The sequence below is a fragment of the Leptolyngbya sp. CALU 1928 genome (genome assembly GCF_056784215.1).
The window spans coordinates 452349-496460 of record NZ_JBXBCE010000002.1 but is presented as its reverse complement, the minus strand read 5'-3'; the positions used below and the strand labels follow the sequence as shown (position 1 = coordinate 496460).

The following is a 44112-nucleotide window of genomic DNA, read 5'->3' as shown; positions in this document are numbered from 1 at the left end:
GGAACGAACTTGGGCGTGGTTAGAAAATTGTCGAGGATTAACCCGCGACTACGAACGATTGCCAGAGAACCATGAGGGGTTGGTGTATGTTGCCATGATTCGGTTGATGCTGCGACGACTAGACAATGACTAGACAATAATCGCAGAAGGTGGAAGAAAGAAACTCCTTAACACTCTTTTACAAACATCCTCTAAGGCGTTTACCCATCTCGGTCGTATCCTCAAGACTCAATATATCTTGCGTTATCTCACCGATGCCAGTCTGCGGCAGACGGTGCAACGCCAACTCAACAAAGGGGAATACCGACACAAGCTGCCACGTCGGGTTTTCTTTGCTGATCAGGGTGAGTTCACGACGGGGGATTACGAGGAAATTATGAATAAAGCCAGCTGCTTGAGTCTGGTTTCCAATGCGATCCTCTACTGGAACACCATCAAGGTCAATGAAATCGTCGAAAGCATGAGAGCACAAGGGGAACTGATTGAGGATGAAACTCTATCTCACATCTCTCTGCTCCCCTTCAGGCATGTCGTGCCTAATGGAACGTATTTCATTGATGATCTATAGCTGTACATCCTACAGTCCAAGGCTTTCGGTAATACTCGAATTCAAAACCGTAACTTTCTGTTCAAATGCGCACGCGGGTTCTAGACCTTACATTAATCTCTATCCAGCCTATTTCTCTCGCAGCCGTTTATCCAGCAGCGTGTAGCGTTGGCGATCCTTAACCTGCCTGACTGCAAGAGCGATCGCTTTCTGCGGACCCACCACAATTGCCAGCTTTTTGGCACGGGTTAACCCGGTATAAATCAGATTCCGCGACAGCATCAGATAGTGCTGCATGTAGATGGGCAGAATGACCACCGGATACTCGCTCCCCTGGCTCTTGTGGATTGTCACTGCCCACGCCAGCGTGATTTCGTTCAGATCCGCATAGTCGTAGCTCACGGATCGCTCTCCAAATTGCACCACGACCTCTTGTTCTTCCACATCCACCGCTGCAATTATGCCCAGGTCGCCATTGAACACTTCCCGGTTGTAGTCATTGACCTTTTGAATGACGCAATCGCCCACCCTCAGCATCATCCCTGCCCGCACAATCTCAGATTTGTTAGAGCTAGGTGGATTGACGAGCTGTTGCAAAACCATATTGAGATTGCGAGTGCCCACCTCTCCCCGTGTCATGGGACAAAGCACCTGCACATCGCTGGCTGGGTCAAAGCCCTGTTGGGGAATCAAGTCGCCCATTAGCTCTCGAATAGCCTGGACTCCGTGTTCTGGCTCTGATGCACCCAGCCACAGACAATCTGACTGAGGCGCATTCGACACTGGCTCCAACTGCGGGAACTGTCCTCCATTGATGCGATGAGCATTGCGAATAATGTGGCTAGCCTGCGCCTGTCGGAACACCTGAGTTAACCGCACCACCGGAACCTGTTCAGAGGTAATCAAATCCTGCAATACCGACCCCGGTCCCACACTAGGCAATTGATCCGTGTCCCCCACCAGTAACAGTTGGGCATTGGGGGAGACGGCTTTCATCAGCGAGTTTGCCAGAAATAGATCCAACATGGAGGCTTCATCCACCACGATCGCCTCAGCCGGGATGGGATTGTCTACATCGCGCTTAAACTTCATCGTTTTGGGGTCAAACTCCAGCAGGCGATGCACCGTTTTTGCCTCCTGCCCGGTCATCTCGCTCAGCCGCTGGGCTGCCCGTCCCGTGGGCGATGCGAGGGCAATCGACTTCCCCATTGCTTTCCACAGCGCCACGATCGTCCGGGTGGTAAATGTCTTGCCACACCCTGGACCTCCTGTGAGGATCAACACTCGCTGACTCGCTGCCATCTCGACCGCATGGCGCTGCTGCTCCGAAAGTGGCGTTCCCGTTTTTTCGATAAACCGCGCAATCCACTGTTGGACACGAGTTGCATCAACCTGAAGCGGCTGTCTCAAAATCTGTTGTAACCGTTCGGCTAGCTTATATTCGGCTGCAAAAAAAGGTGGCGCATAGTAACCAAATTGCTCCAGTCCAGTGATCGGCGTTTCGGTTTTGACCAACTCCCGCTCTTGCACCATCAAGTGAATCAAAAACTCTACAGAGTCAGGATTGGGATGGTGATCCTCAATGTCCAATCGCTTCACTACCTGCCCAATTAACTCATCGTGGGGCAAGAAGCAGTGCCCATCTTCAGAGGCTTCCCCCAGCACATGCAGAATGCCAGCGCGGTAGCGAAACTGGGAACTGGGAGCAATGCCAAGATTCCGAGCGATCGCGTCAGCGGTGACAAACCCAATGCCATAGACATCCGTTGCCAGTTGATAGGGATTGTGGGTGACAGTGGCGATCGACTCATCCCCATACTGCTTGTAGATCTTGACCGCATAGGTGGTGGAAACGCCGTGACTTTGCAAAAACAGCATCACGTCCTTGATTGCCTTTTGCGTCACCCAGGCGGTTTGAATCAGCTTCACCCGCTTGTGGGCGATACCGGGAACTTCTACCAGACGCTCAATCTGGTTCTCAATGATGTCCAGCGTTTCCAGCCCAAAGTGAGCAACGATGCGTTTCGCCGTGACGTATCCCACGCCTTTAATCAAGCCGCTGCCCAGGTACTTCTCAATTCCGGTGATGGTGGCGGGTTTAGTTTCCCGGTACTGCGTCACCTGAAACTGGGCACCGAACTTGGGATGATCTTTCCAGATACCTTGCAGTTGCAGGGTTTGTCCTGCCTGAATGTTGGCAAAGCTGCCTGTAATGGTAATGAGTTCGCTGGTGCGGGGAGCTTTCAGACGAGCGACGGTGTAGCCAGATTCTTCGGAGTGGTAGGTGAGCCGTTCGACCACGCCTTGCAGGGACTCCACGGGAGGAGCCTGATGGGTTCCTGGTTGTTGGCGTTGCTCATTCAACTCGCGTTCTCTGATTACTCAGGACAAACGTATTATAAGATAGCCGCTTGGGGCGATCGCGATTATTGGGCATACATCACTTGCGTGGTAGTGAGGATTTCCTAGCGACGAATCTAGTTGTAGCTCCTTTAAATCGCGCGTTTGCTGAGAGAGATTACGGTCTCTGACAACGCAAGTGCTATCTCATTACAGGAGTTACTTCAACTGAAGACAGCAGATTCCTCGGCAACTACACCTCAGAAGTATCTCTATTTTCAATATCTATGCCGTATAAGTGCTTCGCCATCGTAGCATTCAACTTACTTTTCTGAGCTAATTCAATGATAGCTTGCTTCAAGGCTTGAGAACATTTCTCATCTACTTTTTTTAGTCCTTGTTTGATTAAGTAGGATTTATCAGGATGCCTCTCTAAAAGCCATTCTTTATAGTCTTTTACAGTACGCTCATTCAAATAATTAGCTTCTACTTCAGACCAAGATTTATTTTGAAGAGCCTTGCTTAGCACCTGAGTAATACTCATTGTCTCCCCAATGCTCTTGATTTTCTCTTCAAGCTCAGACATCAAGTCAGGAAACTCTTGAAATAGAGATTGTAAATAGTTTAATGACTGAGGAGTATCTGAACTATCAACTTGATGTTTGAGCCAAGCTCTCTTATAACTAGACATGTCTAAATCAACAGCTTGTGTAATATTCTCAAGTTCTCTCAGCTCATGGTAATCTAGAAAAAGGCAGTAATTGTCAAGAAACTCTGTCACTTTTTTGCACAGTTCCGTTTCGGAAGAGTCAAAGGATTCAGAGTAGGAAACATATACTTCACGTAGTCTTTCTCTAATTTTATTTTGTTGCTCTCTGTCATTAAGTTGTTTACCTGCTTCATAAATTTTTTTGTAATCACATATTGATGTCTCGACCAGATGAACGATCTCATCACTTACTGTAGATCCAGAATAGCCAAGATTCATTGCTGCAAAATAGAGATTTCTATCCTTATCCTTTTCGCTACCGAGTAACTGCTGGTAGTCATCTAGAGATAGTAGTCTATCCAAATCGATAGAAAATTTCTTATCAAACTTTGCCAGTGAAATAAAAATGGCTTCTTCGATTATTTGCTGTCGAATAATTGGTAAAAAATCTTTAATATAAGGTCTAAGTTTTTCTAAAACCCATCGTATTTTTTTAAGAACACGAATATTGTTTGTCTGAATATACTCCTTTCTTAAATAACTAAAGATAATCTCTTCATCGGGATCATCTTTGTCAAACTCTAGATGAAAATTTTCCTCTACACTGGGGTCTAGCTTAACTTCAATATCAATAACCTTCTCTCGATATTCATTTAAAGTCTTTTTTGCTTCTTCATCAAATTTATCTTCACAGTATATAAGTATAATCTTACACTTATATTCTTCGGCAAGACTTTCAACGAAACCTAATAGTTCATCTAGCCGCAGTTTTTTTGAGCTTCTTTCAAGGTCATCTATACAAATTAATTTCTCTTTAAGCGCATTGTTGATGATTACATTGCTGATCAATGAAATTGAAGAAGAAGTGACTATTCCTCCTAATGGAATGCCTTTTGTTGCTTTTTCTATACTCTCTGATATTTCTTTTATATGCTTTAAACCTTTTCTAGGCTTCTGATTACCCCAAAATCTGTTTTTTTCTTCCTTATTGACTGGTTGAAAGTTACTCCATAGTTGAATTTTCAATTCATCAATAGATGAAATGCCAAAGACAGAGGCATAGTAATATTCCTTATTTTTATTAGATAAGAGTGTTTTTGCAAAATGCGTCTTCCCGACTCCCCAATCTCCCTTCAGGGCAAAAACTTTAGCCTTATTGTTTAGGTCTAAGAACGCTTGAAGCGCTTCTTCTACTCCTCTACGCTCTAAACCAGCCTTGGATGTACTTTTATGATTAGTCATAGTGTTTATGGGAAGTATTGTAAAGACATACACTAAAGTTAGCGTAGAGAGAAATTGAGTCGAGGTTGCCGAGTTTGGTCTACGACTAGAAGAGAGCAATGGCGCAAGACAAACGTTAGAGCGCTCGTAGAGGAAATAGAAGGTGAGATCGCCCTTCTTACTTCACCAAACTTTCGATCTTCAACGTGCCAAATTTGGGCGACCAAAAGCCCTCCCGTCCCTCAAAAAACGCCACCTCCTTACACTTCCCGCGCCGATTCTCTAGCAGCGAACAGCGCAACATCACCTTCTCCTTCCCCTCCTTCGTGTAGCGATACCGTTCCAGCAATGCGCCACAAACCGGACAGGGAACATCCGTAAACGCTTCTGGGTCAGGAGTGCGCTGAGCATAGGGCACCTCATACCGTTTTCCCTGGGGATTCCAGAACATGACGGCTCCACAGCCCGCCGCTCCACACTTGAGAAAATGATCCGCCTTCAGCTTCTTGGATTTAGAGGGAACTTTGCTCATCGCCTCCCCGCACTTGGAACAGGCAGTTTTTGTCACTGTTGCCTGTGGCTTTGACTGGGTTGAGCTTGACGTTCGCGCAGCGGCAGGTTTATCGCATCGCGCAACCGTAGAGTTCCCGCTTTGAATCGTATTTGATTTCAGGAGTTGACCCGCCTTCTCCAACGCAGGTGCAAAATAGGTGCGGTGCCAATCGGTTAGATACCCCTGCCAATCCTGCTTTCCCTGAGCGATCGCGTCCAACGCCAACTCCATTTTTGCCGTAAACTCTGGCTGAATTAATTCTGGTAGTAGTTTTTCCAAGGCTCCATCCAATTCCATTCCCAACGATGTGGGTTGCAGCTTACCTTTCTCTACCTGCACATACTCCCGCTCCTTCAGCGTCTTGATGGTGGGCGCATAGGTACTGGGTCGCCCAATCCCCTTACGTTCCATCAACTGCACCAGCTTTGGTTCCGTATAGCGCGGTGGGGGTTGGGTTTGCTTCTTTTCTGAGTCTGCCTGCTTCAGCGTCAACGGCTGTCCCTGCTGTAAGGCGGGCAATTGGCTATCGGCACTCAAGTTATTCCAGTAGCGGGTATAGCCCGGAAACTCCACCACCTGTCCGGTTGCTTCCCACTGCACCGTACCCGATTTTGTTATCACTCGTGTCTTTCGCAACCGCACCGGGCAACACTGAGAAGCCACAGCTCGATTCCAGATCAACTCATACAGCTTTGTCTCATCTGCACTCGCTTGCAGTTGGGTAGGCAATTGATTGACATCCGTAGGACGAATTGCTTCGTGCGCTTCCTGTGCTCCTTTGACTGCCCGATGTCGCGTCGTTTTGTTGGGCACATTCGTTGAATCATGCTGCTCCAGGTATTGCCGCACGGCTACACAAAATGGCTCGGCTAACATCACTGAATCCGTTCGCATGTAGGTAATGTGACCCGCTTCATACAGTGCTTGCGCCACCTTCATCGTTTTGTCAGGACTAAAGCGCAGTTTCGCACCCGCTGCCTGTTGCAAGGATGACGTGATGAAGGGTGGCGGTGGCGATTGATGGGCAACTTTACCTTCGACAGTTACGACTTGATGCGGCGTAGAACGAGCGATCGCCACCAATCGATCTGCCTCTGCCTGACTGGTTACTTTATCGGATTCCTGGCTTTCCTTGCCCTCCGCTGCATCATCCGGTTGTTCGGTTACGGCTGCCGAGTTTGCTCCAGGATTGGCATTCCGTTTGGCACGATAAAGCGCCTTGAACCCTTCCCCATACTCCACCCAAACGCTCCAGTAGTCCTGGGGTTGGAACGCTTGAATTTCCTTTTCTCGCGTACAGAGCAGATGTAGCGTGGCACTTTGCACCCGCCCCATGGACTTCGCGCCAATGTTAAGCTGCCAGACCACATGCTTGCTGCCCTTATAGCCCACCAGCTTATCGAGGCAATCTCGTGCCCGTCCAGCGGCAATCAGGGATTGGTCCAACGATCGCGGGTGGGCGATCGCCGCTCTAACCGCTTGGGGCGTAATCTCGCTATAGACTACCCGACGCGGATTTTTGAGTCGCAATTCCTGTTGTAAATGCCAGCCAATCGTTTCCCCTTCGCGATCGGGGTCAGTGGCAATGTAGACCGTCTCCGCCTGCTTCACCGCCTGCCGTAGGTCTGATAGCACCTTCTTGCTTCTAGCATCTCTCGGCTCATAGCGACACTCAATGCGCTGATCAAGCAGATCAAAGCCCAGCGCATCCTCGCCATCATTAGCCAGTTCGCGCACATGCCCCATGCTGGCTTTGACAATCCAATCAGGACCGAGAATCTGACTCAACTTCTTGGATTTGCCCGGACTTTCAATCAACAGCAGGTTCGCCATGCAGCTAGTTTCCAATCAATTTCTTAATAGTACAGGCGATCTGAAAAAGAGGAAACTGTACTGAGTGTGTTGCTATCAAATTCGATCTGTAAGACCCATTATTCTGATTCTCCTTTAGACTACAAACGGGTGGCGTTTGAAGACAGGAATGATCGGATGCCTAAATCAGTGCCAAGGATTGTATCTCTACTGCCCAGTGCCACTGAAATTCTAGCGGCACTGGGACTGACTGAGTTTGTAGTCGGGCGGAGCCATGAGTGCGACTATCCACCAGAGATTCAAGCCCGTCCAATTTGTACCGCTGCTCGACTCAACATCGAAAAGCCGAGCGCCCAAATTGATGCCGACGTGCAAACACTACTCCAAGCGACCTTGAGCATTTATGAAATCAAGCTGGATGTGCTGGAACAACTTAAACCAACCCACATCGTCACGCAAGATCAGTGCGATGTTTGCGCCGTCAACTTCGCTCTGGTTGAGCAAGCCGTTGCCACCCTCAGCCATCCCCAGCCGCAGGTCATTTCTCTGCAACCGCACACGCTGATCGATGTATGGGCAGACATCCAGCGGGTTGCCAATCAGCTAGAAGTCGATGCCAATCTCGCGCTGACAGAATTAAAAGCCCGTGTTGAGGCATGTCAGCAGACAACACAAGCCATCTCAGCCGGAGATCGCCCCAAAGTCGCCGCGATCGAGTGGATTGACCCGCTGATGGGCAGTGGCAATTGGATACCTGAATTAGTGGAACTGGCAGGTGGACAGGATCTGTTCGGGAAAGTCGGGCAGCATTCCCCCTACCTCTCCTGGGAAACATTGCTTGAAGCTGACCCAGACCTGATCATCATCATGTCCTGCGGATTTGACCTCCCTCGTACCCATCAGGAGATGCAGCAGGCATTAGCAACCCATCCACAATGGCAGCAGCTACGGGCAGTCAACCAGCAGCAGCTTTATCTGACCGACGGCAATGCCTACTTCAACCGTCCCGGTCCTCGGCTGGTGGACTCACTAGAAATCCTGACGGAAATCCTGCACCCGACGGTGTTCGATGCCAAATACAAAGGCAGTGGCTGGAGTCAGTACCGCGAGTAAGAGGCAAACTCAAGACACAACTGCACATGGCTTAAAGACTGAGATGGCTCCAGTAGGTTAGAAACCGTAATTCCCAATAATCGCACCTTTCGCTGGGGATCAAGATGGAGCAGCAGTAACTCCTTTGCCAGGTGATAGATACCATCCGCATCCTTCAATAGATCCGAGATCGTTCGACTGCGAGTAATTTGCTCATAATCAGCGTACTTCACCTTCAATGTGAGCGTATAGCCATAGCGCTGATACCGATCCATCCGCTCCTTGACCTGCCTGGAAAGCGATTCTAACTTGCTGAACATCGATTCCAAATCGCTCAAATCTGCTGCAAACGATTGCTCACTGCCAATCAATTTACGAATGCGATTAGGATTCACCGGGCGATCATCCTCTGCTCTTGCAACCCTGTAATAAAAGCGTCCTGCTTTACCAAACCGTTCGATGAGAGCAGCTTCTGACCACTGCTTCAAGTCTGCCCCTGAATGGATGTCTAAAGCATTCATCTTGGCAGCCGTTGCCGCCCCCAGACCGTGAAACTTTTCAATCGGCAACGACTCCACAAACGCCTCTGCCTGATCGGGTGAAATCAAGGTAAGACCATCCGGTTTATTCAGTCCAGACGCAATCTTTGCCAGAAACTTGTTCATAGAAACTCCAGCAGAGGCAGTCAGGTGCGTATCTTGGTGAATATCTTGCTTAATTGCCCGAGCGATCTCAGTGGCTGAAGGACTGTCAAGCTTGTTGCTCGTCACATCCAAATAGGCTTCATCCAGCGAAAGCGGCTCAACCAAATCAGTGTATCGATGAAAAATCTCTCGAATCTGCTGCGAGACCTCCTTGTAAACCTCGAATCGCGGCTGGATAAAAATGAGGTGAGGGCAGCGCTGCTTGGCAATTCGAGACGGCATCGCAGAGTGAATCCCATACTGACGCGCTTCATAGCTGGCAGCAGCCACCACTCCGCGTTGTTCGGGTCTACCGCCTACCACAATGGGCTTGCCCCGATACAGGGGATTATCCCGCTGTTCCACAGATGCGAAAAACGCATCCATGTCGATGTGAATAATTTTGCGAAGAGGAGACATACATAGCCCCGCCGGGAGTCTAAAATCTACATCAGTTTTCTTTAGGATAGCCGCCGATTTGACTCTCTGGTTCATGCCTTCTGGAATTAGATAGCCCCTCCAGCCACAGATTCCACAGCGCCAACTCCATATCATCCAATTGTGCCTGACTACGCTTACCCAACAATTGCTCCAAGTGATCGCCCACCTGCTCTCGCGTCCATCCCAATCGCTGAATCTGCACCGATATAGCCGCCAGCACCCCAGATAGATCCCGCGCCGAGTCATCCAACTCCAAAGCCTCGAATAACGGGAGATTCAGGCGCTCCACCTGCAATATCTCTGGATTAATTTCAGCCCACGCGATCGCCTCCGCCATCAAAATTGGATCACCCGATTCCAAATATCGCTGCATCCGAGCAATCGGAGCTGCCTGCATTGCTTCAAGGCGGATTTGATCCGCCGCTTGACCCACATCCAACCCAGTTTGCAGGTTAAATAAGGGGAGTTGAATCGTGGGATCACGTCCATTTGACTCCCTTCCCCCTTGTTGAGAACGTCTAGAAGTTCGATCTACCTGAGCATTACCGCCTACTGAGAATAACGCTTGCCCCAAGCGATCGCTCAAATCCTTTTCTGATAAGTCATTACCGCCATTCTCTAATAATAAGCTTGTAGGATTGTGCCAGTTAGATGCGTCCCTAACGCAATCTAACTGGGCATCCGTATTTGAAGTTGGGGGGTGTGGGGGGGGTTCCACAGGTTCAGTTGCTAGAAGCAACTGATAGTTGGGATGCCATAAGTCTCGGTGACTATAAAGGGAGGCACCGCCAATGCCATATTGAATGAGTGCTTGCCATCGGGCAGTGGCACCACTGGGTAAGGTGTTGTGGTTGAGGAGATCTGCGATCGCCTGTCGAATCCGGTCTCGTGCCGCTTGGGATTGCTGTTGATTCCAACTGAGTTGTTCTGGCTGACTGGCTTCTGCTTTCGATTTATATTTGCCATTCCCATCTCCATAGTGAAAGTAGCGGCTGCCTTCAATGCATCTTGCCCATTCTTCGGCTCGTTGTTCAATTTCATGCTGATGCTGACACCACTCTTCGTAGCCGGGTAAGGATTGAGCCGTGGTGACTATTGCATCAATCAATGTTTGTCCTGTTAAGGGTTTACCCCCACAGAGGATGTGGTGAAAAATGTAAGCACGCATGGCGATGCGACCGAGCAACCGATTGGTTTGTCCAGCGCCCGTCCAGCCCAGTTCAATTTCAGCGTTCAGGTCGTTGACAAACTTTTCGGCTTTGCCTGAGATGCGATAGTGCTGGCGCTGAAATTGTTTGAGCAGTCGTTGTAGAGTTTTGCGCTCCACGGTGTTGCGGTTCTGGGCAAACTGCCAGTGTTCGACGAAGGTGTGCGGGTCACTCCAGATGGCTTGGAAGTCATGGTTCAATAGATAGGAGCCTGCTTGTAGCGGCAACCGATGAGCATTGAACAGGCTGAGACTCCCTTCAAGGGCATAGGGTCTGGGATTGGGAAACAGTTCTAGGTGTCCGGCGCTCAGGCGAAATCCAGCGTTTTCTAATAGGGTTGTGACGGCGATCGCGAGTTTCCAGGTGTTTTGGGCGACTGGAAAGGGGAAGTAGAGATGTAGACCGCCGCTGTAGGAACTGGTGCAGAGAACGGCATTAACCAGTCCCAAGGGTTCCAGTACCGCCAGGATGCGGGAGACGGCAAAGCGATCTCGCTGGGGATGATAGAGGCTGCTGGTATCGATGTCGAGGACGCAGTAGTTAGTTTCTTTGCCAAAGCGCACCCCGAAGAGGGAGGAGCCTTGACGCAGGATGCGATCTGAGAGGGGATGACGGCTTTCGGTTTTCCAATCGGGTGTGTGTTCAGGTTCTGGATGGTTGGCGTAGATATAGTCGTGCCGATGCGGAAAGAGCGCGAGAAATTTATCGTCCCACTCCTGGATATATTGAAACTGTTCTGTGACAGATGTAGCGACGATACAAACACTCCAGAAAGCAACTTAAGGTCGCTGCTATCTTGCCAGGATTCCTCTGTCTCTATTTTTTTCTGATCAGTCTTATCAGACTGATTAAGAGTGTCTCATGTACTTATAACCTTTATGCATCAGGGATCTCAAATTTGCAAAGTGACATGATACGGAACTTCAAGTGACACGAAACGGATAAATAAGTGAGTTGATCTGGAGTAGTTTGTCTCATCTATGATTGCTTGTGTAGTAGCACTTTCGACCGTTTTAAGACAAGTATTTTAGGTGAGACAACATAAGCAGTTTGAAAAAGACAAGCAGCCATCAGAAAAAATTCTACTACTTGAAATACCTGAAACCCTTACATAGAGCGTAATTCAGGATTTTGTCAATCCATTAAGTTAGCTAAGCCTATCATTTTTTGCGGTGATAGCATCCGGAGAAACCTGTCTTGCCTCTATTTTTAACTGAAGATGCGTATTCGTTGTTGATAAAAGGCAAAAGCCTTATAAGTCAACGATTTCAATCTGTGGGTTTATCATATATATGTGAGCGAGTGATAAAACTCGGAGAAAATAGTCTCAATTTGCTGATGATAAATTAAGTTGCTTAACTAATTAGAGAGACTCGATTCGGAGTAAATTGTCTGAGGGCTTTTGCTGGCAAGGAAAGGGCGATCGCGAATTTCAAAATAGGAGCAAGTGTTATGACACGGAGTTGCTTATCTCACAGTTTAAGCATTATGGGATAGGCTTTTGGGAGTTTAAGCATAGAAATAACAGAAGTGGGATAAGGATAATTTGGCATTGCAAAGTGAATGGGTGGGCAATTACTAAGTGATTGAATACGGAAGGTATTGTCTTATTTGATTTAGTATTTTGAATTGGGCTTTGAACATACGCTTTATGATGACAACGCTGGTGAGGATAAACGGAGTTCTTTGTCTTGATTAGGTGCCGTTGGAAATGGTTGCTCTCAAATTCACAGAGCTTATGTCACAAATTCGCCATCATCGATACACTGTTCGAGTTAATTGATTGTTATGTTGATGCAAGTCCTGACAATTTAGCTTGTGACTACACTCGGAGACTTTTGTCTTATTTCACGAACACGCAGCCAATTGTAAATGAGTCTTGTTACTCCAACTAAGGACGTTAGTATAAGTCTCCAAAGGCTACCCTAGTCAGGGATTTCTTCTCTTTTTCTTCCTGGCTTTTGTGGGTTAAAGTGACGAGATACGGAGTGATTTGTCTGATTGAGTGGTATGTTGTCTTTTTAAATGATGGAGAGCAATACCTCTCGTTTAAGCAAGGGTGACTTGATACAGAGTGTTTTTTCGTAGAAACGATTGGGCAAATTATCTACCGCGAAGGAGTATTAGCTAAGACAAAACTGCATTGAGACAAAATTGCTATAGATGTAAAAGTTTTTTCAAAGTAGTTTCTAGTTCGGCAGTCACCATGCGATCGCCCCGTTCTAACTTACCAATGTAGTCCGCACTCAAATTCAGAAATCCGCCTAATTCCTTACGACTCCAACCCTGCGTTTCACGCGCTTTCCGAATTTCTTCTCCAGTTAATTCTTGGAGTGGCTCAGCCTCTAAGGTTTTAGATTTCTTCGGCTCCTTAATTTTTGCTAACAACGTCGGAATCGGATGGGGTGGTTTAATCATTACTTTTGCCCGAAGCAGCCGATCTAGCACACGAACTTTACGCCAGTCTTCAGGTTTGGCGGCGGTGCTGTTAGGCTGCAACCAGTTAGGATAGGTCTCTGGATCAAACTCGATCTGCCAACCTAGGCTCATCAGGAGCTTCAAAGCATTATTCCAGCGATTTCTGAGATCTCGCGCCTTGTACTTATCCTGAACGGCTTTGTCAATGTCTGATTTTGCCAGCACTTCTTCTAGCAAACTGCCAACGCGATAGTCGTAGGGATGCTGATTACGAACTCGAATACGAGAATCAAGGGTGAGTTGAATTGCGAGTCGTAGCGCTAACTCATTGTGGTACGGATCAATTTGTAGGATGTCGCGAGCAAGATAACCAAACTGGTGCAATGCCTCTTTTGCGCGGCTACCAGCACGGTTGAGAAAATGTTTTGTCCATAGTCCCGGACTCACGGTGATATAAACCTCTTCTGGGCGTTCAATTTTGCCCGTCACCCAGTCAAACTGTCCATGCACGTCAATCAGCACATCCCACATTCTGCCAATGGGCGTACTGGCATCAACTTTACGTTTTCCACGCCCTTCAACCCAAACAGACTTTACCAATAGGCATGAGAGGGCATAAGCAGTGCTGGCAACCGAACTCCGTTTCTCAGATAGACTTGTACTGTGATTCTTATCCCAACCCAACAGATGCACAATGTCGCTGGCACGTAACGTAAATCCACTACTCCAGGGTTCATCCTCTTCCATGGTGCGGGATGCAAAAATCAGTTGTAGCTTAACAGTATCAAACCCAAACTTGTTAATAATTTGCTCTGCGGCTTCCCAGGGTAGCATTTCAATATCGCCGGGATTAGTGATGAAGTGTTCAATAAAGTTGTTTGGATTACTGCGGCTACGATAATGAAATACAGCAGTTTCGTCCGCGCTTTGCTGCCAGAGATCAGGGCGTAACTGAGCACGAATACTGCTGGCGATGGGAATCGATGTGGGCAATACGGCGATTGGGTCGATATCCAAGTTTGTCTCTTTGTTAGGAAGCGGACGTTGTTTTAGCCCTAAGAGTTTCTCCATGTCTTCTAAGGAGCAATCGGGTAGCTGAAATCCGGTGATGATCTTTTGGGCAATCTCCTGACAATGGATTTGTCCGATGATTTCGCTTCGTTCCAATAAGACAGTTGGGGCGAGGCTATGCAACTCCTGTCCAATTGCCTGCCCAATATCAGGATCGGATAATTTTTGAAATGCTTCTGTTCCAATGGTCTTTTCTAGGTTCTCGATCGCCCAAATAACCAGATTTGTGCCAACTACTCTGGCAAATCCCATCCAGATTCCAGCATGAGTAAAGAACTCGGTCAAAGAATGCTTTAGATAATTCTTAATTTTGTCATTATCAAGTACTATTTCGAGACGTTTGGTATTTTGTTTGCGATTGTTAATGACCTTGAAGTGAGGCAAATTAGTATTAACTGCGTTAATTCCTTCTGTTTGCACTGCTATTTCTACTTTATCTTTATACGTATTGAGCAAGTGCTGAAACAGTGGATCAGTGACAAGTTCTGGTAGAGAGGACTCTTCTCGTAAAGTTTGAATTAGACCTTGCAAATATTCGGAAGTTAGGACATCTTGAACAATGGTTGCCCACAAGGTTCCTTCATTAGTTTTCAGAGAAGATGAGTCTTTCACAGATGCCACTTCCACATTCCACTCAGAAGCTTTTGCAACTGGATAAACTTCCTCTGCCTGGGGCGAGGATGAAGCAGTATGAGGGATTGCTTTTAATGACTTGGTGGTTGAGGAGGGATGGTTTTGGGATGCCATGGCGAGGAAAATAGACTGAGATGAAGGAGCGATAACAGGACAACCGAGAATGTTAGCTCATACTATAAGCGCAATCATCAACGATGGGGCAATTGCTCTTTCAGCCTTAAGAATCCAACTCTGCTAACTTGTCAAGTTGCTCGCATCCACATCCTCCTCTAACTCAACTGTCAAAACATTCAACTGCGTCTCCAGTTCCTCAATTGTTGGCAAGTTACCCTTCAATGATTCTGGCAAAGCATCGCGAAGTTGGTATGTAGAAACCCCAATCGGTTTATTCACATCTCGCAGAGCATACTCAACGATCGTGTTGTCTTGCGTTTTGCATAAAACAATCCCAATCGTTGGATTGTCTTGAGGACTTCGCATCAGGTCATCCACGGCAGAAACGTAGAAGTTCATTTTGCCGGAAAACTCTGGCTCAAAATCAACGGTCTTGAGGTCAATTACCACAAAGCAGTGCAGGCGAAAATGATAGAACAGTAAGTCTAATCTGTACTCTTTTCCACTGACTTGAATTGGAAACTGACTTCCGACAAACGCAAATCCAACTCCTAATTCCAGCAAAAATTCTCGAATGTGTTTAACCAGCGCATTTTCTAGCTCCCGCTCTTGCGCTTCTTTTCCTAAGCTAAGAAAATCAAAATTATACGGATCGCGCAACACCTGTTGCGCTAGGTCTGATTGTGGCTGAGGCAAGGTCGTTTGGAAATTCGTTAGTGCTTCTCCCTGACGCTGGTATAGTCCTCGCTCAAGCTGGTGAATCAAAACACTGCGACTCCAGCCTTGCTGAATCGTTTTCTGGATATACCATAGACGCTCTTGTGGATCTTTTACTTTGTCCAGTAATGTGCAGTTATGAAACCAGGGAATTTGTCCAGCAACCTGCTGGACGATCGCTTCATCGGGATATGCCTCGGCAAAAGCTCTCATGTAAAGGAGATTTGTCCGAGAAAAGCCTTTCATTGCTGGAAACTCGTTCTGCAAGTCTTTGGCAAGCTTTATTACCACTTTTGCCCCCCAGCCCTGCTGCCGCTGCCGCTGTAGAATATCTTGTCCAATTTGCCAATACAGCAATGTTAATTCTCGATTGACCGCAAGTGCTGCCCGTATTTGAGCAGTCCGAATGCGTTCTTTAAGCCCGTGCAGAAAGATTTCGTAATCTTCAGATTTGAACAAATCAGCCATATAGCAAACTAGATTTGAATCGAAAATGGGTACATTTCTCGCCGATTGTGGTGAAGGCGGTGATTATGTTGGCAACTTAGGAGTATGGTACTTAGAGTAGCTAATGATGAAGCTTTCCAGATCCAGAGTTAACTTGTGATGATAGCCTCTAGCTGACTAAGCAAATGTTCTAACTGTTGAGTCTTGTCCGGGTTATTCCAAAGCGTTTTATCTTTTTTAGCTAATTGAATAGTCCGGTTTAATCGCTGCTTCAAAGTTGCTGGTTCGGATGGTTTTGACTTGTCGTTGAGAAGTTTAAGCCGCTGCTTAATTTCGGATAAGCTGAGGGAATTGCTAACAACTTCTGTCAGCATTTGCTGTCGGATATCTGTATCTTTGAGGCTGGCAATCAAAATTCCTTTAGTATAGTGAATTTTCCCTTGACGAATTCCATTTAAAATCTCCTGAGGCTTTTTCAGTAGAGGCAATCGTGTGGCAACAAAGGATTGCCAGGTAATGCGTCCAAAAGAGTCGAAAATTTGTTTGACTAGTTCTGCTTCCTGACTAACCAAAACGTTTTGGTTAGTTGTCCCTTTTGCTGCGTTGTTCATGCGGTAAAGTAGACTGACAACCGCTTCAACGTCACACCCTAATTGAATTTCAAGCAGGCGTAATGTGTTGTCCAGTTCCTCCAAAGCACTAAAGTCTCGGCGATTGGCATTCTCTGAAATGGCAGCGTGAAAGGCAGTGCGATCGTCCCAATTGAATACTTTGGCTGGAGCCGTCTCAAGTTCAATGATTCCTGCTGCTTTAAATCGGCGTAACCCGGCAACCAGTTCATATTTACCTGACTGATCAGGATGAGGGCGAACCCAAAGGGGAGATCGAATTCCGTTCGGCTTGATATCATTTAAAGCCCACTGCTGGAGTTCCTCTGGGTCGTAGTAATGTCTAACTGGCTTACCATCAGGAACAAACGTGAAAGTGCAGAGAATATCGTGATATGGGATTAATTGCTCCTTTGTTGCTTCAGCAGCTTGAGCGAGTTTTTGAATCGCTCCTTGACCGAAGACAAAACTCAATTCTTCATTACCAGCGATCGCATCCTTCAACTTACGTCGTGTTGTCATGATTCAGACTCAAATAATTTCAATGCTTCTGTCAAAAGTTTGTTGTAAGCATTTGCGGCGGATTTAGGGGACGTTCCTTTCATCCGAAATACCGTACTACCCTGTCCTGGTGAATCTTTGATACATTGCCGATCTGGAAGAACTGTATTTAGTAAAGGTAGAATGCCTCCTTGTAAAGCTTCTTGAGCTTCTCGCAGCAAAATCGTGTTGTCCTTGACAGCATTCAAATACACGGCTGCGGTTGGCAGACCACCTCTAATCTCGCGCGCTTGACGAACAAACTGTACAATTTTGCCAGTACTTGCCAAATCAATCATTGAGTCTCGGCAAGGAATCAAAACAAGGTTGGAGCGAATGAGTACTGCCTTTGTCACCTCACTTGCGTTTCCAGGTCCATCAATAATCACAATATCGTAGTGTTCGCTTAACTTTGGCAGTTCATCAAACAACTCCTCTGGATCACTAATCACCCTGCAAGGTAATCCTAATTCTTTGAGCCAGCCTGATGAACTCTGCTGTCCATCTGCATCAACTAGAAGAGTAGAACAGCCTTTTTGCGTAAACCAATCAGCAGCATGAACTGCTCCTGTTGACTTTCCCGCCCCTCCTTTCTGATTTGTAAATGCCAAAATTTTGGGTAGTTTTGTGGGAAGACTGACATCTTCCCCAATTTTAGATCTGGGCATGAGTTAAATAACCAAAATCTATGGTTTGATAGTATCACCGATTCAGCAAGGTGAAACATGAAACTAACCAAAACGTTTTGGTTAAATGGATGTATCCCAATTTCTTCTCTTCACTTTAGACTTTTCCAGCATTGAAATTGAAGTTGTAACTGCTGCTGGGGTAAGTTCTTACACACTATTCATATCGGTCGGCTTTATAACCATTGGTCTGAAGCGCGATCGAACTTTTCTGCGTTCCGGCTTCGGACACACTTTTGTTGAGTAACTGAATACTCTTCTGATTCGGGATGCTGTAGTTAGTCAGATAGCTCCAAAACCACATTGATTCAGACGGTAGGTTTTGGAGCCGATGATCCAAATCCATCTTTTTCAGACGCGATCGCATTCCTCTCATCCCCATCACTTCAACAAACGCTTTTTCTGCCGCTTGTTGGTCTGCTGCCTTGGTATAGCGGCGAAAGTTCTGCACCGACTTATGCCGAGTCAACGTCATCACATGATAGGGATTCATCCCCTTCAATACCAAATTCGTCGCAAACGTATGCCGGAACTGATGAGCATAAAAGTCAATTCCCGTCTGCTTTGAAATCGCATCCATCACCTTACGAATCCCGTCATAGCCCAACCGCTGCCAGAGATTGCGCCGGGAATGGGAGACAAACAACGGACACTCTGGAGATAGCACTTCCCCCGTCAATTCGCGCCACTGAAGATACCGCTCCAAAGCCTCCTGTCCTAGGAGCGTCAATGGTACCCATCCCTTACTATCTGCCTTTGCCTCCCGGATGCGTAACCGTCGTGCGTCGTAATCCTCCAGATTTAACATGGATACCTCTTCAGCCCGTAACCCATGCAACAGCACTGTAATCAAAGCAACATTGCGCTCCGGCAATGAACTAGCTAACGCTGCTTCAACAATTCGCTCTACCTCTATATCCTTCAGATTCTGTGCCTCCGGTTCCGTCAGCTTCGGCAAATCCACTTCCGTCGTCGGATTGATACTCACATAGCGAGAACGTACCAGCCACCCATAGAAATTCTTCAGCGTTCCCAAAATTCTTCTGACCATCGCATCCGAGAGCGATCGCCGCCCTATTTCTAAGTCCTTTCGCATCAAATAAGCTTTGAACTGAGCCACTTGACGAGGAGTAACCTCCGCCCAGCCCTGGTTCGTCCAATTCAAAAAACACTGTAAATCCTGGCGATAAGCTTTCTGACTTTTTGGAGCCAGCGATCGCGCCTGCAAAAACTCCTTGACCCGCTCCTCGCGTAAATCCGTCAGGTCTGGGCGAATTGAACTAACGGTTGAACCTGTCTTGCGATCAATCGATTGCAGTAGCAGAACCACAGGATCTGGAACCATTTTGCGGCGATTCATGAACGATGTTCCTCAGTCAAAAACGTTCGACCATCAGGTGCATTTTACGACTTAAGCTGCTGGTGGAAACGGCTGATTTGAAACCACAATCAAATAACGGTTGGCAATTCCAGTGAGTTAGGATCAGTGTGAAGCCACATCGGTTGAAATCAAATTCACCGCATGGTTGGGCGATCTGGACGAGTTAAGGATAAGGCTATGCAACTGCGATCGATTGAAACCACACCCAGTCCGAATTGCATCAAACTCAATCTAAATGAGGTGATTAGCGCCAAAGCCTTGACGCTGCAGAAAGGCGGAGACCAGCTCCATGCTCCGACCTTTGCTCAACAGTTGCTTGCCATTGAGACAGTCCAATCGGTTTTTCTCGTCCATGATTTCATCACGCTGACCCGTAAAGGGAATGCAGACTGGCAGCCAATTCTGGCTGAAGCTGCTGGCATTATTGGGGTGGCTCAAGATGCTGACTTAACGCTTCTAGATCAGGTTTCACAGTCCCAGGAGCCAATGCCAACTGCTAGTCCAACTAGCCAGTCGCACAGCTCAAACTTAGGTTCCGTTGAGGTCGCTGTTCAGGTGTTTCGTGGGATTCCAGTGCAAGTGAGAGCGATCGCTGCCGATGGTCAACAAGCACGAGTGGCTTTACCAGAGCGATTCAATCAGGCACTTCAACGAGCGATTCGTGCCACGGGCGCAAATTACGTGGCAGAGCGACGGTGGGAACCTTACCAGGCTCCGGCTGGCTCCCCTGAAGCAGTCGCGCAACTGGTCGTAGACGAGATTGTTAGCCTAATGGACGATGACGAACTGGCTCGGATTGAAGCCGCTGCAATGTCTAATGACACCAAAAAGCAAGTCCATAACGCCGACCGACAGCAATCTCTGTTAGCGGATCTGCATCACCTGAACTGGAAATATCGACTCAAAGCACTCCAACAGATTGAAGTCATTCCTGAAACGTTGCCTCAGATCGTAGCTATCCTCGCTGACGAACAGAGCACGATTCGTCGCTGGGCGGCTGCACTCCTGGGTGCCAGTGGCATGGCAGCAGCCGTTGAACCGCTGGCTCAGATTGTGCTTACAGACCCATCCGCGATCGTCCGGCGGATAGCAGGAGATGCCTTAAGCGATTTGGGGGACACCCGCGCCCTGCCAACCATGACTCAAGCATTAGCAGACTCCTCGAAGCTAGTGCGTTGGAGAGCCGCTCGATTCTTGAATGAACTGGGCGATTTCACGGCTGTAGATGCCCTACGTAATGCAGTGGAACGCGAAGCGGAATTCGATGTGCGGATTGAGATGATAGCAGCGCTAGAGCGGATTGAGGGCGGTGGTGAGACGCAACTGCCGATGTGGTTGCGGATTACCCAGGGCAGCGGCATCAATGCGAAGGAGTGAGAACAATTCCAAAGGAGGCTCGAACCTTAACGGCACTGACTACCAGCATGGTAAATGTAAATAGTACAAAGCAACTGTGCCATGACTCAAATTCCCTTCGATCAGTTAGCAAAAGAATTTCTGACTCCGTTAGGTCGAGCCGAACGGAGTTTAGAAGTCCCCGGAGAATCGAAGTTTGTCGATGTTTGGTTTGAACCCGCTCTTCAACCTACGATTGATTCCGATAGTTTGGGCTTACTGGGTAGAATTGCCACAACTCCCTGCCTGATTGAACCCTTTCACAATCCACCAACCCGCACCGAAGTCCGCACCTGTTTGCTGAAGCTATTTGGGTGCATGAAGACCAACGTCGGCAGGCGAATCGTCAAGAGAGCCGGACTTTGGAAGAGGAGTTGCCCAAACTTTGGGTTCTTGCCGCCGATGTTTCAAAGCCAGTTCTGAATGATTTTAGTGCAGTTCCAAATGAACAATGGCTACCGGGCATCTACTTTCTAGCAAATGCGCTTAAGACGGTTATCGTTGCGATCAACCAACTCCCCTCAACCGAGGAAACTCTTTGGCTGCGAATTTTGGGACGGGACGAAACACAACGGCAAGCGATCGCTGAAGTTTTGGCGCTACCAGCAACGGATTTCCGGTGTTCTAAAACATTATAAATGCTGACGGCATGGAAAGTTACAATTGAACTGACTGGTACCCAAACCTCTGAGGATGAGCAGTTGCTTATGACCCTATCGCAAGCGTATTTAGAATGGGAACAGGAAACCGAGCGTCGAGGTGACCGCCGAGGTGAGAAGCAGGGCGAACGGAAGGTTATAGAAAATCTACTCAAAGTCCGCTTCGGGGAACTCGACGAATCCCTGGCTGCCCTGATTTCTCAAATCTTAGTCTTACCTCCTGAAGAGTACACCCCGCTGCTCCTACAACTCTCACAAGAAGAGCTATTAGTCAGGTTTACTTCTTAGCCAACCCCCGGATGGGAGTTTATAGTCTGTGCGCGGCTGAACCGATTGCTCTAGGTTTACTGGTTCTCGCTGAAGTTTTGGGTCTGTTAGGGTCTCAATTTGCAAGATCAGGTTCAGCTTGATTGGCTGAAGGATAGCTATTAAGCGTCCGGTTCTGTTGAGCGATCGCGATTTCAACAGGGACTCAGAGTAAGCAACTCAAAATTTCCCATTTATCATATTCCGGATAACAACCATTATCTGGAATATACAAATGTCAGACGAAATTGGAAAGATAAGTGAGCGTAGGACTTTGAAAGAACGGTAGAATTGAGGCTGTGAAATCACTGGGTCGAGGTGACAATGGTTCCGACGACGCACAAGCTGCTGGCGACTGACACGGTCATTCACATTGAGCAGGATGATCCACCGCGATCGCCCAAAGATATCTTGCCGACCATGTATGATCTGCCCAGTGAAGATCCGGAGGAACCTGGTTTGCCTGACGAATTTCACGATCTCCAACCCCAACTTCTGAGCCGCACCCTCAGTTTAGCGGGCTACAGCCGAGAGAATTGCTTCACTGCGTCTGACCTGAATCTTTACTACACGGTGCGTCATCCCTTGTGGCACAAGCGCCCAGATTGGTTTCTGGTGGTGGATGTGCCTCGCTTGTACGAGCAGCGAGATTTGCGTCGCAGCTATGTGTTGTGGCAGGAGGGCAATCCGCCTACTGTCGTGGTCGAGTTTCTGTCACCGGGAACAGAAGCAGAAGATTTGGGGCGCTTCTTTGATGAGACATCTGAGGGGTCAGAGGGTGAAACATCTTCCCCTGCGAGTAGCGCTATCATTTCAAATGGGGATAACGAGACAACAAAGCCAAAACCACCCGGAAAATTCGAGGTGTATGAAACGCGGGTGCGGGTTCCCTATTACTTTGTTTACAGCCGCTTCACCCAACGCTTACGCTATTTCAAGCTGGAGGGTAGACAGTATCAGGAGCAATCGCTCAATTCAGAAGCCCCGCTGGTGTGGCTGGAGGATTTAGAGATTGGCTTAGGCATCTGGCAAGGGGAATTTGAGGGAGTGACCGCTGCCTGGTTGCGCTGGTGTGACCAAGAGGGAAACTGGTTGCTGACAGACACTGAGCAAGAGCGACAGGCAAAAGAACAAGAACGGCTGACCCGAGAGCAGGCCCAGCAGCAACTTGAACAAGCTCAAACTCAGGTGCTGCAAGCAGCTCAAAATCTGCTAGCATCGGGGATGGAATTGGAGCAAGTGGCTCAGATTTTGAGTTTGTCAGAGTCTCAAGCCCAAGCGCTGCGTACTCTCGATTGAATTGAAACCTGGTACTCAAGCCATGAGTCACCTCAGACACTGCTTGCCCTAACCTATGTAACCCAATGGTTCAACGGCACGATCTCAGCAAAAACAGCTCACGGTCTGCATCAGACGCTGTCGCCCAATCGCCCAAGCAAATTCCAGCCAAGTGCGTCCGCTGTGCCATGCTCTCAATGGCAGAGGTGAAATCGCTGCATGGAGCAACGGGCGACAACTGCTATGTGAGTCAGGTCTGTCGCAGTCGTCGGTCTTATGCGCGTCACCGCTATCAGCGCAATCAAACTCGTAGACAAAAATGGCATGAGACACAAGTGGGGGTTGACGTTAGTCCTGTTGAAACTCAAGCCACTGCCCAATTGATTGTCTATCGCGCACCTCGCTACAACGCCCCAGTTGATGGTGTTGCGGCGATCGTCCGGCAGGGGAAAACTAAACTGGCAGTGGTGCAGCCCATCTACTGTGCCGGACTATTGCCCAAACAAATTGATGCTTGCATTGAGGCGATTCTAATTGTGCTGCAACAGGACTATGGCATTCTCAAGTTTGCGGGTGTCGTGCAACAGATGCCGCGATCTTGGGAGCAGCCAGAGCGCTTTAGAGAGTGTTTGTAAATAAACATTGCGAAAGTATTTACGAAATCTAGTTAAAAAGCGTACTAAGAAGCCAGAGTTGAGTGAGGTTGAGAGATGGGAGCACTTAAAACCTACAGCAGTGATTTAACCGATGCCGAGTGGCACAGAATTGAGCCTTTATTACCCACAGAAAAACCCGTAGGACGCTTGCGGGAAGTGGATTTACGGCAGGTGTTAGATGCCATTTTCTACCGGGTTGAAAATGGAGTGAAGTGGCGCAACCTACCGGCTGATTTTCCAGCTTGGCAAACGGTGTATGGCTACTTTCGCTTGTGGGTGCGTTTGGGGATATGGGAATCGATTAATCAGGCTTTAGTCAAACAGGTACGATGCTCAGTCGGACGAGCAGAAGCACCCCGTTTGGGCATCATTGATAGCCAGTCAGTCAGATTGGGAGAAAAAGGGGGGAGCACATTGGTGTAGATGGCTTCAAAAAGATCAAAGGTCGAAAGCGAACGATTGTTGTTGATGTCTTAGGACTGGTGCTCAAGTGTCATGTGGGAGCGGCGAATCAAGCGGATGTGAAAGCGGGGCTCCATGGGTATTATTTAGGGCAATAGACACGTATGGGCGATTGGCTAAGGTTCTAGCAGACCAGGGCTATCGAGGAGACCTAGAAGTTGATTTAGCCCAGGTCTATGAGGTTGACTTTGAGATTGTGGAGCATCAGGGAAAAGGATTCTCAGTCCAACCAAAGCGCTGGATTGTGGAACGAACTTGGGCGTGGTTAGAAAATTGTCGAGGATTAACCCGCGACTACGAACGATTGCCAGAGAACCATGAGGGGTTGGTGTATGTTGCCATGATTCGGTTGATGCTGCGACGACTAGACAATAATCGCAGAAGGTGGAAGAAAGAAACTCCTTAACACTCTTTTACAAACATCCTCTTAGAGAAGCAAATCGTCTTGCGAGCTATAGAGCTTCGCTCCGCCAAGGGCGTACGCTTGATTCGAGTTCGTAAGGTGAAGTGTTTCCGCTCAATTTTTTGGGTGTTCCACTTGCCAACTTGATGCTGATTTTCATCCAGCAACCGAGCATAGGCTCCCCAGCCGTCGGTGTAAAACGTTTGAATGCCAAATGGCTCTAACAATGACTTCAGTTCGAGAAAAGCTGTGTCTTGATGGTTCGACAATACCTATGCCAATACTTGCCCAGTTTCATGATCAATCGCGTGCCACAACCAGCGCTGCTGTTTTTTGGATTGGATAAAACTCCACATCTCGTCTGCTTCAGCTTCTTCAACCTGTTTGACCATGGTCACAGCCGTTGGCTTGAGTTGTTCTAATAGTGCTTGATTCACCTGTTCAAGATGACGATCTTTTTTTTAATGCTTCAATCACCGTAGTGGGGCTAATCTTGAGCACACGCGCCGTATCTCGAATTCCACTGCCGTTCATCGCCATATCGCAAATCTGTTGCTTCACGCTGGGTAAGTAGCCTCGGTAAGAATACTCCAAAACAAAACTGTGACGAGGGCATTCGGAGTTGCGGCATTTATAGCGTTGTTTGCCTTCAGCCGTCTTGCCGTGTTTAACGATGTTCGTGCTGTTGCATGCAGGACAATGTACGGGTTCAAGTACCATCGCAGTTTTTTCGGTTCATCTAACTTATTTGAGTTCTCTGATTCTCCCTAATTCTCATCCCCTTGTCTAGAACACTACCTGATGGTCTATCGTCAACCGGAGACTGCTGGTGTCATGGCGCTCAAAACCGAAGTCTGGAAAGGGTCAACGCCAGAGAGCGGCACGCCATTGCTTGATTGTCGCGGGCTGCTGCCATCTCAGTTTCATGCTTACCTGGGTCAAGTTCTCTCTTTGCTGGAATCGCGCTACCGAATTCGCTGGTTTGCCAGGTGGGTGGAACTGCCCCTAGAGGCGGGCTTACCGTTGGTGCTGGATTCAGAACAGATAAGCGAGGAGAATCAAGAACCTGAAGTCACGTTAGACCTTGATCCGCTGTGGCAAGAGTTGGAAGTGAGTTTGCAACAGGGTGACCTTCTTCTTGTACAAGCATTAGAGGTAGCGGCTGAGGGCATCTCCCAGATTGTGTTGCAGTTTACTCAGTTTGCAGAGTTGACATTTGAAGAGTTGGAGTCAGTTGCAGAGCGCGGGGTGGTGCTGGCAACCGATGCCTTGGAGCAGTATGTGCGCCAAACAGTGGAGGTGGATTTTGAGCAGTTTATTCATTCAGTGGTGAGTTTGCCCAGACAAAGCTCGGAGCGGCAGGAAGTTTTGGAGGGTGATTCCGTGGTTGGGGAATTGGATCGAGTCGCCGTGCTGCAAGTGTTAGATGAGCAGATGAGTCGGAAGCCGGGATTGACGGAAGTGGACGCATTTAATCAGGCGATGGAGATTGCTCATGATGAGGATATTTCAAGTTGGGTTGGAGCGATCGCCCGATGGCTAGAGGAACATCAGATTTCAACAATTTCATTGGTTCAACTTCAGCAGGCGATGGGGATGCCCCTAATGCAACTGTGGCTAGCTTTGCTCTTGGGGGGATATGCGATCGAGCAGCGAGGAGAGTTTTATGAAACTGGACAAATTTGGGTGTTGGGAAGGTATTAAAGCCAATTAAACGTTGTAGGTTTGCAGATGCGCCGTAATAAGATTTTGGTTTCTGCACCAGTGCTTCTCATTAGGAGCTTTTCGAGTAAACGTCAATCGCCGCATTAGATACAGTTGTTGCAATCTGTTCGCAGTGGACGGCATGAGTTCAGAATTTCCATCGTGATATAAAATCAGCTACATCCTAATCAACCGTAGTGCCTGACTGAGAGTGAAGTGCTTTTGGTAAGGCTTCATTGGCAATCACTTCTCCAAAGGGACTAAAGAGGAGATGTTGCTTGATCGCGGGTGGCTTGTCTAAAGGTAATCGGGGAAACAATAACTCCGACACCCGGTAAGCTTCTTCCAAATGGGGATAGCCGGAAAGAATAAATGTTTCAATCCCTAAGTTGGCATATTCCAACATCCGCGCAGCAACCGTCTCTGGGTCGCCTACTAAAGCTGTGCCCGCTCCGCCCCGCACTAAACCGACTCCTGCCCATAAGTTGGGGCTGATTTCCAGTGCAGCTCGGCTACTACCATGGAGTTGAGTCATGCGTCGTTGCCCTTCCGAATCCATGCGGGCATAAGCTTTTTGAGCCGTGGCGATCGCGTCTTCATCCACATATCGGATCAGGTTTTCAGCCGCTTCCCATGCTTCCTGTTCAGTTTCGCGCACAATCACATGCAGCCGAATTCCAAACCGGATCGTGCGTCCTTCAGCTTCGGCTAGCTGGCGTACCGCTGCAATTTTTTCGACAACCTGCGCGGGGGGTTCTCCCCAAGTGAGATAGACATCCACATGTTTCGCGGCTATTTGCTGAGCAATGGTTGAAGAACCCCCAAACCATAAAGGCGGATAGGGCGTTTGCAGGGGCGGAAATAAGATCTTGCCCCCTTGAACATCTAGATAGTTGCCCTTGAAGCTGGTTACTTCTCCCCTAGAGATTGAGCGCCATACCGTTAAAAATTCATCCGTTAAATGGTATCGATCATCATGGCTAAGATGCACACCATCGCCAGCGAGTTCTACTGGATCGCCTCCCGTGACTACGTTAATCAACAAGCGTCCACCCGATAGGCGATCGAACGTTGCTGCCATTCGTGCTGCCATACCAGGCGACACCAATCCGGGACGAATTGCCACCAAAAATTTCAGTTGACGGGTATGGGTGACTAGAGTCGATGCCACAATCCAGGCATCTTCACACGATCGCCCAGTCGGTAATAAAACTCCGGTGTAGCCAAGATGATCAGCAGCTTGAGCAATCTGACGTAGATAATCAAAATCCGTTGCGCGACCGCCTACTGCTGTACTCAGGTAACGACCGTCTCCGTGGGTTGGAACAAACCATAGAATTTGCATAGGGACTATTGCTGTAAAGGTGAATAGGCTAAAGCGATCGCCCGTTGAATAGGTGGTCTTTAATCTACTAAAAGCTGATAGAGATACAGTAGCTATAAGCTTAATCGATGACTGTGATCTAGACAAGTGGATACAAGCTCAAGCATCCAATGGTTGTTAAAAGCTGCTGCGATCGACTGGATTGCAAATCCGCAAAAAAATGCTGGTGGACAGCAATGTTTCACCAGCAAGATTCGGATGTGAGGATTTAGTCAAACCTATTGTTTGCTAGAACGTGAAGGTAGTTCGCACCGTTCCAACATACTGAGTTTCGTTTCTGGAGTTTCCTTCAGGATTGAAGATCACAAAGAACCCCGGCGTAATCGAAATGTTGTCGGTCACGCGATAGCGGTAAAACGCTTGCACTTCGTAGGAAGCATCCCGGTCAATCTGGCGTAGACCAGCCCCATTGTTAACCCGAAAGCGAGTATCGTTCAACCGGGGCACCTGACCACCCGATAAACCCAGCAAGTTTCCTTTGCCGCCAATATCCGGAACGCCAATGAACGCATTCCAGGTTTGGATATTGGCATAGTCCGAATTGACCTTGCGATAGGCATTGGAATAGCTATACCAACCACCAATCACCACATTGCGAGTAACTGCCCACTGAGCAGAGATGCCAAAGGTATCAGATGAAAACCCGCTGGTTGCCCCATTGCCAAAGGGTCTACCAGCAAATGCGCTACCAGTGCTTGCAGTAAAGTTGATGTCGCCTGCGGGCTGGTAGCCTCGCACGTAGTTGAGTCCTATATCCAAGCCTCTGATGGGAGAGAGGACAATCTGACCAATCGCCGCGTAGGAGCCAGCAAACAAACCATTTCTAGTCGCTCTGGTGAAGGTGGGGTCGTTGCTTTGGTTATCGCTGATGTATGCCGCTTCAAAGCGCACGAAATCATTGAACTTATACTGCAAGGAACCGCCAGCACTGCCGCCCGTTGTTCCAGAAGGGTTACCTGCCCGATAAACCAGTGGATTAAAGCGACCAAAGCGAGAAATGGAGCCTTGAGAATCACTAGAGAAAGGACCACTCAACGGGCTGACTAAACCACTGTAGGATTCACCAGCGATCGCATCTATTTGGAGTCTTAGCTTACCGAGGGCAAAGCGGTAGTACAGCTTATCCACACGAACCGAGTTGTCGGCTGCCCCACCAACACCTGTGCCGCCATCAAAGTTTAGCCGGGTGGTGTTGGTGCCGGTGAAAGCGTTGGTTGCAAAGGGAGTGATGTTAGAAACAGCCAGCCGCGTAAACAGCAAATCTTTGCCTGTAAAGCTAGTGTTCAATACGAGGCGAACGCGATTGCCAAAAATGGTTTCTGTATTATCCCCGGTGGGGCTTGGAACCGCCCTGGTGGCATTGGGACTGGTTGCAGTAGGGGCGGGAACGTTCACCGTCAGTCGTCTACCAATCCCATCCACAGTAGCAGCATCGCCAAAGGTATCAGCAACGGCAAAGACGGCTTCGCCGTTCAAGCGGGTGGTGGTGGAGAACTGTTGTTTCTCAAGAGTAGCAGTCCGAACTTCCAGAGATTCAACCCGACCGCGCAATGCCGCTAATTCAGTCGCAAATTCTTCTTGAAGTCGCTTAACAACTTCCAAATCTTCCTTCTTCACGAAGTCTGCCGTTGCGGCGGCAATCAACTCCTGAATTTTATCCAGGCAGGCATTCAAACCAGCCGCAAATTCAAACCGAGTCGTGGCACGATTACCCCGAAAGGTTTTGTCGGGATAGCCCACAATGCAACCATAGCGCTCTACCAAGGATTGCAGCGCTTGAAATGCCCAATCCGTGGGGCGAACGTCGGTCAACTGAGAGACGGAAGTGACTTGTTCCATTCCTGGGTTACGCCCCTCAGCACTATAGGTGCTAAGTTGCTGCAAACTAGCCTCTGCATTGGAGGGCGCTGATGTAGCTTGAGCCAGAATTTTGCTTGAATCGGAGCCTGAAATGGATGGTAAAGACACTTGGGGTGGAACTTCACCCGCATGGGCGGGTTCACCCACCATGGAGATCGCCATGGCTCCCAATGCGCCAGTGCTCAGCAACGAAGCTATCCAAAGAGTTTTTTGTATTTTCTGAGACATTTCCTTTCTCACACCAAAGTTGAGTTGATCAGCCGACCCTAGACACTACACAGAAGGAAGATTCAGAGTAGTCATGAATTGATAAACCACAGTATCTTGATAGATATACTGTATTCAATTTCAGTAATCTTCACACAGCTAGATATAAAAAGCAAGCTTTTGTGGGCTGTTGGTTATTCGGCAGCCAAGCCAAATAGCTATAAATTTACGAATGAAACTGTAGCGGCTAGAGCTTGTGATACTTGAATCGTTTGTGTAATACTGCTTTTCATAAAACAACGGTAACTTGATCGATTTATAGTATTAACCTAGAGCTTGTTTCTAATCGCGATCGCTAACCTTATGACCCCTGTGCTTTCATCCCCTAGTTCTAGGGCTTTCCACGCGCAAACTCATTTTTTGAGGAGACAGTTGGCACACTTTGCGCCCTGGGGGGTGCCTCTGTTCCTCTTATTAATCTGGCAATTGCTAGCACAGTTCGGTTGGTTATCGACGCGGGTGTTGCCTGCTCCAACCGCAGTGTTTCAGGCTGGCATTCACCTTTCTAGGACAGGGGAGCTATTTCACCATATGGGGGTGAGTGCGGCTCGTGCCTTAGTTGGGTTTGCGATTGGTGGTTCAATTGGATTTACTTTAGGATTGCTAAACGGACTTTTTCGATTACCCGAAAAGTTGTTGGATACATCCGTGCAAATGTTGCGAAACATTCCTCACTTAGCAATGATTCCCTTAGTAATTGTGTGGTTTGGCATTGGTGAAGAAGCAAAGATTTTTTTAGTGGCGATCGGGGTGCTATTTCCAATCTATATCAACACCTTTCATGGAATTCGCACCGTTGATCAAGGATTGCTAGAGATGGGAAAAGTCTATGGCTTAAAGCCCTGGGAAATCATCTGGCAGATTATTTTACCCAGTGCCCTGCCGTCGATTTTAGTGGGAGTGCGCTACGCTCTGGGGATTATGTGGCTAACGCTGATTGTGGCAGAGACGATCGCGTCTGATTCTGGCATTGGCTATATGGCAATGAATGCCCGTGAGTTTATGCAAACCGATGTTGTAGTCTTTAGCATTTTGGTTTATGCATTATTGGGAAAACTAGCCGATTCGATCGCCCGCTGGCTAGAAGTGAAATTGTTGCAATGGCACCCCAGCTATCAAAAAAAATAAAGGTCTGACTGCTTCGCTGCTACTCCTCACTCAAAACTTCTCACTCAAAATTCATCACTATCCCTCACAACCCCATGGCATCACCTAATCGAGCAACGGATTTAAAAATTTTAGGACTCAGTAAACTCTTTGGCGATCATCAAGTACTGCATGAATTAAATCTGGAGATTGCACCGGGAGAATTTGTAGCGATCGTCGGTCGCAGTGGCTGTGGCAAAAGTACCCTACTGCGCTTGATCGCCGGGTTAGAGCAGCCAACCAACGGTGGAGTTTTGCTCAATGGCAGACCTGTTTCACAACTGAATCAACCCGCACGAGTCATGTTTCAAGATTCACGCTTGCTGCTGTGGAAACGTGTTTTAGAAAATGTAGGGTTAGGGTTACGGGGAAACTGGAAGCCTAAAGCACTGCAAGCGTTAGAACAAGTGGGATTGGCTAATCGAGCCAATGACTGGATAGCGGTGCTGTCCGGTGGGCAACGTCAACGGGTGGCGCTAGCACGAGCATTAGTCAGCCAACCTCGGCTTTTGTTGCTGGATGAACCATTGGGCGCATTAGATGCCCTGACTCGGATTGAGATGCAGCAATTGATTGAAGCAATTTGGCAAGAGCAGCAGTTTACAACGCTGTTGATTACCCATGATGTGGAAGAAGCAGTGACATTGGGCGATCGCGTCGTGTTGCTTGAAGAAGGGCATGTGGCAATGAATTTAACGGTGCCGCTTAAACGCCCGCGCCATCGAGGTGATCCCGCTTTTGCAGGACTTGTAGAACAAGTCCTGAAGCGAGTTCTTCAGCGTGAATTACTCTCCCCTGAATCGCCCTCTCATCAGCAGATGATTGATCCTCAACCTGTGTATTCAAGCTGATGCATTCAAGCTGATCATCAATATATAGCGATCGCTCAATCCAGCAGCAGGGGTTTCGGTTGAATCTGACCCTTGACAGGTTGATGTCATGTCCGTAAACTTTATTCTACGGTATACACATAGATAAACCGTATTTTATTTGCAATGTATGTCATTGACTAGGAGAAAACCGTGATTAAGCGACGACAGGTTGTTCTTGGTTTAGCCGTGGCATTAGCGGCAACGGTTCGCCCAACGGTTGCTCAAACTCCGTCGTCAGTTGAACTTACGCTGGTTAGTTATAACGTTGCCAAACCTTTTTACCAAAAGCTGATTCCTGAGTTTCAAAAAGAGTGGAAAGCTAAAACTGGGCAAACCGTTACTTTTAAGGAATCCTATGGACCGACGATCGCTCAAGCGCGATCAATTCTTTCAGGTTTAGAAGCAGATATTTTTGCAATTAATACTCAGTTTGCAATTGATTTATTAGTGGATAACGGCTTTGTCAAACCCAATTGGGAGAAACGATTGCCCAACAAAGCCGTGCCTGCCAATACGGTGATGGTGTTGGTAACGCGCCCTGGGAATCCCAAAAAAATCCGCACTTGGCAAGACCTAACCCGTGAAGGAGTAGGGATTGTGGCAATTAATCCCAAAGTATCTGGCAATGCCCGTTGGGGTATTTTGGCGGGCTATGGAGCTATCTCTAAAACGCAGGGAAAAGAGAAAGCAGAAGCCTATCTCAAAAAGCTTGTGAAGAACAGCAAAACCTTTGTGAACAATGGTCGTGAAGCCTCTGACACTTTTATTCGCAATCGGGTTGGGGATGTGATGGTGAATTTTGAAAATGAAATTCTGTTTACCAATGATGTGTTGCCAAAGGATTTTCCTTACATCGCTCCATCTCCCAATATTCAAGTCGATTTTCCCGTCACGGTTGTAGACAAAGTAGTGGATAAACGAGGCACCCGCAAAGTGGCAGAAGCGTTTACTCAGTTCTTGTTTAGTCCTAAAGCTCAAGAAATTTTTGCTCAAGTGGGCTATCGTCCTAGCAACAAAAAAATACTTCAGCGAAATGCCAAGCAGTATCAGCAAGTTCAAAAGCTTTTTGCGATCGCGGATTTTGGCGGCTGGCGACAAGTCAACAAGCAGCTTTTTGCCGATGGGGCGCTGTTTGATGTTGCTCAAAAATCAGCAGCAGGTAAGTAAAGATAGGCATCCCTAGCTGGCACTACATCTCATATTCAACAACTCTTCATTTATCTGGAACGATTCATGATTAACCGTCGCTATATTGTCTTGGCTCTGGCATCCCTATTAAGTGGTCTAGCGCTGCCAACGGCTTCTCAAACTCCCAAATCTGTGCAACTCACATTAGTCAGCTATGCGGTTGCCAAGCCTGTTTTTGCCAAATTGATTCCTGAGTTTCAAAAAGAATGGAAGGCAAAAACAGGGAAAGATGTCACCTTCAAAGAATCCTATGGAGCTTCGGGTGCCCAAACTCGCGCCGTTCTCGCGGGATTGGAAGCCGATGTGTTGGCGCAAAATCTGCAAAGCAATATTATGCCTCTAGTCGAAAAAGAGTTGGTTAAACCCAATTGGAATAAACGGCTACCCAATAACGCCATTCCGGCTAATAGCGTCATGGTGCTGGTGACGCGTCCCGGAAACCCGAAAAAAATTCGCACCTGGAAAGATTTAGTTCGTGATAACGTTCAAATTATTGCAATTAATCCCAAAACCTCTGGAAATGCCCGTTGGGGAGTGTTAGCCGGATATGGTGCCATTCAAAAGGTAGAAGGCAGTGCCAAGGCACAGAATTATCTCAAGGGATTTGTGCAAAACATTAAAACACAGGCAGGGTCGGGACGAGAGGCAACTGACACCTTTATCAAAAATCGGGTGGGAGACGTGCTAATCACGTTTGAGAATGAAATCATTTTCACCAATGATGTGATTCCCCGCGATTTTCCTTACATCGCGCCGTCGCCCAACATTAAGGTGGATTTTCCTGTGACCGTGATTGATAAGGTCGTCGATAAACGCGGGACTCGCAAAGTCGCGGAAGCTTTCACGCAGTTTTTGTTTACTCCCAAAGCCCAAGAAATTTACGCCCAGCTTGGCTATCGTCCGATTAATCAATCGATTCAGAAAAAGTACGCGAAGGAGTTTCAATCGGTTTCCAAACTCTATACGATCGCTGATTTTGGCGGTTGGAACCAGGTGAACAAGCAGCTTTTTGCGGATGGTGCCTTGTTTGACGTTGCCCAAAAAGCGGCGACGAGTAAATGAGTTTGGATCATAGGCTAGAAAAAATTGGGTCATCTACGCCCGTGGGTCGTCCTTCAAAAAATGTGGGGCTTTCTTTAACCTGGGGATTGCTGTTTACCTACGTGGGCTTGATAGTGCTGCTGCCTGTGGCAAGTCTATTTTGGCAGGCTACTAAGCGCCCTTTTTCAGATCTGTGGGAATTGATTGTTTCACCCGTTGCGATCGCCGCCTACCAGCTAACCTTTGGCAGCGCGATCGCGGCAGCATCCATCAATAGTGTATTTGGCTTAATCCTCGCCTGGATATTAGTGCGCTACTCCTTTCCTGGAAAGCGATTGGCAGATGGTTTAGTCGATCTGCCCTTTGCCATGCCAGGGGTTGTGGCTGGCATCACCTTAGTGACGATGTTTGCACCCGGTGGCACGATTGGGCAGTTTTTTGAACCGGGTACACCCTTTGGAATTCTGTTGAAATCAGTGGGCATTCAAGAAGCAAATCTGACTTCTTCGGTATTTGGAGTTGTACTAGCGCAGGTGTTTTCGACGTTGCCCTTTGTCGTGCGAACTGTCCAGCCAGTGTTGGTAGAGCTTGAGCCAGAGGGAGAAGAAGTTGCCTACACCCTCGGAGCAAATTCATATCAAACCTTTTGGCGGGTGATCTTTCCGCAACTGCTGCCAGCAAGTTTGGCAGGATTTGCATTGGCGTTGGCACGAGCGATCGGTGAGTTTGGGATTATTTTGATCATCTCCAGCAATATTCCCTATGAAACGCTGGTGTCCACGGTCTACATCTATCAACGCCTGGAAGAGTTTGACTACAGCGGAGCCACAGCAGTCGCGATCGTCGTATTGACTATATCCCTGGGGTTATTGACCCTCACCAATCTTTTGCAACATTGGAGTCGAGGCTATGAGCAAAAGAGATAAGGAATTAAACATCAACTCCACTGCACCGCGATCGCTCCCTTGGGGAAAATGGACATTGATTACCCTGGGATTGAGTTTTTTGGGAATCGTCGTCGTTTTTCCACTGGTGAATATCTTCTATCAGGCTTTTGTGGAAGGGGTTGAAGCCTTTTGGCTAGGAATTCAAACTCCAGATGCCCTACACGCTCTCTCAATTACCCTGATTGCGACGCTGGTTGCCGTCCCTCTAAACACCGCTTTTGGCATTCTGGCGGCTTGGATGTTGGCACGCCATTCCCTTCCTGGAAAGACCCTTTTATTAGGCATTTTAGACTTGCCGCTGACGATTTCGCCCGTGATTGTGGGGTTGATGTTTATTCTATTGTTTAGCCAAACCGACAGCATTTTCAAAGAGTGGGTTTTGGCATGGAATCTAAAAATCATCTTTGCCACACCCGGAATTATTTTGACCACAACGTTTATCACCCTGCCCTATGTCGTGCGTGAGGTATTGCCTGCGCTGCAAACCCTAGGCGTGGAACAAGAAGAAGTTGCGAACACTCTGGGGGCAACGTCCTGGCAAACCTTTTGGCGAGTCACATTCCCCAGTATTCGCTGGGCAGTGCTGTATGGTGTAATTCTTTGCACTGCGAGGGCGTTGGGCGAGTTTGGTGCAGTCTCGGTCGTCTCTGGCAGAATCATTCAGGAAACCAACACGCTGACTCTGCACGTTGAGCGGATGTATATGGAATACCAATCGGTGGCGGCGTTTGCCTGCGCTTCACTGCTGACCCTCGTGGCACTGGTGACGCTGATTTTTCAAGAAATCTTGCGACGGAGCGGCGACTCTAAACACCCTCAAGTTAAACGCCCTCAAATTGAATAAACAAGGGGCTTGTCCAAACTTTGGAATCGTCGATTTGCCGACCTGCAATATACACGGGCACGAATCCACGGGGACTCGATCGCGGCTCTAGGATAAAGTGACCGCTAATATCTTGGGGCATGGGGGCTGCACTGATGCGCTCCACGGCAACAAATAACTCTGCCCCGCCCAAGTCTTGACGTAAAATGCCCTGATTCAAAATTTCTTTGCCCGTAAATTCCCACTCAAACTCTGGGTAGTGGAGATAAGGATTGCGCTGAAGCGGACTGCCCCCTTTGCGATACCCATCGATTTGAATCTGCAATCGGAAGCGAGCGTTGGCTAAATCGGACAGTTCCAGGACGATCGCGTCAGCATCTCCATAGGTATCGGAGCGAAACTCCAATGCCAAAGAACCCGATCGCCGCACGAATTCCTCTGGATGCTCCAGCCCATAGGGTTGATAGCGCTGCACTAGAGTATTGGAATAGCTCAACACCCCGCACCATTCTGCTGAACGATAGCGGTCTTTAATCCGTGCGCCACCCCAGCGCAGCCGAATTGTGTTTGCGGCATATACGGCTTCTGCTTGAAGGTTACGCTGCCACAGCAAGCCACTGTCGGTATACGCAGCGATTTCATCCCAGCCTGCGGTGCCCAACAAGCGATAGTGAACCGTTACTGCCTTTGAAGCCGTGAACTCGTCACCTTGAATGTGGTCATCTGTCCAGAGAAGAGCCACCAGACGATCGCCTGTGGTTGCCCAGGTATGGCGCGATCTCAATGCTCGACTAATCGCCGATTTCGTGAGAGAGGGCGATAAAATCCCGGTTAAACCGCCGCGTGTACCAAACACGGCTGCTCCTGGAGCGCCCCCTCCACAGCGTCCCCGATGTTCGTCACCGCTACCCGCTACACCCACCTTGTAGCCTCGCTGAATGGCATCTTGATAAAACCAGGGAAAATGTCCCCAACTGGAACAGACTTCTACCAGCCGTTCTAGTCGAGGATGATGCCAGTCGAGAATGGCACGTCGCCCACCGACATGGGGAGTCAATAAGTGATCCTCTGCTTGATCAGCATAGGCAGCATAGAGCTTATCTAACGTCCAGGCACCGGGGTTAAGTTCCTTACCTTTCATCTCTTCGTTCCACTCGAACGATCGCACGGGATTGCCAGCGAGATCGTGGGGAAACAAAATCTCGTCTCCCAAAAAGATGACATTGCGATCGCCGCCAACCGTTGAATTACCGCACCACTCCACACCGGGATAACAAATAAATTCACTCTCCTGCGTCATGGCACGAGTCACACTGACATCTGCTTCCCAGCGATCTTTTGTAATGTTAAAGTCATTGGCGGTATAGCCGAGGACATCGAGTCCGGCAACCTCTCGACCATACTTGAAGTTGTAGTCTGTGCCATTGGTGCCCACCGTGTGATTAGAATGTACATGCAAGTCTGCGAAGAAGGCACGGGGATAGTCAAAGTGATTAGCGATCGTGATTGGAATCCATTGACTATGTAAGTTTGAATGTTTAAATTCAGCGTAAACTGATGTGTCTCCTAATGTATTGAATTCTAAGGTTGTCTGTGCGATCGCCCATCCGTTTACAGGTAACTCAAGCATTTGGATCTGAGTTTCCTTGCCAGTTTGAATCAGCAATTGAATCGTGCTGCCCAAGTTCCAGCAGGCGTTGCCCCACCGATCTTCCACCTGCACCCGCACTGGAAACTGAACATCAGTCTGAACTAGTCGAGGCGTGATGATTACCAGATTTGCAGGGTCTCCTGGCACAATATTCAGGACTACATCTCCCGGAATTTCAGCAAAGCGAGAGGTGCCAACCGGATCGATATAGGCGCGGAAGCGAAAATCTTGTTCTACAAAGGTTTGCACACGAGTTCCAGCACCTCCCCCCCGGCGATCGCCCAGCCGAATCAGGATATGATCTCCTGGCTTCAAATAGCCATCCACAATATCCACAATAATCGCTTTTTGAAAGGGGCGTTCATGTCCCTTTTGGTCAAATCGCACCTTTAAGGCTTGCACGGTTGCAGGGCTTTCTCCCGGTAAAGTTGGACGCGCCTGATACTCGGCAGAGAGGTAATTCGCCCCTGTCGGATCATCGGTTTGAAACAATGTCCAATCTGAGTAAAACTTAAACGTGACTTTAATCCAGGCACCATCTGCAATGCCAGAAGCACCGACTTCGTAGTCCAATAGAATCTCTTGCCAACTTCCCGCTTCAACGGTGTGAGTGGAACTGTGTAACCGCCCTAAAAATGGCAACGTGTTGATGTATTCCAAATAGCCCTGGGGCTGGAAAAATTGATCGGGTGGTAAGGCTGATGACTCAATCATGGCGGTTTCGTGGCTAAAAAAGAGGCTGAGAGGGTTGACTTGCAAAGGTTGCCGCGATCGCCTGTGCCAGTTGCCCAAACACTTGACCCGCCGGAGTGTGAGCATGAGTCAGGGCGATCGGGTTGCCGCGATCGCCGCCGCTGCAAATGAGTGGATCGATCGGAATTTGTCCCAATAAGGGAGTTTGTAATTCGGTTGCCAACTGCTGCCCGCCGCCACTACCAAAAATAGAAATGGGTTCCTTGTTATCACCAGAGCCGCTTAACAAGTAGCTCATATTTTCAATGATTCCCAACACAGGAATCCCCACCTGTCGAAACATATGCACACTCCGTCGGACATCCGCTAAAGCCACCTGCTGCGGAGTGGTGACCAGCAGCACGCCACAAATCGGGCTTTCCTGAACAATGGTGATTTGGGCATCTCCGGTTCCGGGCGGTAGATCAATCAGCAGATAATCTAACTCGCCCCAGTCCACATCCTGAATAAACTGGGTGATGATCTTGTGCAACACCGGACCGCGCCATGCCAGGGGATGATTGGGTTCTGCCAGCAGCCCCACCGACATCACCTTAATCCCATGGGCTTCCAGTGGCAGAAATCGCTGTCCATCGGCAGTATCCATCACTTGCACGTCTGCCTGCCCCAAACCCAGCATTTGCGGCACATTAGGACCATAGACGTCCGCATCCAACAGACCGACTTTGGCACCCTGTTGTTGCAATGCAACGGCTAGATTGACGGCAGTAGTTGATTTACCAACGCCACCCTTACCGCTGGAAATTGCCAAAGTGATTTTAACTCCAGGAATGGTGCAGCGTTGCACATAGCTTTTTTTACACCAGGCGATCGCAGCCAGAGTTGTCTGGACTTGATGTTCTAACTGCTGCTGGTGTGCTCCAAGATATAGCTTCAGCGACACATAATCATCCACAATTCGCAGGTTTCGCACCATGCCTAGACTGACGATATCGCTGTTCAAAGTGGGTTCAATCACTTGCTTTAGCAATTGAATCACTTGTTGTTGGCGAATGGCACCTTGATCTATTGCTGCCTCGATCGCAACTTCTTTCACAGCACCACCTGATGACTGGTGTATTGCCGTTTCACCCCGAAGTAGGTTTTCCATTTTCGCCATGCTCGTTGTCCGGTAATCAGTTCTTCATAAAATTCGCCTTGGGCAAACAGTCGAGTTGCCAGAATATCTGGAAATCGATCTTCACCAATGCCGCTGCGGATTCGAGCCTGTCGCTGATCAGCTAACCAGTCGTTGTAGCTTTCATAAACGATGTGACCTTCCGGCGCATCCAGCGTCGCGGCGCGAGTTCTGCCATCTAGTTCTCCATAGAGTGCCGTTTGTGCGGGCGTTAAATGCAGCGGTTCTACCTCTACGTCATAGCCCAGCAGGGATAATTCTTCACCCGCAATCCCTGCAAAAATTTGTTGATCGCGTAAACTCAAGAGTTTTTTGTAAATGCCCACATAGCGATCACTAATGGGATGACCCAAAGGTTTATGATCCTTCGTTTGCGCTCTTCGCTGAGCAATTTCGGTTTGGTGAAACTGAAGGATAGCGGGGTCGTAGTCTTCATCTAAAAAGCGGCAAACCTCTTGCAAGATCGCGATCGGTTCACGCACCAACGTTTCGTAGTGGACATCTAGCCATTGATTACCCTTCAGCTTTTCGCGCCACGGCTTGACCGCATCCTGGCAGAGCTTCCACAAAATTGCCGCGCTGGCGATATTGGTCGCACCAAAGGCAGATTCCAAATATTCGGCACTGGCATCGCGCCCATCCCGCACTAAATACAAAAATTTAGCATTGGGAAAATCTGCCAGAATTGCATCCACAAAAAACAGGTTGCCAGTGTTTTTTCGCCCCAACGAGGTTTATTTTGATGAGCAGCATACCAGCTTAAAATGCCGTTATACACCCCGGAAACTAGCCTGTTGAATGTAAGCCAGCACCTCATCCACAATAGTTTTGGGGTTGACTGGAACTCCCCAAAAAGGGGTTTTCAAGCCAAAGATCATCTCTTCAACGAGGGTTCGTAAGGATGCCGGATTGCCGAGGTCGCCATAGGTGGGCAGGTACGGATAAAACCGGGGGTAATACCAGGCAACTTCGGGAACGGCAATGCGGGGATGGCAACCGAGGATGGTCATCAACAGGGTAGTGCCCGATTGTCCTGGACCAATGACAAAAATAGGGGCTTCTGGGAGATTAATGGACATGGGAGTTCTCTTGACTTGCCTGTTGAATGGCTACAATTGCTCGTTCTGCGCGAATGCTCACCTCCCGATCCGGATCATCGATCGCCTGTTGGAGAGCTTGTAATGCCGCTGGGTTTTCCATCTTTCCCAGGGCGATCGCGGCTTCTTTTCGCACATCCGATACCTCATCCGTCAAGGCTTGAATCAACAGAGGCAGGGAGGTTGGATCAGCAGTTTGCTGTAAGGCTTGAACGGCAAATTTGCGGACTTGCCAGTGTTGATCCGCGATCGCCTGATTTAGGGCAGAAACTGCATCGATCGCCGCATGAATCGCCAAAGATTTAGCCGCATTGCGGCGCACTTGCCAATCAATATCTTGTAGCAGCGCTTGAGTCAGTCGTGGAACCACCGTTTCATCCCTGAGATGCCCCAATGTTAGAACCACTTCACGACGCACGGTTTCGGCTGGATCAGTGAGCAGATCCAAGACAAGTGGACAGCGATCGACTTGGTTCAAATACCGCAACGTAGTGACGCTTGCTTCCCGCAGAGCCGGATTATCGGATTGAAAAAATGGCAAAATGTAGGGCAAAGCTTGCACATCATGAATCTTTCGCAACAGGAATAGTACACTCAGTTGTACGTTCACATCCCCTTGCTGCAACGCATCGAGCAATAGCAGCAGATGATCCGCAGATACCAGTTCGCCCAAAGCCGATCGCGCTTCATCTCGAATCTCAGCATCCGCAGTCGCCAACGTTTCGATCAGGGCAGGAACCGCCGCAGGATGGGCGAATTCCCACAGAGCAGAAACCGCCAGTTTTTGCACCGTTGGATCATCATCTTTGAGAGCAAGAATCAGCGGGTTAAGAGCAGCTTCATCTCCCAGATGTTGCAGAGTTTTGATGGCAATCAAGCGATCGCTGACCGCTTCAGAGTTTAATAACTCCAATCCTTGATGCAATTCATCATCAATGTAAATTGACATAGTTTTACCTTAATCGGTTTTACCTTAATAGAAATGGAATTTGCACCGTAATGGCATTGGTGGGGCACTCCTTTTCGCAGGGCAAACAAAACCAACATTCGTCATACTTCATATAGGCTTTGCCAGTCTCAGGATTCTTCGCTAGCACATCCAACGGACACACTTCAATACAAGCGGTGCATTTTTCTAAGCACTTTGATTCATCTACGATTACTGGAACATCCACTCGCTGTGTAATTAGTGCCATATTTCACCTCCAGGCTCAATGTACTGCGACATCATAAACTTCTTGTTGCAAATCCACATTCACGATATAGGGTTCAACGGGACGCTTGAACAGCCTTATATCGCCCGATTCATCCCGTTTCAAATTCACATGACAAAACCATTCCTCATCGTTCTTGCCGGGGTAATCGACTCGATAGTGATACAGTCCCCAACGGCTTTCGCGACGATAAAGTGAAGCTTGGGCTGCCATTTCAGCGCAATCCCGAATAAAATGCACTTCTAAACAGCGCATTAATTCATGGGGATCACGCGCTCCCATTCGATCGAGAGTTTCGTGATAGCGGACAAAATGTTTCAGCCCAATTTCCATCTTGTTGGTGACTTTGGGCGGCTGCAAATAGTCATTCACTAATCGTCGCAGTTTATACTCTACCTGCGTGTGAGGAATGCCGTTAGGTCGGCTGAGCGGCGCATAAACTCTGGCTTTTTCTGCCTCTAATGGCTCCAAATCCGGATCTAAATGATCTAAATTCTGGACATACTCTGCGGCATTTTCGCCTGCCAGTCGCCCATAGACAAAGGCTCCAATCATGTAGTTATGGGGCACACTTGCCATGTCTCCAGCCGCATACAGTCCTGCTACAGTGGTTTCTGCTTTTTCATTCACCCACACGCCAGAAGCACTGTGCCCGCTGCACAACCCAATCTCGGAGATGTTCATTTCAATGCTGTGGGTGCGATAGTTTTCACCCCTACCTGCATGAAAGCGATCGCGACTGGGGCGTTCGTTTGCCCACAAAATCGTTTCAATCTCAGCGATCGTATCTTCATCCAGGTGGGTCATTTGTAGCTGAATTGGACCTTTCCCCGAATTCAATTCCTTCCAAATTTCCAGCATCATTTGACCGCTCCAATAGTCACAGCTAATGAAGCGATGTCCTTCGGCATTGGTCGTGTAAGCCCCAAAGGGACCGGCGACATAGGCGCAGGCGGGACCGTTGTAGTCCTTAATTAGGGGATTGATTTGGAAACATTCAATGTTGGATAGCTCTGCCCCTGCGTGGTATGCCATGGAATAGCCATCACCCGCGTTGGTCGGATTCTCGTAAGTGCCATAGAGGTAGCCAGAGGCAGGTAAGCCCAAACGCCCAGAAGCCCCAGTGCAAAGGATGACGGCTTTGGCTTGAATCACCACAAAATCGCCACTGCGAACATCCAAACCCATCGCTCCGATCGCGCGACCGTCCTGCACTAAAACCCGCGTTGCCATGACTCGATTCGTTACACGCACTTTATGACGCTTGACTTGACGAGTCAAAATGGGTTTCAAATCCTTACCTTCTGGCATCGGCAACACATATTTTCCAATGCGATGCACTTGTTTTAAATCATAGTCTCCTTGAGCATCTTTTTGAAATTGAACGCCCCAACTTTCGAGTTCTTGAATGGTTTCGTAACCCAGTTTTCCCGTTTGCAAAACTGCTTTTTGATTCAGGATACCGTCATTGGCGATCGTCACTTCTCGCACATAGTTTTCCGGTGTGGAGTGACCTGGAATCACCGCAGTGTTCACGCCATCCATGCCCATGGCGATCGCGCCACTGCGCCGAATGTTTGCCTTTTCTAAAATCAGCACGTCCAGATGAGGATTCGCTTGTTTCGCCTTAATTCCTGCCATGGTGCCAGCGGTGCCACCGCCAATCACCAGCACATCAGTTTGCAATTGTTGGGTGGAAATGGAGTCAGTACTCATAGAATCGCTAGTGTGTAATAGGTTCAGAAGTAAAAGTGCCAAGTGAGAGTAACTATCTCTCACCTGACACCCAATGCTTGACGCGCAATCAACAATGAAATCTTTAAGTGAAATCTTTAGCTACCCGACCAAACGGCTTCCTTAATCGAAATTTTCTTAGGGATCAGCTTGATATCGTAGAAGGTATCTGCGATCGCCTGCTGTTTGCCAATCACCTCGTCAGTCAGGGGTAGTACGCCGTATTCCCGCCGCTTTTCTGCCTTCTCTAGCACTGCCGCATCAATCCCCAACCCAGAGGAAAGAAACTTTGCTACTTCTCCAGGGTTGCTTTTTGCCCATTCACTTTCCTTTTTCACTTCTTCTAAAACCGTCTTCAATGCCGCTGGAGATTGATCGACAAACGATTGAGCCGCCAGATAATAGCCCCGATTGGGTGCTAATCCCGTCGCATCCACTAAAATACGTGCGCCAGCCTTTTCTTCTGCGACCGCAAGATAGGGGTCCCAAATTGACCACGCATCAATGCTCTTGCCATCAAATGCGGCGCGAGCATCCGCTGGCTTAAGAAATTTAATCTCAACATCGGTAGGCTTTAAGCCCACGGATTGCAAAGCGCTGACTAGCAAGTATTGAGAGTTAGAGCCTTTGGCAACCCCCACTTTTTTACCCTTTAAGTCCGCAATGGTTTGAATGGAAGATTCCTTTGGCACTACGATCGCTTCACCCTTGGAACCCCAAGGATCATAGGCAACATAGCGCACGGGCACTCCACCGGCTTGAGCAAAAATAGGCGGCGATTCCCCGGTATAGCCAAAATCGATCGAGCCTGCGTTTAATGCTTCTAATAAAGGTTGACCTGCCGGAAACTCGTCCAAGTCACTGATGATCCCGACTCTGCGAGGGCTTTTTCGATCAGTCCCTTGGACTTGAGCAAACTGAGAATACTGGC

Annotated in this window: 39 protein-coding genes and 1 pseudogene (1 of these 40 cut by a window edge); 18 read left to right on the top strand and 22 right to left on the bottom strand. The window is 48.3% G+C overall.

The features are described 5' to 3' along the window. Window positions 1–133 (top strand): transposase (locus AC1S5B_RS18155; protein ID WP_482037109.1); only part of this gene is annotated, 133 nt, incomplete at its 5' end. A gap of 3 nt (window positions 134–136) precedes the next feature. Then, entirely contained in the window at window positions 137–568 is a 432-nt protein-coding gene (locus tag AC1S5B_RS18150) for a Tn3 family transposase (protein WP_482037108.1), read from the top strand. 108 nt (window positions 569–676) lie between these two features. On the opposite strand, the gene recD2 is transcribed toward AC1S5B_RS18150, so the two are convergent. The 3 genes from recD2 to topA all read right to left on the bottom strand — a co-directional run bounded on the left by recD2 (window position 677) and on the right by topA (window position 7203). Next, window positions 677–2911 carry an SF1B family DNA helicase RecD2 gene (gene recD2 / locus AC1S5B_RS18145; protein ID WP_482037102.1) on the bottom strand — a complete coding sequence of 745 codons (2235 nt, stop codon included), beginning with the start codon at window positions 2909–2911 and terminating at the stop codon, window positions 677–679. A 229-nt stretch (window positions 2912–3140) separates the two neighbouring features. Then, window positions 3141–4838 carry a P-loop NTPase fold protein gene (locus tag AC1S5B_RS18140; protein ID WP_482037101.1) on the bottom strand — a complete coding sequence of 566 codons (1698 nt, stop codon included), beginning with the start codon at window positions 4836–4838 and terminating at the stop codon, window positions 3141–3143. Between the two features lie 157 nt (window positions 4839–4995). After that, window positions 4996–7203 carry a type I DNA topoisomerase gene (gene topA, locus AC1S5B_RS18135; protein ID WP_482037100.1) on the bottom strand — a complete coding sequence of 736 codons (2208 nt, stop codon included), beginning with the start codon at window positions 7201–7203 and terminating at the stop codon, window positions 4996–4998. A gap of 156 nt (window positions 7204–7359) precedes the next feature. Between topA and AC1S5B_RS18130 the strand changes: the two genes are divergently transcribed. After that, on the top strand, window positions 7360–8295 hold the full coding sequence (locus tag AC1S5B_RS18130) for a cobalamin-binding protein (RefSeq protein ID WP_482037099.1): 936 nt from the start codon (window positions 7360–7362) through the stop codon (window positions 8293–8295). Here AC1S5B_RS18130 and dinB read toward each other — a convergent pair. The 7 genes from dinB to AC1S5B_RS18095 form a co-directional block, all read right to left on the bottom strand. Continuing rightward, window positions 8280–9377 carry a DNA polymerase IV gene (dinB, locus tag AC1S5B_RS18125; RefSeq protein ID WP_482037098.1) on the bottom strand — a complete coding sequence of 366 codons (1098 nt, stop codon included), beginning with the start codon at window positions 9375–9377 and terminating at the stop codon, window positions 8280–8282. The two genes, AC1S5B_RS18130 and dinB, sit on opposite strands and share 16 nt — an antisense overlap. A gap of 31 nt (window positions 9378–9408) precedes the next feature. Then, complete coding sequence (locus tag AC1S5B_RS18120; protein ID WP_482037097.1) at window positions 9409–11169, bottom strand: hypothetical protein; 1761 nt, start codon at window positions 11167–11169, stop codon at window positions 9409–9411. A gap of 1594 nt (window positions 11170–12763) precedes the next feature. After that, complete coding sequence (locus AC1S5B_RS18115; RefSeq protein ID WP_482037096.1) at window positions 12764–14842, bottom strand: helix-turn-helix domain-containing protein; 2079 nt, start codon at window positions 14840–14842, stop codon at window positions 12764–12766. 123 nt (window positions 14843–14965) lie between these two features. Beyond that, entirely contained in the window at window positions 14966–16030 is a 1065-nt protein-coding gene (locus AC1S5B_RS18110) for a PDDEXK nuclease domain-containing protein (protein WP_482037095.1), read from the bottom strand. A gap of 128 nt (window positions 16031–16158) precedes the next feature. Further along, window positions 16159–17139: a ParB/RepB/Spo0J family partition protein gene (locus tag AC1S5B_RS18105; RefSeq protein ID WP_482037094.1), complete on the bottom strand. Its 981-nt coding sequence runs from the start codon at window positions 17137–17139 to the stop codon at window positions 16159–16161. After that, window positions 17136–17825 carry an AAA family ATPase gene (locus tag AC1S5B_RS18100; protein ID WP_482037093.1) on the bottom strand — a complete coding sequence of 230 codons (690 nt, stop codon included), beginning with the start codon at window positions 17823–17825 and terminating at the stop codon, window positions 17136–17138. The genes AC1S5B_RS18105 and AC1S5B_RS18100 overlap by 4 nt, the downstream gene beginning before the upstream one ends. A 175-nt stretch (window positions 17826–18000) precedes the next feature. Further along, window positions 18001–19203, bottom strand: coding sequence for a tyrosine-type recombinase/integrase (locus AC1S5B_RS18095; RefSeq protein ID WP_482037092.1), 1203 nt, complete (start codon window positions 19201–19203; stop codon window positions 18001–18003). Window positions 19204–19401: 198 nt separating this feature from the next. On the opposite strand from AC1S5B_RS18095, the gene AC1S5B_RS18090 reads away from it, so the two are divergent. The 8 genes from AC1S5B_RS18090 (at window position 19402) to AC1S5B_RS18055 (ending at window position 24386) form a co-directional block, all read left to right on the top strand. Then, on the top strand, window positions 19402–20601 hold the full coding sequence (locus tag AC1S5B_RS18090) for a virulence factor (protein ID WP_482037091.1): 1200 nt from the start codon (window positions 19402–19404) through the stop codon (window positions 20599–20601). 81 nt (window positions 20602–20682) lie between these two features. Beyond that, complete coding sequence (locus AC1S5B_RS18085) at window positions 20683–21042, top strand: hypothetical protein (protein ID WP_482037090.1); 360 nt, start codon at window positions 20683–20685, stop codon at window positions 21040–21042. Then, on the top strand, window positions 20994–21257 hold the full coding sequence (locus AC1S5B_RS18080; RefSeq protein ID WP_482037089.1) for a hypothetical protein: 264 nt from the start codon (window positions 20994–20996) through the stop codon (window positions 21255–21257). The genes AC1S5B_RS18085 and AC1S5B_RS18080 overlap by 49 nt, the downstream gene beginning before the upstream one ends. After that, a complete protein-coding gene (locus AC1S5B_RS18075) occupies window positions 21258–21566 on the top strand; it encodes a hypothetical protein (protein WP_482037088.1) in 309 nt (102 codons plus the stop codon). A gap of 342 nt (window positions 21567–21908) precedes the next feature. After that, window positions 21909–22883, top strand: a complete 975-nt coding sequence (locus AC1S5B_RS18070; protein WP_482037087.1) for a Uma2 family endonuclease — start codon at window positions 21909–21911, stop codon at window positions 22881–22883. 65 nt (window positions 22884–22948) lie between these two features. After that, window positions 22949–23497 (top strand): hypothetical protein, encoded by a 549-nt coding sequence (locus AC1S5B_RS18065; protein ID WP_482037086.1) that lies wholly within the window; start codon window positions 22949–22951, stop codon window positions 23495–23497. A gap of 75 nt (window positions 23498–23572) precedes the next feature. Continuing rightward, window positions 23573–23941 carry a transposase gene (locus AC1S5B_RS18060; protein ID WP_482033864.1) on the top strand — a complete coding sequence of 123 codons (369 nt, stop codon included), beginning with the start codon at window positions 23573–23575 and terminating at the stop codon, window positions 23939–23941. A gap of 151 nt (window positions 23942–24092) precedes the next feature. Next, window positions 24093–24386 carry a transposase gene (locus tag AC1S5B_RS18055; RefSeq protein WP_482033865.1) on the top strand — a complete coding sequence of 98 codons (294 nt, stop codon included), beginning with the start codon at window positions 24093–24095 and terminating at the stop codon, window positions 24384–24386. On the opposite strand, the pseudogene AC1S5B_RS18050 reads toward AC1S5B_RS18055, so the two are convergent. Continuing rightward, window positions 24383–25103 (bottom strand): annotated as a pseudogene (locus AC1S5B_RS18050) (IS1 family transposase). The gene AC1S5B_RS18055 and the pseudogene AC1S5B_RS18050 sit on opposite strands and share 4 nt — an antisense overlap. An 81-nt stretch (window positions 25104–25184) precedes the next feature. Between AC1S5B_RS18050 and AC1S5B_RS18045 the strand changes: the two are divergent. Further along, window positions 25185–26087 (top strand): hypothetical protein, encoded by a 903-nt coding sequence (locus tag AC1S5B_RS18045; RefSeq protein WP_482037085.1) that lies wholly within the window; start codon window positions 25185–25187, stop codon window positions 26085–26087. Between the two features lie 184 nt (window positions 26088–26271). Here AC1S5B_RS18045 and ssuD read toward each other — a convergent pair whose 3' ends face one another. Beyond that, window positions 26272–27432 (bottom strand): FMNH2-dependent alkanesulfonate monooxygenase, encoded by a 1161-nt coding sequence (ssuD, locus tag AC1S5B_RS18040; RefSeq protein WP_482037084.1) that lies wholly within the window; start codon window positions 27430–27432, stop codon window positions 26272–26274. A 267-nt stretch (window positions 27433–27699) separates the two neighbouring features. Continuing rightward, the gene (locus AC1S5B_RS18035) at window positions 27700–29559 is read right to left on the bottom strand and encodes an iron uptake porin (protein ID WP_482037083.1); all 1860 of its coding nucleotides are present in this window, start codon (window positions 29557–29559) and stop codon (window positions 27700–27702) included. A gap of 411 nt (window positions 29560–29970) precedes the next feature. Here AC1S5B_RS18035 and ssuC point away from each other — a divergent pair, with 411 nt between their 5' ends. From ssuC to cysW, 6 genes are all read left to right on the top strand, one after another. Next, window positions 29971–30726 (top strand): aliphatic sulfonate ABC transporter permease SsuC, encoded by a 756-nt coding sequence (ssuC, locus tag AC1S5B_RS18030; protein ID WP_482037082.1) that lies wholly within the window; start codon window positions 29971–29973, stop codon window positions 30724–30726. A 74-nt stretch (window positions 30727–30800) separates the two neighbouring features. After that, window positions 30801–31595: an ATP-binding cassette domain-containing protein gene (locus AC1S5B_RS18025; protein ID WP_482037081.1), complete on the top strand. Its 795-nt coding sequence runs from the start codon at window positions 30801–30803 to the stop codon at window positions 31593–31595. A gap of 171 nt (window positions 31596–31766) precedes the next feature. Next, complete coding sequence (locus AC1S5B_RS18020; RefSeq protein WP_482037080.1) at window positions 31767–32783, top strand: sulfate ABC transporter substrate-binding protein; 1017 nt, start codon at window positions 31767–31769, stop codon at window positions 32781–32783. Between the two features lie 66 nt (window positions 32784–32849). Further along, a complete protein-coding gene (locus AC1S5B_RS18015) occupies window positions 32850–33866 on the top strand; it encodes a sulfate ABC transporter substrate-binding protein (RefSeq protein WP_482037079.1) in 1017 nt (338 codons plus the stop codon). Then, window positions 33863–34771, top strand: a complete 909-nt coding sequence (cysT, locus tag AC1S5B_RS18010) for a sulfate ABC transporter permease subunit CysT (protein ID WP_482037078.1) — start codon at window positions 33863–33865, stop codon at window positions 34769–34771. The genes AC1S5B_RS18015 and cysT overlap by 4 nt, the downstream gene beginning before the upstream one ends. Beyond that, entirely contained in the window at window positions 34755–35636 is an 882-nt protein-coding gene (cysW, locus tag AC1S5B_RS18005) for a sulfate ABC transporter permease subunit CysW (protein WP_482037077.1), read from the top strand. Before cysT ends, cysW begins: the two co-directional genes overlap by 17 nt. Here the strand turns inward: cysW and AC1S5B_RS18000 are convergent. The 9 genes from AC1S5B_RS18000 to AC1S5B_RS17960 all read right to left on the bottom strand — a co-directional run. After that, window positions 35614–38085 carry a hypothetical protein gene (locus AC1S5B_RS18000; RefSeq protein WP_482037076.1) on the bottom strand — a complete coding sequence of 824 codons (2472 nt, stop codon included), beginning with the start codon at window positions 38083–38085 and terminating at the stop codon, window positions 35614–35616. The genes cysW and AC1S5B_RS18000 overlap by 23 nt on opposite strands. Beyond that, window positions 37994–39109, bottom strand: coding sequence for an Mrp/NBP35 family ATP-binding protein (locus AC1S5B_RS17995; protein WP_482037075.1), 1116 nt, complete (start codon window positions 39107–39109; stop codon window positions 37994–37996). The genes AC1S5B_RS18000 and AC1S5B_RS17995 overlap by 92 nt, the downstream gene beginning before the upstream one ends. After that, entirely contained in the window at window positions 39052–39864 is an 813-nt protein-coding gene (locus AC1S5B_RS17990; RefSeq protein ID WP_482037074.1) for a sulfotransferase family protein, read from the bottom strand. Before AC1S5B_RS17990 ends, AC1S5B_RS17995 begins: the two co-directional genes overlap by 58 nt. 42 nt (window positions 39865–39906) lie before the next feature. After that, the gene (locus AC1S5B_RS17985; protein WP_482037073.1) at window positions 39907–40215 is read right to left on the bottom strand and encodes a sulfotransferase; all 309 of its coding nucleotides are present in this window, start codon (window positions 40213–40215) and stop codon (window positions 39907–39909) included. Next, entirely contained in the window at window positions 40205–41182 is a 978-nt protein-coding gene (locus AC1S5B_RS17980) for a HEAT repeat domain-containing protein (protein WP_482037072.1), read from the bottom strand. The genes AC1S5B_RS17985 and AC1S5B_RS17980 overlap by 11 nt, the downstream gene beginning before the upstream one ends. Window positions 41183–41201: 19 nt before the next feature. After that, window positions 41202–41429, bottom strand: a complete 228-nt coding sequence (locus tag AC1S5B_RS17975; protein WP_190910963.1) for a 4Fe-4S dicluster domain-containing protein — start codon at window positions 41427–41429, stop codon at window positions 41202–41204. A gap of 15 nt (window positions 41430–41444) precedes the next feature. Then, window positions 41445–43163, bottom strand: a complete 1719-nt coding sequence (locus AC1S5B_RS17970) for a fumarate reductase/succinate dehydrogenase flavoprotein subunit (protein ID WP_482037071.1) — start codon at window positions 43161–43163, stop codon at window positions 41445–41447. A 116-nt stretch (window positions 43164–43279) separates the two neighbouring features. Further along, entirely contained in the window at window positions 43280–44038 is a 759-nt protein-coding gene (locus AC1S5B_RS17965; RefSeq protein WP_482037070.1) for an aliphatic sulfonate ABC transporter substrate-binding protein, read from the bottom strand. After that, window positions 44005–44112: the 3' portion of a hypothetical protein gene (locus AC1S5B_RS17960; protein ID WP_482037069.1), read on the bottom strand. 129 nt of this gene lie beyond the right edge of the window; only the last 108 of its 237 coding nucleotides appear in the window; its start codon lies off the right edge, out of view; its stop codon occupies window positions 44005–44007. The genes AC1S5B_RS17965 and AC1S5B_RS17960 overlap by 34 nt, the downstream gene beginning before the upstream one ends.

Bases quoted from the DNA above. Each gene is read 5' to 3' on its own strand.
- AC1S5B_RS18140 (WP_482037101.1), bottom strand. From the start codon at position 4,838: ATGACTAATCATAAAAGTACATCCAAGGCTGGTTTAGAGCGTAGAGGA.
- topA (WP_482037100.1), bottom strand. From the start codon at position 7,203: ATGGCGAACCTGCTGTTGATTGAAAGTCCGGGCAAATCCAAGAAGTTG.
- AC1S5B_RS18130 (WP_482037099.1), top strand. From the start codon at position 7,360: ATGCCTAAATCAGTGCCAAGGATTGTATCTCTACTGCCCAGTGCCACT.
- dinB (WP_482037098.1), bottom strand. From the start codon at position 9,377: ATGTCTCCTCTTCGCAAAATTATTCACATCGACATGGATGCGTTTTTC.
- AC1S5B_RS18115 (WP_482037096.1), bottom strand. From the start codon at position 14,842: ATGGCATCCCAAAACCATCCCTCCTCAACCACCAAGTCATTAAAAGCA.
- AC1S5B_RS18110 (WP_482037095.1), bottom strand. From the start codon at position 16,030: ATGGCTGATTTGTTCAAATCTGAAGATTACGAAATCTTTCTGCACGGG.
- AC1S5B_RS18105 (WP_482037094.1), bottom strand. From the start codon at position 17,139: ATGACAACACGACGTAAGTTGAAGGATGCGATCGCTGGTAATGAAGAA.
- AC1S5B_RS18100 (WP_482037093.1), bottom strand. From the start codon at position 17,825: ATGCCCAGATCTAAAATTGGGGAAGATGTCAGTCTTCCCACAAAACTA.
- AC1S5B_RS18095 (WP_482037092.1), bottom strand. From the start codon at position 19,203: ATGAATCGCCGCAAAATGGTTCCAGATCCTGTGGTTCTGCTACTGCAA.
- AC1S5B_RS18090 (WP_482037091.1), top strand. From the start codon at position 19,402: ATGCAACTGCGATCGATTGAAACCACACCCAGTCCGAATTGCATCAAA.
- AC1S5B_RS18085 (WP_482037090.1), top strand. From the start codon at position 20,683: ATGACTCAAATTCCCTTCGATCAGTTAGCAAAAGAATTTCTGACTCCG.
- AC1S5B_RS18075 (WP_482037088.1), top strand. From the start codon at position 21,258: ATGCTGACGGCATGGAAAGTTACAATTGAACTGACTGGTACCCAAACC.
- AC1S5B_RS18070 (WP_482037087.1), top strand. From the start codon at position 21,909: ATGGTTCCGACGACGCACAAGCTGCTGGCGACTGACACGGTCATTCAC.
- AC1S5B_RS18065 (WP_482037086.1), top strand. From the start codon at position 22,949: ATGGTTCAACGGCACGATCTCAGCAAAAACAGCTCACGGTCTGCATCA.
- AC1S5B_RS18060 (WP_482033864.1), top strand. From the start codon at position 23,573: ATGGGAGCACTTAAAACCTACAGCAGTGATTTAACCGATGCCGAGTGG.
- AC1S5B_RS18045 (WP_482037085.1), top strand. From the start codon at position 25,185: ATGGTCTATCGTCAACCGGAGACTGCTGGTGTCATGGCGCTCAAAACC.
- ssuD (WP_482037084.1), bottom strand. From the start codon at position 27,432: ATGCAAATTCTATGGTTTGTTCCAACCCACGGAGACGGTCGTTACCTG.
- AC1S5B_RS18035 (WP_482037083.1), bottom strand. From the start codon at position 29,559: ATGTCTCAGAAAATACAAAAAACTCTTTGGATAGCTTCGTTGCTGAGC.
- AC1S5B_RS18025 (WP_482037081.1), top strand. From the start codon at position 30,801: ATGGCATCACCTAATCGAGCAACGGATTTAAAAATTTTAGGACTCAGT.
- AC1S5B_RS18015 (WP_482037079.1), top strand. From the start codon at position 32,850: ATGATTAACCGTCGCTATATTGTCTTGGCTCTGGCATCCCTATTAAGT.
- cysT (WP_482037078.1), top strand. From the start codon at position 33,863: ATGAGTTTGGATCATAGGCTAGAAAAAATTGGGTCATCTACGCCCGTG.
- cysW (WP_482037077.1), top strand. From the start codon at position 34,755: ATGAGCAAAAGAGATAAGGAATTAAACATCAACTCCACTGCACCGCGA.
- AC1S5B_RS18000 (WP_482037076.1), bottom strand. From the start codon at position 38,085: ATGCTCACACTCCGGCGGGTCAAGTGTTTGGGCAACTGGCACAGGCGA.
- AC1S5B_RS17995 (WP_482037075.1), bottom strand. From the start codon at position 39,109: ATGGAAAACCTACTTCGGGGTGAAACGGCAATACACCAGTCATCAGGT.
- AC1S5B_RS17985 (WP_482037073.1), bottom strand. From the start codon at position 40,215: ATGTCCATTAATCTCCCAGAAGCCCCTATTTTTGTCATTGGTCCAGGA.
- AC1S5B_RS17980 (WP_482037072.1), bottom strand. From the start codon at position 41,182: ATGTCAATTTACATTGATGATGAATTGCATCAAGGATTGGAGTTATTA.
- AC1S5B_RS17975 (WP_190910963.1), bottom strand. From the start codon at position 41,429: ATGGCACTAATTACACAGCGAGTGGATGTTCCAGTAATCGTAGATGAA.
- AC1S5B_RS17970 (WP_482037071.1), bottom strand. From the start codon at position 43,163: ATGAGTACTGACTCCATTTCCACCCAACAATTGCAAACTGATGTGCTG.